At 36.9% G+C, this 57,671-nt stretch carries 54 protein-coding genes and 1 riboswitch (2 of these 55 cut by a window edge); of the genes, 45 read left to right on the top strand and 9 right to left on the bottom strand.

Annotated features, from left to right (window positions below):
* Positions 1-470, top strand: partial view of a c-type cytochrome gene (locus tag AC07YC_RS13560; protein ID WP_336635583.1) — the 3' end only. The gene continues 481 nt to the left of window position 1, outside the view; 470 of the gene's 951 nt are visible here — the last part of the coding sequence; the start codon falls outside the window, past its left edge; it ends in the stop codon at positions 468-470.
* A 37-nt stretch (positions 471-507) separates the two neighbouring features.
* Here the strand turns inward: AC07YC_RS13560 and AC07YC_RS13555 are convergent, their stop codons facing one another.
* On the bottom strand, positions 508-2,202 hold the full coding sequence (locus AC07YC_RS13555; RefSeq protein ID WP_494919639.1) for an FAD-dependent oxidoreductase: 1,695 nt from the start codon (positions 2,200-2,202) through the stop codon (positions 508-510).
* Between the two features lie 250 nt (positions 2,203-2,452).
* Between AC07YC_RS13555 and AC07YC_RS13550 the strand changes: the two genes are divergently transcribed.
* Positions 2,453-4,441: an ABC1 kinase family protein gene (locus AC07YC_RS13550; RefSeq protein WP_494919638.1), complete on the top strand. Its 1,989-nt coding sequence runs from the start codon at positions 2,453-2,455 to the stop codon at positions 4,439-4,441.
* Positions 4,442-4,789: 348 nt separating this feature from the next.
* Entirely contained in the window at positions 4,790-5,926 is a 1,137-nt protein-coding gene (locus AC07YC_RS13545; RefSeq protein WP_036147975.1) for a C40 family peptidase, read from the top strand.
* A gap of 84 nt (positions 5,927-6,010) precedes the next feature.
* Here AC07YC_RS13545 and ytvI read toward each other — a convergent pair whose 3' ends face one another.
* A complete protein-coding gene (ytvI, locus tag AC07YC_RS13540) occupies positions 6,011-7,069 on the bottom strand; it encodes a sporulation integral membrane protein YtvI (protein WP_036147973.1) in 1,059 nt (352 codons plus the stop codon).
* Positions 7,070-7,159: 90 nt separating this feature from the next.
* On the opposite strand from ytvI, the gene AC07YC_RS13535 reads away from it, so the two are divergent.
* The 20 genes from AC07YC_RS13535 (at position 7,160) to AC07YC_RS13440 (ending at position 26,620) form a co-directional block, all read left to right on the top strand.
* Positions 7,160-7,711: a hypothetical protein gene (locus AC07YC_RS13535; RefSeq protein WP_008175231.1), complete on the top strand. Its 552-nt coding sequence runs from the start codon at positions 7,160-7,162 to the stop codon at positions 7,709-7,711.
* A gap of 87 nt (positions 7,712-7,798) precedes the next feature.
* A complete protein-coding gene (locus AC07YC_RS13530; protein ID WP_494919637.1) occupies positions 7,799-8,344 on the top strand; it encodes a glutathione peroxidase in 546 nt (181 codons plus the stop codon).
* Positions 8,345-8,446: 102 nt separating this feature from the next.
* Positions 8,447-8,644: riboswitch (cobalamin riboswitch) on the top strand.
* A 162-nt stretch (positions 8,645-8,806) separates the two neighbouring features.
* Positions 8,807-9,364, top strand: coding sequence for a cobalamin adenosyltransferase family protein (locus tag AC07YC_RS13525; RefSeq protein WP_336635580.1), 558 nt, complete (start codon positions 8,807-8,809; stop codon positions 9,362-9,364).
* A complete protein-coding gene (locus AC07YC_RS13520; protein WP_494919636.1) occupies positions 9,348-10,298 on the top strand; it encodes an ABC transporter substrate-binding protein in 951 nt (316 codons plus the stop codon). The genes AC07YC_RS13525 and AC07YC_RS13520 overlap by 17 nt, the downstream gene beginning before the upstream one ends.
* Before the next feature lie 135 nt (positions 10,299-10,433).
* Entirely contained in the window at positions 10,434-11,198 is a 765-nt protein-coding gene (locus AC07YC_RS13515; protein WP_494919635.1) for a tyrosine-protein phosphatase, read from the top strand.
* 136 nt (positions 11,199-11,334) lie between these two features.
* The gene (locus AC07YC_RS13510) at positions 11,335-12,702 is read left to right on the top strand and encodes an MATE family efflux transporter (protein ID WP_249660732.1); all 1,368 of its coding nucleotides are present in this window, start codon (positions 11,335-11,337) and stop codon (positions 12,700-12,702) included.
* 2 nt (positions 12,703-12,704) lie between these two features.
* On the top strand, positions 12,705-13,538 hold the full coding sequence (locus tag AC07YC_RS13505) for a putative RNA methyltransferase (protein ID WP_336635576.1): 834 nt from the start codon (positions 12,705-12,707) through the stop codon (positions 13,536-13,538).
* A gap of 79 nt (positions 13,539-13,617) precedes the next feature.
* A complete protein-coding gene (locus AC07YC_RS13500) occupies positions 13,618-14,220 on the top strand; it encodes a lysophospholipid acyltransferase family protein (RefSeq protein WP_494919634.1) in 603 nt (200 codons plus the stop codon).
* A 61-nt stretch (positions 14,221-14,281) separates the two neighbouring features.
* Positions 14,282-14,758 carry a low molecular weight protein-tyrosine-phosphatase gene (locus tag AC07YC_RS13495; RefSeq protein ID WP_494919633.1) on the top strand — a complete coding sequence of 159 codons (477 nt, stop codon included), beginning with the start codon at positions 14,282-14,284 and terminating at the stop codon, positions 14,756-14,758.
* 187 nt (positions 14,759-14,945) lie between these two features.
* Complete coding sequence (locus AC07YC_RS13490) at positions 14,946-15,665, top strand: YebC/PmpR family DNA-binding transcriptional regulator (RefSeq protein ID WP_008175214.1); 720 nt, start codon at positions 14,946-14,948, stop codon at positions 15,663-15,665.
* Between the two features lie 70 nt (positions 15,666-15,735).
* Entirely contained in the window at positions 15,736-17,031 is a 1,296-nt protein-coding gene (locus AC07YC_RS13485) for an arsenic transporter (RefSeq protein ID WP_494919632.1), read from the top strand.
* A gap of 76 nt (positions 17,032-17,107) precedes the next feature.
* The gene (locus tag AC07YC_RS13480) at positions 17,108-18,856 is read left to right on the top strand and encodes a methyl-accepting chemotaxis protein (protein WP_494919631.1); all 1,749 of its coding nucleotides are present in this window, start codon (positions 17,108-17,110) and stop codon (positions 18,854-18,856) included.
* Between the two features lie 216 nt (positions 18,857-19,072).
* Complete coding sequence (locus tag AC07YC_RS13475) at positions 19,073-20,815, top strand: methyl-accepting chemotaxis protein (RefSeq protein WP_494919630.1); 1,743 nt, start codon at positions 19,073-19,075, stop codon at positions 20,813-20,815.
* Between the two features lie 78 nt (positions 20,816-20,893).
* Positions 20,894-21,469, top strand: coding sequence for a YdcF family protein (locus tag AC07YC_RS13470; RefSeq protein WP_494919629.1), 576 nt, complete (start codon positions 20,894-20,896; stop codon positions 21,467-21,469).
* Between the two features lie 77 nt (positions 21,470-21,546).
* Positions 21,547-23,244 (top strand): M3 family oligoendopeptidase, encoded by a 1,698-nt coding sequence (locus AC07YC_RS13465; RefSeq protein WP_336635569.1) that lies wholly within the window; start codon positions 21,547-21,549, stop codon positions 23,242-23,244.
* Positions 23,245-23,453: 209 nt separating this feature from the next.
* A complete protein-coding gene (locus tag AC07YC_RS13460; RefSeq protein WP_008175205.1) occupies positions 23,454-24,551 on the top strand; it encodes an AI-2E family transporter in 1,098 nt (365 codons plus the stop codon).
* An 11-nt stretch (positions 24,552-24,562) separates the two neighbouring features.
* Positions 24,563-25,186: an NUDIX hydrolase gene (locus AC07YC_RS13455; protein ID WP_494919628.1), complete on the top strand. Its 624-nt coding sequence runs from the start codon at positions 24,563-24,565 to the stop codon at positions 25,184-25,186.
* Between the two features lie 130 nt (positions 25,187-25,316).
* Positions 25,317-25,778: a hypothetical protein gene (locus AC07YC_RS13450; protein ID WP_036223454.1), complete on the top strand. Its 462-nt coding sequence runs from the start codon at positions 25,317-25,319 to the stop codon at positions 25,776-25,778.
* A gap of 23 nt (positions 25,779-25,801) precedes the next feature.
* Positions 25,802-25,993, top strand: coding sequence for a hypothetical protein (locus AC07YC_RS13445; RefSeq protein WP_012295856.1), 192 nt, complete (start codon positions 25,802-25,804; stop codon positions 25,991-25,993).
* A gap of 18 nt (positions 25,994-26,011) precedes the next feature.
* Positions 26,012-26,620 (top strand): alpha/beta hydrolase, encoded by a 609-nt coding sequence (locus tag AC07YC_RS13440; RefSeq protein ID WP_336635566.1) that lies wholly within the window; start codon positions 26,012-26,014, stop codon positions 26,618-26,620.
* Positions 26,621-26,660: 40 nt separating this feature from the next.
* On the opposite strand, the gene AC07YC_RS13435 is transcribed toward AC07YC_RS13440, so the two are convergent.
* The 3 genes from AC07YC_RS13435 to AC07YC_RS13425 form a co-directional block, all read right to left on the bottom strand.
* Complete coding sequence (locus tag AC07YC_RS13435) at positions 26,661-28,772, bottom strand: MMPL family transporter (protein ID WP_494919627.1); 2,112 nt, start codon at positions 28,770-28,772, stop codon at positions 26,661-26,663.
* 106 nt (positions 28,773-28,878) lie between these two features.
* Positions 28,879-29,895, bottom strand: a complete 1,017-nt coding sequence (locus AC07YC_RS13430) for an inorganic phosphate transporter (RefSeq protein ID WP_036121178.1) — start codon at positions 29,893-29,895, stop codon at positions 28,879-28,881.
* A gap of 21 nt (positions 29,896-29,916) precedes the next feature.
* Positions 29,917-30,537 carry a DUF47 domain-containing protein gene (locus tag AC07YC_RS13425; RefSeq protein WP_008175190.1) on the bottom strand — a complete coding sequence of 207 codons (621 nt, stop codon included), beginning with the start codon at positions 30,535-30,537 and terminating at the stop codon, positions 29,917-29,919.
* Positions 30,538-30,959: 422 nt separating this feature from the next.
* Between AC07YC_RS13425 and AC07YC_RS13420 the strand changes: the two genes are divergently transcribed.
* Positions 30,960-31,646, top strand: a complete 687-nt coding sequence (locus tag AC07YC_RS13420; protein ID WP_025117546.1) for an ABC transporter ATP-binding protein — start codon at positions 30,960-30,962, stop codon at positions 31,644-31,646.
* Position 31,647: 1 nt separating this feature from the next.
* The gene (locus AC07YC_RS13415) at positions 31,648-32,967 is read left to right on the top strand and encodes an ABC transporter permease (protein WP_336635564.1); all 1,320 of its coding nucleotides are present in this window, start codon (positions 31,648-31,650) and stop codon (positions 32,965-32,967) included.
* Positions 32,968-33,239: 272 nt separating this feature from the next.
* Here AC07YC_RS13415 and AC07YC_RS13410 read toward each other — a convergent pair whose 3' ends face one another.
* On the bottom strand, positions 33,240-34,400 hold the full coding sequence (locus AC07YC_RS13410) for a class I SAM-dependent methyltransferase (RefSeq protein WP_494919626.1): 1,161 nt from the start codon (positions 34,398-34,400) through the stop codon (positions 33,240-33,242).
* Between the two features lie 189 nt (positions 34,401-34,589).
* On the opposite strand from AC07YC_RS13410, the gene putP reads away from it, so the two are divergent.
* The 12 genes from putP to AC07YC_RS13350 all read left to right on the top strand — a co-directional run bounded on the left by putP (position 34,590) and on the right by AC07YC_RS13350 (position 48,146).
* Positions 34,590-36,077, top strand: coding sequence for a sodium/proline symporter PutP (gene putP, locus AC07YC_RS13405; RefSeq protein WP_241605067.1), 1,488 nt, complete (start codon positions 34,590-34,592; stop codon positions 36,075-36,077).
* Positions 36,078-36,214: 137 nt separating this feature from the next.
* Positions 36,215-37,501, top strand: coding sequence for a GTPase HflX (gene hflX / locus AC07YC_RS13400; protein WP_336635561.1), 1,287 nt, complete (start codon positions 36,215-36,217; stop codon positions 37,499-37,501).
* 418 nt (positions 37,502-37,919) lie between these two features.
* Positions 37,920-39,407: a peptide MFS transporter gene (locus AC07YC_RS13395; protein WP_036223439.1), complete on the top strand. Its 1,488-nt coding sequence runs from the start codon at positions 37,920-37,922 to the stop codon at positions 39,405-39,407.
* 207 nt (positions 39,408-39,614) lie between these two features.
* Complete coding sequence (locus AC07YC_RS13390; RefSeq protein WP_336635560.1) at positions 39,615-40,760, top strand: M20 peptidase aminoacylase family protein; 1,146 nt, start codon at positions 39,615-39,617, stop codon at positions 40,758-40,760.
* A complete protein-coding gene (locus tag AC07YC_RS13385; RefSeq protein ID WP_336635559.1) occupies positions 40,760-41,584 on the top strand; it encodes a GNAT family N-acetyltransferase in 825 nt (274 codons plus the stop codon). The genes AC07YC_RS13390 and AC07YC_RS13385 overlap by 1 nt, the downstream gene beginning before the upstream one ends.
* Positions 41,585-41,605: 21 nt before the next feature.
* Complete coding sequence (menC, locus tag AC07YC_RS13380) at positions 41,606-42,712, top strand: o-succinylbenzoate synthase (RefSeq protein WP_494919625.1); 1,107 nt, start codon at positions 41,606-41,608, stop codon at positions 42,710-42,712.
* A gap of 40 nt (positions 42,713-42,752) precedes the next feature.
* Complete coding sequence (locus tag AC07YC_RS13375) at positions 42,753-43,805, top strand: YkvI family membrane protein (RefSeq protein WP_494919624.1); 1,053 nt, start codon at positions 42,753-42,755, stop codon at positions 43,803-43,805.
* A gap of 285 nt (positions 43,806-44,090) precedes the next feature.
* Positions 44,091-45,041, top strand: a complete 951-nt coding sequence (locus AC07YC_RS13370; protein ID WP_025117536.1) for an ABC transporter permease — start codon at positions 44,091-44,093, stop codon at positions 45,039-45,041.
* Complete coding sequence (locus AC07YC_RS13365) at positions 45,034-45,987, top strand: iron chelate uptake ABC transporter family permease subunit (protein ID WP_494919623.1); 954 nt, start codon at positions 45,034-45,036, stop codon at positions 45,985-45,987. The genes AC07YC_RS13370 and AC07YC_RS13365 overlap by 8 nt, the downstream gene beginning before the upstream one ends.
* Complete coding sequence (locus AC07YC_RS13360) at positions 45,984-46,745, top strand: iron ABC transporter ATP-binding protein (RefSeq protein ID WP_336635556.1); 762 nt, start codon at positions 45,984-45,986, stop codon at positions 46,743-46,745. The genes AC07YC_RS13365 and AC07YC_RS13360 overlap by 4 nt, the downstream gene beginning before the upstream one ends.
* Positions 46,746-46,810: 65 nt before the next feature.
* Positions 46,811-47,830, top strand: coding sequence for a siderophore ABC transporter substrate-binding protein (locus AC07YC_RS13355; protein ID WP_336635555.1), 1,020 nt, complete (start codon positions 46,811-46,813; stop codon positions 47,828-47,830).
* A 1-nt stretch (position 47,831) separates the two neighbouring features.
* Complete coding sequence (locus tag AC07YC_RS13350) at positions 47,832-48,146, top strand: antibiotic biosynthesis monooxygenase family protein (RefSeq protein WP_008175171.1); 315 nt, start codon at positions 47,832-47,834, stop codon at positions 48,144-48,146.
* A gap of 104 nt (positions 48,147-48,250) precedes the next feature.
* On the opposite strand, the gene AC07YC_RS13345 is transcribed toward AC07YC_RS13350, so the two are convergent.
* Positions 48,251-48,790 carry a hypothetical protein gene (locus AC07YC_RS13345; RefSeq protein ID WP_494919622.1) on the bottom strand — a complete coding sequence of 180 codons (540 nt, stop codon included), beginning with the start codon at positions 48,788-48,790 and terminating at the stop codon, positions 48,251-48,253.
* 338 nt (positions 48,791-49,128) lie between these two features.
* Between AC07YC_RS13345 and AC07YC_RS13340 the strand changes: the two genes are divergently transcribed.
* The 8 genes from AC07YC_RS13340 to zupT all read left to right on the top strand — a co-directional run bounded on the left by AC07YC_RS13340 (position 49,129) and on the right by zupT (position 56,227).
* Positions 49,129-50,031 carry a polyprenyl synthetase family protein gene (locus tag AC07YC_RS13340; protein WP_336635553.1) on the top strand — a complete coding sequence of 301 codons (903 nt, stop codon included), beginning with the start codon at positions 49,129-49,131 and terminating at the stop codon, positions 50,029-50,031.
* A 14-nt stretch (positions 50,032-50,045) separates the two neighbouring features.
* Positions 50,046-50,204, top strand: a complete 159-nt coding sequence (comX, locus tag AC07YC_RS13335) for a competence pheromone ComX (protein ID WP_008175167.1) — start codon at positions 50,046-50,048, stop codon at positions 50,202-50,204.
* Positions 50,205-50,275: 71 nt separating this feature from the next.
* Positions 50,276-52,498 carry a sensor histidine kinase gene (locus AC07YC_RS13330; protein ID WP_494919621.1) on the top strand — a complete coding sequence of 741 codons (2,223 nt, stop codon included), beginning with the start codon at positions 50,276-50,278 and terminating at the stop codon, positions 52,496-52,498.
* The gene (locus tag AC07YC_RS13325) at positions 52,491-52,979 is read left to right on the top strand and encodes a response regulator (protein WP_494919620.1); all 489 of its coding nucleotides are present in this window, start codon (positions 52,491-52,493) and stop codon (positions 52,977-52,979) included. Before AC07YC_RS13330 ends, AC07YC_RS13325 begins: the two co-directional genes overlap by 8 nt.
* Before the next feature lie 527 nt (positions 52,980-53,506).
* Positions 53,507-54,406: a hypothetical protein gene (locus tag AC07YC_RS13320; protein ID WP_494919619.1), complete on the top strand. Its 900-nt coding sequence runs from the start codon at positions 53,507-53,509 to the stop codon at positions 54,404-54,406.
* A 26-nt stretch (positions 54,407-54,432) separates the two neighbouring features.
* Positions 54,433-54,561 (top strand): hypothetical protein, encoded by a 129-nt coding sequence (locus AC07YC_RS13315; RefSeq protein ID WP_494919618.1) that lies wholly within the window; start codon positions 54,433-54,435, stop codon positions 54,559-54,561.
* Between the two features lie 83 nt (positions 54,562-54,644).
* A complete protein-coding gene (locus AC07YC_RS13310) occupies positions 54,645-55,253 on the top strand; it encodes a phosphatase PAP2 family protein (protein ID WP_494919617.1) in 609 nt (202 codons plus the stop codon).
* Positions 55,254-55,417: 164 nt separating this feature from the next.
* Positions 55,418-56,227 (top strand): zinc transporter ZupT, encoded by an 810-nt coding sequence (gene zupT, locus AC07YC_RS13305; protein ID WP_008175159.1) that lies wholly within the window; start codon positions 55,418-55,420, stop codon positions 56,225-56,227.
* Positions 56,228-56,279: 52 nt separating this feature from the next.
* Here zupT and AC07YC_RS13300 read toward each other — a convergent pair whose 3' ends face one another.
* Both AC07YC_RS13300 and thrB read right to left on the bottom strand, forming a co-directional pair.
* Positions 56,280-56,966, bottom strand: a complete 687-nt coding sequence (locus AC07YC_RS13300; protein WP_494919616.1) for an MtnX-like HAD-IB family phosphatase — start codon at positions 56,964-56,966, stop codon at positions 56,280-56,282.
* A gap of 121 nt (positions 56,967-57,087) precedes the next feature.
* Positions 57,088-57,671, bottom strand: partial view of a homoserine kinase gene (thrB, locus tag AC07YC_RS13295; RefSeq protein ID WP_494919615.1) — the 3' portion only. 331 nt of this gene lie beyond the right edge of the window; only the last 584 of its 915 coding nucleotides appear in the window; the start codon falls outside the window, past its right edge; its stop codon occupies positions 57,088-57,090.

The raw sequence follows: 57,671 nt of genomic DNA, 5'->3' as shown, positions 1-57,671 counted from the left end.
TCGCTTATTTTGCATATATTTCTGAAGGTGTTCCAATTGGGGCAAAACGTGAATGGGCAGGTACTAGTGATATGAAGAATGTACCGACTCCGAATGTTGACAATGGTGAGGAGCTTTATGGTCAATCCTGTATAGCTTGTCATGCAGCTGACGGCTCTGGGACTGGTGCCAATACTGGTCCAGCATTATGGGGTGATAATTCCTTTAATGATGGAGCGGGTATGGCGCGTATGTCAAAAATGGCTGGCTATATTCAAAATAATATGCCAATAGGTGCAGCAGGGACCTTAACAGATCAAGAAGCGGCTGATTTAGCAGCGTTTATTTTATCGCAAGATCGTCCTGAATGGCCAAATCATGATAAAGATTGGCCAAAAGGCGGAAAACCAAATGATATTATGACTAAAGAAAAACGTGAACAAGTTAAAAATGGTACGATTGACTGGGAAAAGGTACTATCTACAAACTAATGAAAAGGGATGCTGTTTTATAGGCATCCCTTTTCTATTATTTAAAATTATAAGCAGTGACAATTTTATCTCTGTTTGTTGTGAGATCTGTAAAATATTCATATAAGCTAACCCCGAGGAATGACCCACTTACGTTAAAGACGTTAGAAAAACCACTATTTTGAAGGGCCATAACAGCATTGTAGCTACGCTGACCGGATCGGCAATGTACATACACTGGTTGATCCTTAGGAACCTCATGCATTCTTTCTCGAAGTTCACTTAGAGGAATATTGTGTGCATGAAGGAGATGACCAGATTCAAATTCATTTTTTTCTCGTACGTCTAAGAAGTAGGCTTTATTTTCAATGAGAGTTCTCACTTCATCAACCTTTATTTGTTTGTAGTGTCCATGTAATTGATTTTGAGCTACAAGAGCTGCTAAATTGACAATATCACGGGCAGTGCTAAACATTGGGGAGTAGGATAGCTCCAGCTCCTTCAAATCTTCTAAAGTACCGCCCATTGTGATGAGGGTAGCTATTACATCAATTCGTTTATCTGCATTGCCTTTACCTATAGCTTGGGCTCCGAGGATTTTACCAGTTGGTGTTTCATAAACGAGCTTAAAGTGAAGCGGATTACTATTCGGCATTAAGCCTACTTTATCAGGAGCTATTAGATAAACGCTTTTCGCCTGAAAGCCATTTGCTAGAGCTGTTTTTTCGTTCAAACCGGTTGAAGCACAGGCAAGGTCGAAAATTTGTACACTTGAAGATCCGATAACCCCCTTATTGTGATGAGGGATGTTATACAAATGATTAGCTGCAGCACGAGCTTGTCGCTGAGCGGGGCCGGCTAAAGCAAGTCGTGTCTGTTTATGGGTAATCTGATGGAATACTTCAATCGCATCTCCCACAGCATATATGGAAGGATCGGATGTCACGTAATTAGCATCAACCTGAATGCCTCCGAGTGAGCCGATAGTTAGCCCGGCTTCTTTGGCTAAGTGGACCTCAGGACGAACGCCAATCGCTAATACGACGGCTTGTGCTTTCAATTGTTTGCCGGAATTTAACGTCACATCACTTGGAGTAACCCTTATGAGACCGTCATTGACAATAACTTGAACCCCCTTATCGGTCATTTCCTTGTGCAAAATTTGAGCCATATCATAATCAAAAGGGGCCATAATTTGTTGGCCGAATTCAACTAAAGAGACATTATAGCCCGCTAGCTTCAAATTTTCCGCTACCTCTACACCAATGAAGCCTCCACCGATCACCGCAATATCCTGTACATGATCCGTCTGTAGGTATTGATTTAAACGGTTAATATCTCCCACGTTTCTAATGGTAAAGACATGGTTTGAACGGATACCATCTAGGTCAGGGACGATGGGACTTGCTCCTGGTGATAGAACTAATGTATCGAAATTTTCCTCATAATCTCTACCCGTTATTAAATTTTTAATGGTAATGGTTTTTTGTTCTCGGTTAATGCGTACAACCTCTTGCTGTACACGAGCCTCTATATTGTATTTTGTTTGAAAGGCTTGAGGTGTCATTAAAATCAATTCGTCACTCTTTTCAACAATCCCGCTTAAATGGAAGGGGAGAGAACAGTTGGAGAATGAAACATTCGGTCCTTTTTCAAACATAATAATTTCTGCCTTTTCATCGAGACGACGTATGCGGGCAGCAGTGGATGCTCCACCTGCAACGCCACCAACAATTGAAAATTTTTTACTCAATGGTCAACACTCCTTTTTGATTAATACATATAAGGGTATATAAAAGCTTTTAAATATGGGTTTTTGTTATTGAAATTAATAAATAATGTATTATAAGTACTACAAATTAAATAGTATACCCTAAAGGGTATATTTTCAAGGTAAAAGACTTCATTAATTTTTTTAGGTGTTCCTTGTGAAAGAAAGTTAATGTATAAATTTGCTATACTAGCAGTAGTAGGAAATGGAAATGACATTGGAGGTGACACTGTTGATTTTTTTGAAATTTTTGATGCAAATCATTATAGTATCGGGTTTGATTTATATTGTGAGTGGACGATTAATAGGCTCTAATATTAATTTTGTACGAAGAGTGCTTTCAGTCGTCATTAGTGTGACATTAACCTCTTTTGTTTACTGGTACTCTTATTTACGTCATACAGATTTTTTGTCAGAAACCATGATGCAAACTGTGACAGAGGTCAGCACATTAATTTGGATTGGGAGTATGCTACTCATTTCTATGTTGCTGTACTTGGTTTTTGAACTCTTTGATCCAAGTGGCATTACAACTGGAGATCGTCGAAATGGTCAAAAATCTTTGCTCTTACGACTGCGGAGCTATTGGCGACAGCAGAAACGATTGCGACAAGTTTTAAAAATTGCAGTTACAAATGGTGTCGTCCAAACGATTAAATATGCAAGGCAACGAGAAAACGAAAAAGAGCTGGCGATTGCATTGCGCTCAACATTAGAGCAATGTGGTGGGATTTTCATTAAATTTGGACAAGTACTGTCTACACGTAAAGAATTATTTTCACCCATCTTTATTGATGAGCTAGAGAGGCTACAACATCGTGTGAAGCCTTTACCAACAGAGCAAGTGACAAGTATTTTAGAGCGCTCACTTCCTCAATCAATGGATGAAGTATTTAGCCAATTTCAAATGGAGCCTATTGCAGCAGCCTCTATCGGTCAGGTACACAAGGCACGGCTTAAAAATTATGAAGATGTTGTCGTCAAGCTTCTCCGTCCAGAAGTAAAAGGGATTATGCGTGATGATCTTGAAATTTTAGAGGAATTTGCAAATTGGCTTTCATCTAAATCTACTTGGGCAGAGTCACTCGGCTTTCGTGAGCTAGCTGGTGGATTCGCAGATGGCCTACGTGAAGAGATTCATCTAGATATTGAGGTACGTAATACGTTACAGGTAAAGAACGCATTATCGAAAAGTGATTATAAGGTCCGCATTCCAAAAATTTATACAGCTTATAGTAATGAAAATATTATAGTGATGGAATATATTCGTGGACATAGTGTGGCAGATGGGGCATCAGAATTCAATCGTCTGTCCATTGATCGCAGACAATTTGCTAAAACAGTATTATATTCTTTCTTTGAACAGATGCTTTTTTCAGGTATTTTTCATGCTGATCCTCATCCAGGCAATATTCACATTGATGAGAAGGATGGTACACCCGTATTGCTCGATTTTGGAGCAGTTGGAAGATTGGGGGCCACACAACAAGAGGGCTTAAAGCTATTTTTAATGGGTATTCAGCTCAATGACTCCAGTGTTTTGTACGATGGCTTAACACTATTAGTGGAAAATGCCGATCATGCGGAACGTGCAAGAATGGAACAAGCAATCGATCAAATTTTACTAAAAATCTCGTATGTTGACCGCATACCAACAGAAGAATTAATACATGCTTTATTTACAGTGGTGCGGGATTTTGGGCTAGCCTTTTACCCAGCAGTAGGTTTAGCACTCCGCTCGTTGGTGACATTAGATGGAACGTTAAGGGTAATTGATTCACGTTTTGATATTTTTACGGAAGCTAAGGATTTCTCTGCGACATATATGCGTGCTTCTTTCCTAAAACCATTTAAAGAACCAATGGCTACAAAAGAACGGCTGCAAGAGGAATTATCTATGCTGATACCAACTTTACGTAAAATGCCAAGAAGAGTGGATCAACTAATTCAGCGTGTAGAGAGTGGAAAAATTATTTTACATCACGATATATTTTCTGATGAGCATAATGCCCGATTCATTACCAACTTGTTTTCCCGATTTGTACTGCTTTTAGTAGGGATTACATTTGGAATTATATCTGTGGCCCTTTTAGCAATCTCACAATTTATCCATGATTCTTATGCAGTATATTTAAACACAGCTGCTTATTTAGGTTTATTTTTATGTGCAATTTTGTTAGTTAGGTTATCGATACAGGCATTGCGTTCCATGAAGCAGTAGGTAGGGATTATTCCCCTACCTCTTTTTTTTGAAACATTCCCAAGTAATATTACAAAAACATTACAAAGTAGGTCGTGTGACTATTGTCGAATTAGCTAATAACAGACCTATGTAGAATATATAAGCTCATTGTAGAATAATCGGTATTTTACGCGAATGTTACAGAAATGTTTCGAGTTTTACTAATGTATTAAATAGATAGGAAATAGTATAAAAGTTATGCTGAAAATGCTAAACTTTAAAAGGCTAAAACAAATATATAAGAACAATTGATTAAATATAGGATCGTTCAACAGATTACATAGAGTATTCAGAGCGAAATTGATAAATGAAGGGAATTGAAGGTACGTGGGTAAGCGCAATAAATGGCGTAAGTCGATGGTGCTCGCTTTAGCACTAGCAGGCGGCTTATTATTTAATACAATTCAACCAACAGAAGTACATGCTGAAGAAACTTCTCAACAAATGATTGAGAAAAAGGCTGAAATAGATGCACAGGTTAAAAAATTACAAGAAGAACTAACGAATTTACAAAAAGAGATCGACGAAAAAGTAAAAGTTTTTAAACAAGTACAAGCGGAAATTAAAGAAGTGGATGCTAGTATTGTTGAAACAAAAAAACGTATTGAGCAACGTTCTAAAATCTTAAGTGAACGTATGGCTGCATACCAAGCACAGGACAACACAGTGGGTGTTTATTTAAATGTAGTTCTTGAAGCAAAAAGCTTTGCTGATTTAATGGACCGTGTCGTAGCGGTTAAAACATTAATGGACGCTGACCAAGAATTAGTGGATCAACAAGAAGCTGACAAAGCAAGCTTAGAGCAACAAAAAGCTATACTAGATGAAAAACAAAAAGAGCTTCAAAAACAATTCCAAGAGCTTCAACAAAAAGAAAGCGAAATGGAAGTGAAAAAGGCTGAAAATGAAGCAAAATCATTAGCCCTAAAAGCTCAAATTGCTACAAAACAGGAAGAAGAACGTTTAGAAGCTGAACGTAAGGCAGCTGAAGAAGAAGCGGCTCGTTTACGTGCTCTTCAAGCAGCAACGCCAGTAGTACAAGCTACTCAAAATAACGGTGATGGTCAACAACCACAAAAAATTATCGTTGGTTCAGGCGCTGGTACTGCCTCTTCAGGTGATGCTATTTCTACAGCAAAACAATTCCTTGGTCGTCCATATGTTTGGGGTGGTAGTAACCCAACTTCAGGATTTGACTGCTCAGGTCTTGTGCAATGGTCTTATAAACAAGCAGGCGTTTCTTTACCACGTACTGCATCACAACAATATTTAGCAACACAACGTATTTCTGCTGGGGAAGCACGCGTTGGTGACTTAGTATTCTTTAGCTATGGCTCAGGTGTAGCGCACGTAGGTATCTACTTAGGTAATAACACAATGATTGATGCTCAAAATAATGGTGTTGTCATTGAATCACTTGATTGGTGGAATCAATATTTAGTAGGCTTTGGTCGAATTCAATAAGCCTCTATAGTATATAGACGATTAACATGATAAAAAGGTCATCTTTGTAAGGAAAAAATACAAAGATGACCTTTTTTATTGGTATCAAATTTTGAAGTTTACTTTTATGATGCCTGTTTCCTTTAAGGCGATAAAGAAAATGATGACAAATGGCCCGACAAGTAAACCGATAATTCCAAATAACTGTAGACCAATAAACATGGCAATTAATGTTGGTAAAGTTGACAACCCAATATGGTCTCCCATTAGTTTAGGCTCGACTACACGACGAATAATGAGTAAAATAGCAGCTAAGATGAATAATTTTACAGCAATAGCTGTGTTTCCCATTAAAAGGTGATAAAGCCCCCACGGTGCTAAAATAATGATGGAGCCTAAAAAAGGGACAATGTCTATTAGCCAAATAATTATGGTCATGGTTATGGCATATTTCGGCTGGATTAATAAAAGTCCAATAAGTGTAACGCCTCCAATAATGAAGCTTACAAATAAATGTGCTTTCATATAGCCGAATGTTGCATCCTTTAAACGGTTTAAAATAATTTTTATTTTCTTTGCTGTGTTAGGCTTTAAATACTTATACGTAATGCGCTTCAATTTAGGTAGATCTAGCATAAATAGGAAAAGGGCAATCATATAGACGAGAAGACTGATAAATAGACTTGGAATCTCTGAAAAGAAGGCTGAAACTTTGCTATAATTAAAGAAGCTTAAAAACGTTTCTTCAATTTTCTTTATGAAATCCATTGTGGTTTTTTGAAGCGAAGTACTTACTTCAGGTGGAAAGTCTTCCGTATATTTAGAAATATTTTCTTGCATATGGAGCCACATATCTGATAGCTTGGAAATATAATAGGGAGCTTGCTTAGACAATAAAATTATTTGCGTCATGATCTGCGTAATTGAAATATAGCAAATAATAGAAATGATAATGACACTCACTATGTATATAAAGGCAACTGCAATTTTTCGAGACATTTTCCAGCGCCTTTTAAAGAACATGACGATTGGTTCAAGGAAAAACGCGCTGATAGCTGCTAATATTAACGGCATAGATACTGGAATAATAAAATAAGCGGCTATAATTAGGGACAGAATCACTAGCAATCGAAAAATCAATTTCCTAGCATTAAATTTATTCATAAACTCACCTTCTTTGCGAAAAAAATTAAGTTAAGTGTAACATAAATCAAGTTTTATGACGTTCTGAAACAATAAAGGTAGGGATAAATTATGGAAAAAGAGATTTTGCAACTTTTTAGTAATCTAACAGAGCGTGATCGAGATATTCAATATGAATCTTACGAGGAACTGATGAAAATTATGCAGGAGCCCGTAGATTGGACATATGCAGTGTGGGAACAGCTTGTACAAGCACTTACATATAAAAATGGGCATGCACGTGCACTTGCCGCACAAATTTTATGTGCTTTAGCTGCAAAAAGTGATCCCGAAGAAAGAGTATTAGAAGATTTTTTAAAGATTTGGGCTGTGACTTATGATGAAAAGCCCGTCACGGCAAGGCATACATTACAGGCAATTTGGAAAATTGGTTTAGCAGGCCAAGTACAAAGCGATTTAGTCGTATCCTATTTAGCCAAGAGATTTCAAACTTGTTTAGATGAAAAGCATCCTACTCTCATTCGCTATGATATTATTGTATCTTTAAAAAAATTATATGATCAAACGAGTGATCCTAAACTATTAGACATTGCCCATCGCTTAATTAATGAAGAGCAAAATGTTAAATATAAAAAGAAATATAAGTCAGCCATCCGTTCTTAGTAACGAGGTGGTGTTTTTTGTGCAAACTCTTTGGTTATTAGGAGATTAGTCAACTATAATATATGAAAAAACAAAAGGGGTTAGGGAATGAGCATTTATAATTATTTAGTACGAAAGCCGAATGGTGAAATTTTATCAATGGAAACTTTTCGAGGAAAAACGATGCTAATTGTTAACACGGCCAATCAATGCCGTTTTACATATCAATTTGAAGACTTACAAAAAATGTACGATAAATATGGCAAAAATAATTTTGTCGTTTTAGGATTTCCTTGTGATCAGTTTGGCCATCAAAATCCTGAAGATGGAGAGGAAACTGCGCATCTTTGTAAGGTAAACTATGGAGTTACGTTTCCTATTTTTGAGCTAGTCCAAGTAAATGGTGAGACGACACACCCTTTATTTAATTATTTAAAACATGAAGTCGATTTTCGTGAATTTGGAAAAGCAAGCATGCAGGAGAAAATGCTTGCTGAGGCAATTGTTCAACTTGCTCCAAGCTTTTTAGATGGTCGTAATATTCGCTGGAATTTTACTAAATTTCTAGTAGATGCAAGCGGGAAAACCATAGCCCGCTTTGAGCCTACAGACTCACAGCTTGATATTGAGCAAGCGATTGGAAAAGTATTGTAGTAGAGTGATTTTATGGAAATGAAAATGCTTCTAAAACGGCTATCATTTTTGTACGCAACTATTTTTTCCTATCAATCTATGATAAACTGCTTTACAAGTGAATTATTCTTGCAGAATAAAGGTGCTAGTTAGCATAATCGGGAATTCGGTATAAGCCGAAGCTGTTTCCGCAACTGTAAGTACAGCTATTATAAAGATGAGCCACTGTTTCATAGGAAATGGGAAGGTTCTTTATAGCTCTTATAAATTATATAGGAGCGTTGTACAAGCCAGGAGACCGACCTTTATTTGAATGTATAACAACTCTTCGGAAGCTAGGAGGATATACGGCAAATACATAGGCAGTGTCGTGTTTCTATGACAATCAGTATGTTATTTTCGTCGTTCCTTTGCGTGAGGAGCGACGTTTTTTTATGTTCTAAAAAAGTGAGGATTTTCATGATGAAAAGGGGGGACAGCAGGGTGAAAAAAGATGCACGTTATTCTTGTTATCCTTTTATGCGAGAGAAGGCTTCAACTGTCGATTTTGAGATTCGCACAGATAGTTTAACAACGCATTTAGGGGTTGCGCTAGCTATAGTAAAGAAAGAGGATGTCCAGATTGTTGCAGATGATGTAACACAGATTTTACCTATGGCTTATCATGTGAATGGCTCAGTTCGTGGGAAGCTAGCAGTTACAGATGAGGATCTATCCTGGTTAAGTGAGCGCTATGATTTTTATGTAAGTCATGTGAAGGAAGAGATTCAAAATTTTGTTTTACCTCAAGGAACAGAGGCTGCTGCCGCTTTACATCTATGTCGTAGTGAGGCGAAAAAATCATATCGAACTTTACACAAGGTTTCGGAAGAACGAGAGGTACCGACTATTCTCTTCGATTATTTAGGCTTATTAGCCAATGTATGTTTTGTAATGGCTGTCTATACGAATCAACAAGCTGGAATAGCTGAAATTCCGTTTATGAGTAAATCGTATCCAATGAAAAAGAAAAAGGTGAATAATAATGAAGAAACTATTTAATTTACAATGGCTATCGGTTTTATTGCTAGCGATCGTTTTAGCAGGTTGTGGAACTGCGGAAGATACAAAAAATAAAAATGCTTCCCAAGATGAACAAAAGATTGAGCAAACAAGTTATAAAGTAACCGATGATCGTGGTGTAGAAATAGAGTTTAAGGAAGTGCCAAAAACGGTTGTGTCCTTACAACCAAGTAACACAGAAATTCTATTTGCATTAGGAGTTGGCGATAAAATTGTAGGTGCCACTGAATATGATACATATCCAGAAGCCGCCCAAAAAATCGAACGTGTTTCTGATACGGTGAATTATAACAGTGAGCGAATTTTAACGTTAAAGCCAGATGTTGTTATTGCGTATACGATTGGTGAGAAGGATGCACTTAAGCCACTCGAGGATGCAGGAATTAAAGTGTTTGTTATTCAATCGGCGGCTACATTTGATGATGTATATGGAGATATCGAACAAATTGCAGCTGTTATGGATGTTAAGGATAAAGGAAAGGCATTAAACGAGGAAATTAAAGCAAAAATCGCTGATGTGCAAACAAAGGTTGAGGAAGTAAAAACACCAAAAAATGTTTATTTAGAAATTAGTCCAAAGCCAGAAATATATACAGCAGGCTCTGGTACTTTCCAACAAGAAATATTAAATACGGCAAATGTAAAGAATGTGTTTGCAGATTTAGATGGCTGGAAGCAAGTATCTGAGGAAGATGTAATTGCGAGAAATCCAGACGTCATTTTAACAACAGTCAACTATACAGAAAATCCAATTGGAGAAATTCTTGCTCGTGATGGGTGGAATACGGTAACAGCTATTCAAAACAAGGCAGTTCAATCCCTTGACACAGATATCTCAAATCGTCCAGGTCCACGTATCGGTGAAGCGGTTGAGCTTGTTGCTAAAGCTGTGTATCCAGAGTTATACAAATAAGATCGTAGAAAATGCTAGTTGTTTATTACAGCTAGCATTTTTTATTATATTACCTAGTGTGAAAATTGGTATTCATGTAGTTTGTTCGATAGAATAAAGGTAAGAACGCTTATTAATATAGGGAGGTGTAGTTCAGTGAAGCAAGTACAAAAAAATATTCCGTTTGAGGCTGTTTATAATTTCCGAGATATGGGGGGATATCAAACGAGGGATGGGCGTGTTATAAGAAATGGCTTATTTTATCGCTCTGCCGCACTTGGTAAAATGACATCGACAGATAAAGAATTATTTGAAACATTAGGTATTAAAACAATTTTTGATTATCGTGACACAAATGAAGTACAACATAATCCTAACCCTGTGTTTCCACAAACTCGATATATTCAAATCCCTGCGAAGGGAAAGCATGCTTTTGAAATGCCAACCAATACAGGTGGTAGAGAGTTTTATAAAGTAGTTAACGCTGATATGTTCAAGGACTTTTATGCACAAATGCCTTTTCATAATCCCTCTTTTAAAGAATTAATGATGACTATACAAAACCCTGATAATTTAGGGCTAGTCCATCATTGCGCAGTTGGAAAGGACCGAACAGGAATTGGTGGAGCTCTTATTTTATTAGCTTTAGACGTACCTGAAGAGACTATTATGGAAGATTATTTAGATACGAATATTCATTTGCGTCCCATGGTAGAAAGAATGGCTCAAACGATCCAGCACCAATATAATGAACAAGAATTACAGCAATTTTATGCCTTAATGTCCGCTCGTGAGGACTATTTACAGGCAGCGTTAGATGCTATGGATCATCGTTATGGCTCAAAGACAGCTTTTTTGGAGCAGGAGTTTGGTTTAACGGCTGATAAGCGTGAGCAATTACAGTCATATTGCTTAATCTAAATAAAATCCCTTTCACAAATTAGTGAGAGGGATTTTTTATGTGGAAGCGCTGTCTTCCTATAAATCTCTTTACAGTCTGAAAATTTATGATAAGATACAATAGATTTTTAAGAAAAGTATAGGAGAAGTGAAGGTATTGGCAGACACAATAAAAGAAACAAAGAAGTTAAGTCTATTCCATTTAACATGGCCTATCTTTTTAGAAGTATTTTTATTTATGTTGATGGGGCTAGCCGATACTTTTATGCTTAGTGCGCTATCAGATAATGCTGTGTCAGGGGTAGGTGCAGCCAATCAATATATTCATATTGCTATTTTAATTCTTGAGGTAGTCGGCAACGGTGCATCCATCGTTGTATCACAATATTTAGGTTCGAAACGTTTTTTTGAAGCGGCTAAAATATCGGCTCTAGCAGTCACAATGAATTTGGCAGTTGGCCTTATAATGAGTGTTCTATTTTTCTTCTTTGCTAGTCATTTAATGTCGATGATGAACTTGCAAGGTGAGGTCCTTCATTATGCTCAAAGTTATTTAGTGATTATAGGGAGTTTTATTTTCCTTCAAGCAATCATTAATGCCCTTGCTGCAATTATTCGTGTTCATGGTTGGACGAAACAGACGATGTATGTATCACTCGGCATGAATGTATTGCATGTTGTCCTTAATTACGGCCTGATCTTTGGGAATTTTGGTTTACCAGAGCTTGGTGTAAAAGGTGCAGCCATCTCTTCAGTGATTAGTAGAGGATTAGCGATGATTGTGTTTTTCTGGTTGCTTTATCAAGTGATGGAAGTACGAGTAAAGCTACACTACTACTTTGAGTATTCCAAGGAATATGTAAGAAAAATTTTAAATATTGGTTTACCGTCTGCTTTTGAGCAAGTTCTTTACCAGTTTTGCCAAATCATGTTTTTATATTATGCCACATATTTAGGGGCAGAAACTTTGGCGGCGAGACAATATGCTATGAACATATCGATGTTTACCTATTTATTCGCTATTGCGATTGGGACAGGAACGGCGATCATTATCGGTAGGCATGTAGGTGCTGGAGAAAAGGATGAGGCTTATCATCAGCTGTGGACAAGTGTCCGAGCAGCATTTATTTTTACTATTATTATGGTTGGTGTAGTGACCATTTTCCGCAAGCAGCTTATGCATGTTTTTACAGATAACCCCGAGGTGATGGCTATCGGAGCATCTGTCTTGGCATTAAGTATAGTGCTAGAAACTGGTCGGACAATGAATATAGTCGTCATTAACTCTTTACGTGCCTCAGGAGACGCAAGGTTCCCTGTTAAAATCGGTTTTCTATCGATGGTTTGTATGAGCCTCCCATTAGGTTACTTTTTGGTATTCGTCCTCGATTGGGGTTTAGTGGGTATTTGGTTAGCTATCTCTGCAGATGAATGGGTACGGGCAATTATCGTATACTTTAGATGGAAAAGCCGAAAATGGGAGCGTTTTGCCCTCGTTTCACCGAATGAACAGAAGGAGGAATAGCAATGGGAGCACTTTCTAAACGTGCAATAGGAGCAGCATTGATCGATCAACATATTGCGCTTTTTGCATGTCCGTTATGTCAGCAAACGATGCACGTCTATGAGCAGGGGAGACTCGTTTGCTCTGCCAATCACTCTTTTGATATTGCCAAGCAGGGCTATGTCAATATGCTGACACATGGCTCTACTTCTAAATATAGTAAGGATCTTTTTGAATCTCGCAAGGCTGTTATTGATAGTGGGATTTATGATGTTGTAGAAGCAAAGATTGGGGAGCTTATTAACTCTGCGAATACAGTGCTCGATACGGGCTGTGGAGAGGGATCGCATTTGGCCCGTATTATGAATGAGAAAAAGAATGGGGTAGGCATCGGTATTGATATAGCTAAAGAGGGCATTTTGGCTGCGGCTCGACATTATCCACAGCAAATTTGGTGTGTTGGCGATTTAGCTAAGAGTCCTTTTGCACAAGATAGCTTTGACGCTATTTTAAATATTTTATCACCAGCAAATTATGAAGAATTTAAAAGGCTTCTTGCGCCTAATGGCTGTGTTGTGAAGGTTGTGCCACAAAGCGGCTATTTACAGGAGCTGCGTGCTCAATTATATGCCGATTCGAGTAAGGAAACATATTCTAATGAACAAATTGTTGCTCGTTTCCAAGATAGTTTTGGCGAAGTGAATATAGAACGAGTCACTTATACATTGCCACTTGCTCAGGAGCTTGTTCCTGCCTTATTGGAGATGACACCGATGGGCTGGCATAAAAAAGATGAGACAGACATTGTATTAAGTGAAATGACGATTGATGTAGATCTATTGGTTGGAAAGATGTAAGATGGTCACCTACAATTGCAGTATACTAGTCTTTTCGATTACAATGGGAATAACTATTGAATAAGGTAGGAATGTGACAGTGTATAAATTAGTAGCAAATCTTGTTAAAGTAATATTAAAACTTATGGGTTCGAAGGCTCGTGTGTATGGTGAGGAAAACTTGCCAAAAGAAGGTGGATATATTATAGCTTGTACGCATACAGGCTATGTAGATATTTTAAACCTCGGCGTTGCCATGTACCCTCAGGAAATTCACTTTATGGCGAAGAAGCAATTATTTGAAATGAAGGGTCTTGGCTGGCTTATTGAACATTTAAATGCCTTCCCAGTGGACCGTGATAATCCCGGTCCGAGCGTTATTAAAATTCCCTCACAGCTATTGAAAGAAGGAAAAGTAGTGGGGATATTCCCATCTGGAACACGTAATTCAGAAGGAACGGACTTAAAGCAAGGGGCCATTACAATCGCTCAATTGGCAAAGGCGCAAATTGTTCCAGCTGCCTACGTTGGTGCACGTAATGCAGGAGATGTCATGAAGCGCGGTAAAGGCTATTTAATTTATGGCGAGCCGTTTTATGTAACGGGAAAAGGAAAAGAAGGTCGGGAGCAATTTACTCAGCACCTTGAAAGTGAACTAGTCGCTTTAACAGAAGAATTGGAAAATCGTATTGCAGTAAAATAAAATGAAGTGGCACTCAGAATCAAATTGATTTTGGGTGCTTTGTTGTAGGAGGATAATCGTAATGATTCAAGTACTTTTTGTTTGCTTAGGCAATATTTGTCGCTCGCCAATGGCAGAGGCGGTTATGCGTGAGCTGGTGAGAAAAGAGGGGATAGACGATAAAATTGCTGTGGATTCTGCCGCAACAAGCTCATGGCATATCGATGAACCTCCTCACCGAGGCACACAGGATAAGCTTAGAGAATATGGTATTTCTACAATAGGAATGGTAGGTCGACAGCTTCAAAAGGCTGATGTAGAAAAATTCACATACATTATTGGTATGGATGAGAGCAATATTCGCAATATCAGAACAATCTTAGGTAACCCTACTTCACCAAAGATTTTTCGTTTTTTAGATTTAACAGAGCATCGTAAAGACGTTCCTGATCCTTATTACACAGGGGATTTTCAAGAAACCTATGATTTAGTGCTAGAAGGTTGTACGGCATTACTAAATAAAATTAAAGAGGAATGGTTATCGAAGGATGCTAAATAGCGTAAATTTTTACAGCTATTGCTACAGAAAAAATAGGCATAAACATTGGTATATCTAGCTTTGTAAGCATCATTATGTTATTATTTGCAGAGTAAAGATACGATAAGTATTTAATTACCATTTTAAGATGTGCAACTGCATATCTATTATTTTTTATAAATCTATCCTTTGAAAGAGAGTGGAAACAATGGGTCGTAAGTGGAATAACATTAAAGAGAAGAAAGCGTCTAAAGATCAAAGCACTAGCCGTATCAATGCTAAATTTGGGCGAGAAATTTATGTGGCAGCTAAATCGGGCGAACCAGATCCAGAGTCAAACCGTGCACTTAAAGTGGTGCTTGAACGTGCAAAAACATATAGTGTTCCTAAACATATAATAGAAAAAGCCATCGATAAAGCAAAAGGTGGCGGTGACGAAAACTTTGATGAATTACGTTATGAAGGTTTTGGTCCAGCTGGCACAATGATTATCGTAGATGCTTTAACAAACAATGTAAATCGTACAGCATCTGATGTGCGCGCAGCATTTGGTAAGAATAACGGAAATATGGGTGTTAGTGGGTCTGTCGCGTATATGTTCGATTCTACTGCAGTTATCGGTTTAGAAGGTAAAACAGCTGATGAAGTGCTAGAAATTTTAATGGAAGCAGATGTAGATGCTCGTGATATTCTGGAAGAAGAGGAAGCGGTTATTATTTATGCAGAACCGGATCAATTCTTTGCTACACAAGAGGCATTAAAGGCTGCTGGCATACAAGAATTCACTGTAGCTGAGCTTTCTATGCTACCGCAGACTGAGGTAACATTAACTGGCGACGATGTTGCAAAGTTCGAAAAATTAATCGATGCATTAGAAGATTTAGAAGATGTTCAAAATGTCTTCCACAATGCTGATTTAGGTGAATAATCCAATATATTATTGATTGAGTAAACCAGTAGCACATAAAGCTACTGGTTTTTAATTAGGGAGGAAAATCATGCAGACTGCATTAGCGATTATTTTGTTTTTAGTGACTTTATTTTTTGTTATTGTACAGCCACGTAAATTATCGATTGGTTGGTCAGCCTGTATAGGAGCTGCCATCGCACTCATAATTGGAGTAGTTACATGGCAGGATGTGCTGGAAGTAACAGCAATCGTTTGGAATGCTACTTTATCGTTTATTGGTATTATTTTAATTTCCCTAATTTTAGATGAAATCGGCTTTTTTGAGTGGGCTGCCCTGCATATGGCACGACTTGCTAAAGGAAGTGGTATACGTTTATTTGTGTATATTGCTTGCTTAGGAGCGATAGTATCAGCGCTATTCGCTAACGATGGGGCGGCATTAATATTAACACCCATTGTTTTAGCAATGGTTAGAAAACTGGATATGACGGAAAAAATGATTTTCCCATTTATTATTGCTAGTGGCTTTATAGCAGATACAACATCCTTACCCTTTGTTATTAGTAATTTAACAAATATTGTATCAGCAGATTTTTTTGAGATAGGCTTTATGGATTATGCGATTCATATGGTTGTACCGAACTTCTTTTCTTTAATTGCAAGTATAGCTGTACTGTATGTGGTTTTTCGTCGTTCCATACCACAGTGCTATTCTCTCGAAGCAGTTGAACAACCTAAGCAGGCGATTAGAGACCCGAAGTTATTTGCGATATCTTGGTACGTAATAGTAATTTTACTAGTGGGGTTTGTAGTCGGCGAAATGTTCCACGTTCCAGTGTCATTTATTTTATGTAGTGTAGCCGCTATTTTCTTATGGCTGGCAAATCGTAGTTCTTTTGTAGAAACAAAGAGAGTTGTCAAAGGGGCACCGTGGAATATAGTGTTCTTTTCCATTGGTATGTATGTGGTTGTTTACGGCCTGAAAAATGTAGGGATGACAGGTATACTAGCTAGTTTACTAGAACATGCTGTGCAGCAAGGATTCGTTGTAGCGACCATGACTATGGGATTTGTAGCTGCCGTTTTATCAGCAGTCATGAACAATCTACCAACAGTCATGATTGATGCATTAGCAATCTCTGAAACAAGCGCAACAGGCATGATGAAAGAGGGACTCATTTATGCCAACATAATTGGTACTAATCTTGGCCCAAAGATGACTCCAATCGGTTCTCTTGCGACATTAATATGGCTTCATATTTTAGCTCAAAAAGGAATTAAAATTAGCTGGGGGCAATATTTTAAGTTCGGTATAATTCTCACCGTTCCGACATTATTCGCTACTTTAATTGCATTAGTTGTTTGGATATCGTTATTAGCATAGTTTTATTGTCGAAATAGTGCAAATAATAGTACAATAGTTAATAGATTAACTTAGTAGTATGTTAAAGGAGGTAAGCATGCGAGCAACAGGTAAATTAAGTAATAGAATCGTGTTGATGTCATTTGTTATGTTAGTAGCTTTGTTAGCATTTTTTATTGTCACAACGATCTACACAGCAAAATCATCCGTCAATAAAACAATGGGTGCACAGGCTGTCGCTGTAGCAGAAAACATGGCGAAACAATTAAACCCAGAGGACTATGAACAACTATCAAAGGACCCAAGGGAATCAAATTTATATTGGCAGCTAAGAGAAGAACTGAATGATTTGCGTGAAATAAACGGGGTCCTGTATGCCTATACGTTTGCCGTTCCACAGGAAGATCAAAAAGTTCGATTTTTAGTGGATGGTATGCCAGCAGATGACGAAGAAAATGCAGGTGTTATAGGAGAGGAGTCTTCTTCTACATTATATAAAGATATTGAAAAAGTAATGGATACAGGAAGCTATTACTCTAATATTTTACATAGCGGTTTTGGGGATTATTTGTCTGGTACAGTACCATTAAAGGATGCATCAGGAAATATTGTGGCGTTTATAGGGGTAGATATAGAGGCTAACGAGGTAAGTGGTGTAACGAATGCTGTATTGACAGCCATTTTGCCAGCATTAATTGTAGTAATGTTAGTTTTAACAGGAATTGTTATGTTTATAATGTACCGTTACATAAATCAAGCACTAAAGCCATTGGAAAATTTAGGGGACGCGGTGTCAAGTTTTGCACAAGGGGATATCGCAAAGGCCACAATGGAGGTTGAAAAAATCCAGCTAAGAGGGAAAAATGAAATTTCTATGTTTGCACGAGCTTTTCAGGAGTCCTTACAAAAATTAAAAGAAACATTCCAAACTATTCAGCAACAAACATTTGCCCTACAAAGTGTTGTGAAAAAGATTGATGAAACTACACAACATGTTGAAACATCAAATGCTCAAATTGCTGATCGTATAGTTGAAATCGCTGCTGGTAGTGAGCAGCAACAGCAAAATAATCAAGAAGTTGTCTTAACGATGAATGAAATGTCGATAGGTATTCAAAGACTGGCTGATACAACTTCTGAGATTGCTGAATCATCCTCAACGATGACGGGCCTAGTGGAAACTAACGTGAATCATTCTCAAGAGGTCGTATCTCAAATTCAAAACGTGGAATCCTCCGTTTTACGAACGGCTAAACATGTTGAGGAAATGGGAGATCGATTCGGCTCTATTGAAGAGATGGTAACAATTATTACGAGCATTGCTGACCAAACCAACTTACTGGCATTAAATGCGGCGATAGAAGCAGCGAGAGCGGGGGAGGCTGGTAAGGGGTTTGCAGTCGTTGCAGATGAAGTACGGAAGCTTGCTGAACTATCTAAAGCATCAGCTGATGAAATACATACACATCTGAAAAGCTTTAAGTCCATTACAGAACGAGCACTACATGAAATGTCTGGTAGTGCGGTCGATGTACAAGCAGGTAATAGGGCTGTACAACGTATTGGTGAAAGCCTAGAACAAATATTAGAATCAGTTGTTGAGGTAAACAATAAGATTCAGGATGATTCAGCTGTCATTGAAGAAATGTCAGCGGGCTCTGAAGAAATATTAGCTACTACAGAGCAGATGAATGATATCGCTCAGCATAGTGTGCAAGGAACAAAAGAAGTAGCAATGGCTTCAGACTTACAAGTAACAATGGTTTCAGAATTAAATGAAGTTGTAGCGATGTTAGATCAAACATCTAAAGAGGTAACGGAAACAATCAATACGTTCAAATTATGATCATTGTAAACTATTTTTCTATGAGAAGAAGACTTGTAGAAAAATAGTTTTTTTATGCTAGTTGGAGAAAAATAAAAATATAATGAGCATGGATTTGTCGAAATAAACCAAATTAGAGGAATTAATTTGCGTTTTATCCATTGCGGAAACTTCCAAATCATAACATAATATAAGTTAATATACTCTTTGAACGAGAAGAATAAGGGGGGCTAAAGTATGAGTTTTTTACGTTCGATACAGGGGAAACTAGTCGTTATTTCATTGGCACTACTAATTATTCCAAGTTTAATAATTGGCGTGGTTAGTTATAGTAAGGCGAAGAATGGTATGGAGGATATAGGCGAGCAAGTCATTTATAATAGTGTTCAATCTGCTTTGCAAATAATTGAACTCGCCAATGAAAGTGTTGAAAAGGGAGATATACCTTTAGAAGTAGCACAGGAACGGGTACGCGAGGCTTTCTTGGGACCTAAGGATAGTGAAGGGAAGCGGCTGATTAATTATCCAGGTGACTTGGGGGAATACGGCTATATCTATGTATTAGATGATAAGGGAACATTAACAACACACCCTACTCGAGAAGGTGATAATCTTTGGAACGATCAAGACAGTAGTGGAAATTACTTTATTCGGGAAGTAACTGACCGAGCATTGGATGGCGGAGGTTTTACTAAATACGAATTTGAGCTACCAGGCCAGAATGTATTGGCGGATAAAATTATTTATTCAGCAAAAGATCCACATTGGGGATGGATTATTGCATCAGGTACATATATGCAGGATTTTAATGCAGAGGCAAACTCGTTACTAGTAGTCATTGGTTTGACGTTAGTGGGTTCTATTATCATAGGTGTTTTGGTTGTTATTTTAGTATCTAGGCATTTGGCATTACCGGTCAAAAAATTATCGCAACGCGTACGTGAGGTAGCAAAGGGTAATTTAACTGTAGATATTGAGCATTTACAGCGTACAGATGAAATTGGTCAGTTAAATGAGGGCTTCAATGAAATGGTTGATCAATTAAAAACACTAATTTCAGATGTAGAAGAAGCAATTGTAGAAATTCAATCGACATCGTCAAATTTAACCGCGGTTGCTGAAGAAACAAATGCTTATGGCGATGAAATCGTTAAAGCTATTAATGAAGTATCGAATGGCGCCGTAAAACAAGCATCAGAGGCGGAAGATACAAATCGAACAGCTACTGAGTTTGCTCAACAAATTGAAGGATTGCACGATAAAAATGAATTAATGCTAGACGCATCACAACATATGCAAAAATCAAATGAAGAGGGTATCGTTAATATCGCTAGTTTAAAGGATAAGTCGCAGGAATCTTCCATACTTATTCAGAATATTCAGTCCGTTTTTGGGAGTTTAATCGTGAAGGTACGTGAAATTGAAGGCATTGTAGGAACAATTACGGAGATCTCTGATCAAACCAATCTCCTGGCTCTAAATGCATCTATTGAAGCTGCACGAGCTGGTGAACATGGCAAAGGATTTGCTGTGGTCGCAGAGGAAGTACGAAAGCTAGCTGATCAAACATCTGTAGCAACGGAGCTAGTACGCACTACCTTAAAGGGGATTGAGAGTGAAACAAATTTAGTCAATGATGAAATGCAGAAAACTCACGTCATTGTAAGTCAACAAAATGATTCTGTCATGGTAACAGAGTCTTCCTTCAAAGAAATCAAAATGGCTGTGGAAAAAATCACTTCAATTATTGGTGATATGACCGATGGCGTAGAATATGTCAATAGCGCTAAGAATGATATGATGAAATCCATTGAAAGTATTGCAATGATTAGTGAAAAAAATGCCGCGGCTTCTGAAGAGGTGACAGCATCGGTAGATGAGCAACAACGAGCGATTCAGCTTATTAGTGAATCTTCCAATGATTTAACAGATGAGATTACAGCGTTACAGGAATCCATTAAACGCTTTATTTTAAGATAAAATTATTGAGGGTGCTTGGTAATCAAGCATCCTTTTTTTCTGTAGTCACGTTAATAAAAGGTAAGGGAGGGTTTACTTGTGAAAAAATGGTTGATTAGAGTAGGTGTTGTTCTAATAGTTATAGCAATTGTCCTCTATATTTGGTTGGGAAAAGAAATTGAACGTGGGGTGGAAGCAAATGCAAATGGCTCGGCTAATTATATGATCATACTGGGAGCGAAAGTAAAACCAGGGGGTGTACCATCACTTTCTTTAAAAAGTAGATTAGAGGTGGCCGTCCCATATTTAGTAAAGTATCCCCAAGTAAAGGTTATTGTGTCAGGGGGACAAGGACCCGATGAAGATCGAACGGAGTCATCCGTGATGAGAGATTATCTCGAGCAAAATGGTATAGATGCTACGAGAATTATCGAGGAGGATCAGTCCACCTCCACGTATGAGAATTTAGTATTTTCTAAAGAACTTTTACCAAAGGCAACAAAGAAAATTACGATTATTTCAAATGACTTCCACCTAAAACGTGCGAAATATTTAGCCGAGTCTTTAGATTTTGAAGTAGATGTAGTGTCAGCTAAAACGCCAAAGTCAGTAGAAGCTAAACTAAAAATAAGAGAGCGAGCGGCATTACTAAAAACATATATTGTAGGTTATTAAAAAATTGTTTCTTAATAGCTAAGATTTGACATATAATAGAAATATCACGGGGTATATGACAGAAAGAGGGGACTTCAATGAAAACGTTTAAAGACTATGAGTACAACCGTCCACATGTTGCGGGGATGAAAGAGCAACAATTAGCGCTCGTCGACCAATTTAAAAAAGCGCAATCGATGGACGAACAAAGTAGCATCATTGAAAAATTAAATGCAATCAGTAATGACTTTGCTACAATGGCTAACTTAGTGTATATTCGCGCATCGATCGATACAAACGATGAATTTTATCAAGCAGAGCGCGACTATTTCGATGAAGTTAGTCCTGAGCTAGAAGAAGTAACAACGGAATATTATAAAGCATTGATTGCCTCACCTTTCCGTGAGCAACTAGAAGAAAAATGGGGTCAACAATTATTTGATCTCGCTAACTATCAAATTAAAGGGTTCTCACCAGCAGTCATTGATTTGATGCAAAAAGAAAATAAGCTAGCTTCTGAGTATAATAAGCTTGTAGCATCTGCACAAATCGAATTTAATGGTGAGACTTTAACACTTGCTCAGCTTGGACCGTTTGCAGAGTCTACAGATAGAGCTACGCGTAAAGAAGCAACAAATGCACGCTTTGGTTTCTTTGCGGAGCATGAAGCTGAATTTGATCGCTTATACGATGAACTTGTAAAAGTACGCCATGAAATTGCGGTTAAACTTGGCTATAACAACTATGTTGAGCTTGGTTATGTTCGAATGAATCGTATTGATTATAACGCTGAGATGGTGAAGAAATTCCGTGATCAAGTTCGTGACTTAATTGTTCCTGTAGCGACAAAGCTGTATGAGCGTCAGGCGAAGCGTATTGGGATTGACGATTTAAAATTCTCTGATGAAGCACTGAATTTTTTATCAGGCAATGCGACGCCAAAGGGTGATCCAGAATGGATTGTGGCGAATGGTAAAAAGATGTATGAGGAGCTATCACCTGAAACGGGAGAGTTTTTCAATTTCATGATTGATCATGACCTTATGGACCTAGTGGCGAAGAAAGGAAAAGAGAGTGGCGGTTATTGTACATTTATCGAAAACTATCATTCTCCGTACATTTTCTCGAACTTTAACGGTACATCAGGTGACATCGATGTGTTAACACATGAAGCCGGACATGCCTTCCAAGTTTATTCAAGCCGTAACATCGGCATTCCTGAATACTTATGGCCAACTTACGAATCTTGTGAAATCCACTCGATGAGTATGGAGTTTTTCACATGGCCATGGATGGAGCTATTCTTTAAAGAAGATACAGAAAAATATAAATTTACACATTTAAGTAGTGGTCTTTTATTCTTACCATATGGTGTTGCAGTTGATGAATTCCAACATGTTATTTATGAAAATCCTACAATGACACCAGCTGAGCGTAAGGCAGCATGGAAGAAAATTGAGGAAACATATTTGCCACATCGTGACTATGATCACAATAGCTACCTTGAAGCAGGTGGAATTTGGCAACGTCAGGGTCACATTTATGCTAGTCCGTTCTACTATATTGATTACACGCTAGCACAAATTTGTGCCTTCCAGTTCTGGAAGCGTTCACGTGAAGACTTTGAAGGGGCTTGGAAAGACTATATTCATCTATGTGGTTTAGGTGGCTCCATGTCATTTACAAAGCTTGTAAAAGAAGCAGGCTTAATTTCACCATTTGAAGATGGCTGTGTCGAATCAGTTATTGGTGAGATTGAGGCATACCTAAATTCTGTAGACGATTCCTCGCTATAACAAATACTGAAATTCGCTACACTTCCACAATTAGTATAGTGGAAGTGAGCGAATTTTTTAGTTTGTTTGAAGGGAGCTTATTAAGTAAACGCGAAATTCTGGTAGTAAACTCGCACAGAAAAAATTGATTGAGTCAAAACATACTAGGATACTTGCGAAATGGTTAATATATCAGTAGTATCTTGAGTAACGGCGATAAAAGGAAGTGAATGAAAGTGACGAGGAAGGTTTGGTTTCAAGTAGGTGTAGGGATACTACTTACACTATTAATTATTAAATATTTTATAGAAATTCATTGGATTTTTTCACCACTAGTGATCATTTTAAAAGCCATTTTTATCCCTTTACTACTTGGGGGTGTCTTTTATTATGTGACTGAACCGATTCAAAGATTTTTAGAAAAGCGTAAATTCCCTAGATGGGCAAGCATATTGACGATTGTGTTCGGCCTCATAGGAATTGCAGGGGTTTTTGGCTGGATTATTGGGAACCCGATTGCCGAGCAGGTCAATAAATTAGTGAAGAATGCCCCTATGATTAGTTCAAGTATTAGTACGAGTATTCAGCAATTAACAGACTATGTACTGCTCAATAAAGATAACTTCCCACAGCAGGTAAATGATGTAATTGAAAAAATGGCGAACTCTGTGCAAGATGTTGCAATGGTGGCGAGTAAAGGGTTTATTTCCTTTTTACAATCCATTGTGTCTGTATCATTATTAGCTGTTTTAATTCCATTCTTCTTTATTTTTATGTTGAAGGATCATGAGAAATTTGCACCATCTATTTATAAATATTTCAGTGGCGAACGTCAGCAATGGGTAAAGAAAACATTAAGTGAAATTGATGATGTTTTACGTAGTTATATTCAGGGCCAACTGCAAATTAGTTTTTTATTAGCGCTTATTATGTATGTGGGTTACTTAATTATTGGATTAGAATATTCGTTACTATTAGTAATCTTTGCATTCTTTATGAATATGATTCCATTTATTGGGCCTTGGATCGCATTTACGCCAGCCCTAATCGTAGCGGTTATTCAGGATCCTATTTTAGTTGTTTGGGTATCCGTTGTGACGCTTGTTGCTCAACAAATTGATAGCAACTTTATTACACCTAACGTGATGGGGAAATCGCTCGATATCCATCCACTAACTGTTATTACAATTATTCTAGCAGCAGGTAATATTGCAGGCTTTATAGGAATTATTATTGCTGTACCATTTTATGCAGTATTGAAAGTTATCGTATCCAATATTTATGATCAACGTAATGCAATTAAGAAAAAAGCGACGAAATCAGTATAGGAGTCGAAAAAATGGAACAAGAAATTGTAAAGGTATTTAATGAACAGCATGAGGAAATTGGGACAGCTACACGATCAGAAGTACATGAAAAAGGGCTTTGGCATGAGACATTTCATTGCTGGCTTGTCAATGAGGACTATATTTATTTTCAAGTACGAAGCTCACAGAAAAAGGATTATCCAGGTTTACTCGATATTACAGCAGCAGGCCATCTTTTAGCTGTTGAAACAGTGGAATCAGGTATACGAGAAGTAAAAGAAGAATTAGGGCTCCAAATAGATGTCCAAGATGTTGTCAAAATGGGCATGACCTCTTGTAGTATCGTTTCTGAAAATATGATTGATAATGATTTTTGCCATGTCTACATATATCCTTTCGAGCATGATTGGAATTCCTTTGCTTTACAATACGAGGAAGTATCAGGTGTAGTAAGAGCAAGACTGAATGAGGCTGAAGCCTTCTTCTTGGGAGAAACAACAACTCTGAATATTGAAGGATACGAATACTTCCCTGATGGTCAACGTGTGAAAATTGTCAGACCAGTTGGAACAGCACAATTTGTTCCTTACCGTGAATTGTATGTTGCACATGTGATCAAATTTGCGCGTGAGAAAATATTTAATCAAACATCCTAATTTGGGTAGGATAAGCTAGGAAATAGCTTATCCTATTTTCTTTGTAAAAATGATGAGAATGTACACAATATAACAGGAAAAAATAAGTTATACTGTTAGATAGATTGTAAAGAAAAGGAGCATTTTTTATATGCTAACATTTGAACAAAAACAAGCAATTATTGAATCATTTTCTGAACTAACGAAAAAGGAAATATCATTAAAACGCTTAAATTATCACTTTATGGACAGTCTTTATGAAAAGACAATTGTAGTTGAAAAGCTACATCCGAATGGCAATGGCTTTATCTTTGTTGGAGATTTATTGCGCTATGAGCAAGAGGCTAGTAAAGGATTAGTAAATATCCGTGATTATGATGAACAACAACTTCGTGAGATTATTGCTGATGCTATTCAATATCTATCTGAAGAGGTAGAGACGGAAGAACCGATTATCGAGATTTGGCATAGTCGAGAGGGTGATCAATTACAGCTAGTATTTGAACAACGTTCTTGGAATGTCTACCATGGGGAAAATCTTGAAGAGGCGTTTGGTACGTATGATGCAGCAAAAGAATATTTGCTAGAAGAAGGCTTTCGTAAAAAGAACTAATAAATACGGGGGATTATCATAAAATGAACGGGAAAAAACTAGTGGGAATTGTTATTGTTGTTGTGATTGTGGCTTGTTTACTATCAGTTTTTACTATAACTAATTTTTATAAAAACCATGAGGAACAACCAAATCGTGAAAATCGCGAAATTAATAAGTCAAAGAGCTTGAATTTAATTTTGCCACAGGCTACAATTATCTCGAATTCAAGATAATCGAGAGGTGGACTGTTAATGAAACACGTTTTTTATAAAGGTACAGACGAAACAAAACCAACTCTATTGTTGTTGCATGGTACTGGTGGTAATGAAGAAAGCTTAATTGGACTTGCCAAGGAAATTGATGATACAGCCAATATATTAAGTGTACGAGGCAATGTATTAGAACATGGAATGCCAAGGTTCTTCCGTCGATTAGCAGAAGGTGTCTTTGATATAGAGGATTTAATCATTCGTACAAAGGAACTGAATGAATTTTTGAACGAGGCGTCACAGCAATATGGCTTTGATCGTCAACGAATTGTAGCTATCGGTTATTCAAATGGCGCTAATATTGCAGCTAGCTTATTATTCCACTACGAGGACGTTTTAGCAGGAGCTATATTACATCATCCAATGGTGCCGAGACGAGGGATTGAGCTACCTAAGCTATCTGCTACCCCTGTTTTTATAGGTGCAGGTACAAATGATCCTATGTGTACAGCACAAGAATCAGAGGATTTAGAGGCTCTTTTAAGTTCGGCGGGTGCGACTGTGACGACGAACTGGTTTGATTTCGGACATCAGCTAACGATTCCTGAAGTTCACGCAGCAAAAGAGTGGTATAACAGAATTTATGCATAGAGAAAAAATCCGCTTCCTTGAACAAGGAGGCGGATTGTTTTTATTTATTTTTCTTTGCGAAAGGAAGCCACCAGTTCCAATCACCAAATAGTTTCATGAGACTTGGTACTAGCATAAGACGAATGATTGTGGCATCAATAGCAACAGCAATGGCTATACCAACACCAATTTGTTTCACAGGCATGACATCCGTGAAGGCAAATGCTCCTGTGATAACAATCATAATGAGCGCTGCTGAAGTAATAATCCGACTTGTGGATGTCAGTCCCTCTATTGTAGCGTGTGTATTGTTGGCGCCTTTTAAATATTCCTCTTGGATACGAGAAATTAAAAAGACTTCGTAGTCCATACTTAAGCCAAAAACTAAACAGAAAACAATAACTGGGATAATCAATACAATTGATCCTGCCTCAATGCCAAAATGTCCGTATTGGAAAATATAGACGAGTATTCCAAAGGCAGAGGAAAGCCCAATAATGTTCATAATAATGGCCTTTAACGGAATTAATACTGAACGGAATGCCAGCATTAAAATAAAGAAAGTGGACACGATGATTATGGCTATCGCTAAAACAATTTTATTAGCAATCTCATCAAATATCTCTTGGTTAAATTTTGCGGGTCCTCCAAGCGCGAATTGTACACCTAAATCTTTATCCATCCAAGTTCGTGCAAATTTTTGGGCAGTCGTGGAAGAGCCAGCTGCATCAATGGTAATTGGGATGAATAGCTTTGTATCTTTTGAAAATGTTTGAATAACCGGTTTTAATTGCTCCGCCACCTGTGGGATTGCTAAAGAAGCAGAGAGTTCCTTAGGTGTTGGAATGTTTGCGGCTGTGTAAATAGTTGAAACATTGGTAACGAGTGGATCTTTTAATAATTTTTCTTGAATAGTGTAAATCAGCTCTCTAGCCTCAGCATCCTCCCAGCCTTCTTTACGTTCAGCTAACAAATATAAAGTAGATGTTTCACCAAGTCCAAACGTTTCATCTAATTTATCGTACGCTACACGTGCATCATATTTTGTCGGTAGGGAATCTACCTGAGGAATTGTTAATTGGATGTCCTTTAATGGGAGCATTCCGATACCAAGTAATAATAATGCAGCGATTACGATAGCTACTGGATGTTTCATGACAAAACCTGCAAAGCTCCGCCAACGATTTGCGCCACCTGGTTTAACACGTAGTAGACGCCATTTATTGAGTCGGTCGCCCAAAAGCATCATTGTTGCAGGGAGTAGGGTTAAGCCAGAAAGAACAGCTAATAGAACTACTATGGTGCCTCCTAGAGCGATATTATGGAATATTTCAACATCAATGACGATCATGGCACCTAAACCAATCATGACACATACTGCAGAAAAGATGATGGAGCGTCCAGCTGTCTGGATGGCAGTTTGAATAGCTTGTGCAATGGATGTGTGGGCACGCTCTTCACGGTAACGATTAATGAGCAATAGTGCGAAATCAATACTTAAAGCAAGACCAAGCATTGGAACAATATTTAAAACGAAAATGGAGAGATTCACGCTACCGCTAAGTAATGTCATAATACCGAAGGCGGTTACAACTGTAACAACTCCAATGATAATTGGCAAAATAGAAGCAATAACCGTACCAAAAGCCAATAATAGGACGATAATGGCGATAGGTAGACCAATGGCCTCAGCAGAAGCTAAATCCTTTTGGCTGGCTGTATTAATGTCAGCAGAAATAACTGGTCCACCCGTAATATGAACGCCGTCTTCTTCAATTAATGAACGGACATCCTCAACGATTTCAGAAAGGTTTTCGGCATCGTTTTTTAAATGGACCATAGCATAGGCAATCCCATCTTTACGTAAAGAAGCGTCCTCTAAAGGTGACTGGATGGAATGTATTTCCTTTATGTGATCGAGTTTATTTAAAGTTTCTTCAATTTTCTTATCCTGAGCTGGATCGAACACAACCAGGATTGTATTGGTTGGTATATCGAAAGTTTCTGCTAGCTCTTTTGTGACATAGTTATGATCCGCTTCAACAAAAAAGCCATCCCCTTGAAGTTTACCGGGAAGCTGTAAAGCAAAATAAGCCATGGCTAGAAAAATAATAATCCACAGGGCTACGATTGCTTTTGCATGTGTGGTAATAAAAGTTGAAAAAGTTTTCATAGTTGTTTATGTATCCCCCCTTTTCAATTAGTTTAAAGGATGTGTCACATTTTGTCGTGTGACAAACTAAAGACTCCTGTCCATTTATTAGACAGGAGCCTTGTTATTAAAAGAATAATGATAGGACGAAATAAATAACGGATGCCATTACGGCTGAAATAGGCATTGTAATAACCCAAGTAGTAACAATCTTGCGGGCCATTCCCCAGTTAACACCACGTACACGCTGTGCAGAACCAACACCCATAATAGATGAAGAAATAACATGTGTTGTAGATACAGGTAGATGGATTAATGTCGCACCAAAAATAACTGTTGCTGACGCTAAGTCTGCCGCTACCCCATTAACAGGGCGAATTTTCATAATTTTACCGCCAACGGTTTTAATAATTTTATAACCACCAATAGATGTACCTAGACCCATAGCTGTGGCAGCAGCAGCACGTACCCAGAAAGGTATTTCATCACCGCTATGCAATCCTCCAGCGATTAAAGCCATTGTCATAATCCCCATTGCTTTTTGCGCATCGTTCGTACCGTGTGTGAACGATTGAATGGCTGCGGTGAAGATTTGCATCGTACGGAAACCTTTATTAGTGCGATATAAGTTAAGGTTTTTAAACCATAATTTAAATAGTGTCATCATAATAAAACCAGCACAAATAGCCAGTATTGGAGAAAACACTAAGGCCATAAGGATTTTAGTAAAGCCACCATAGTTTAATACATCGAAGCCAGCAGATGCGACAGCGGCACCTGCGATAGAGCCAATCAATGTGTGGGAAGAACTTGATGGAATACCGAAATACCATGTAAGTAAATTCCAAATAATAGCTGAAATTAGTGCGGCCAAAATAACGACTGAGCCGGTTGTGTCTCCTTCAAAGGCATTTAAAGAAAACGGATCTACAATGTCTTTTGTTAAAGCTTTAGCAACCCCTACAAAAGTGATAGCGCCGATAAAGTTCATGGTTGCGGCCATGATGATCGCTACACGAGGTGGCAATGCTCGAGTGGAAACCGAAGTTGCAATAGCATTTGCAGTATCGTGGAAGCCGTTGATAAAGTCAAATGTTAGGGCAAAGATGACGACCAGTACGGTTAGTATAATGATTGTATTCATTGTAAAGTGCCCATCTCCTAATTATGCGTTACGCATGATAATTGTTTCCATAGTATTAGCTACGTTTTGGCAATGATCAGCGATATCTTCAAGTTGTTCATATATATCTTTAAATTTAATAAGGCGAATCGGATCTTTTTCGTTTAAAAACAGTTGTTTAATGGAAGAACGTTGTACTTCATCACATTCACGTTCATAGTCTTTAATTAGAATAGCGTGAGGACGCATACCAATTAGATTCTTTTTCTTTAACTCTTCAGTTGCTTTGACAATTTCATCCACACTTTTAGAAATATAGCCTAGGAAAGTGCGCATGGATTCATCAATTTCTGTGAGTGAAAACATTTCAAAATGGGCAATACAATGTTCTGTACCATCTAAAATATCATCCATACGAATGGCAAACTCTAAAATATCTTCACGCTCAATAGGTGTCATAAATGATTTGTTTAGCATTACGATCAGTTCGTGAATGAGCTTATCGCCAGCAGTTTCGTAATTTTTCATTGTAATGCTAATCTCTTTTAGGTCAGCTACACTGTTAATACGAAAATCATTTGCGTAATGCACAGCCTCTCTCATATTTTCAGCAATTTTATGCAATGCAATAAAGAAAGGGTCTTGTTTTTTTGAGTTAAGCATGTAAATCGAATCCTCCTGGATATAAATAAATTAATCGACCTCTAAACTTTACTATCATAACAAAATCTTTAATTTATCTACATAAAAATTTTATATTCGACATAAAAATTTACATTGCTGTAATATACAATTCGTTCACAAAATAAAGGGGGATTAAACTGTCGTTGTTATTAATAGTACAGATAAACCCTTTGTTATTAGGTTTTTTACGGACATCCACACGTGTTTAGCACAGATTTATGTGTGATTTACAATGAAAATCAGTGAAAATAACACTTGAATTGTAAAGGGAATGTAAATTCAATTTGTTTTAGAAGGAGTCTCTCCTTATTCTTAAGAATATCTTCATTTTTATCCTTCCTCTTTATTAAGAATTGTTTTCTACAATGGGAAATGAGTGAGAAAGGAGTGCTTATTAACAAATGATTCAAGTTGAAAACTTACAACATACATTTTTAATTGGAAAAAAAGGGAAAGAAAAGAAGGTTCCCGTTTTAAAAGGCGTGAACTTTGAGGTCAATAAAGGAGAGATTGTAGCAATTGTCGGCAAAAGTGGCTCTGGAAAGTCAACTTTATTACAGGTTTTAGCTGGATTTATGAAGGTGGAGCAGGGTTCTATTAAAGTGAATGGTAAAGAAACAGCGCAACTAAATGAAACAGAAAGCGCAGCATTTCGCTTGAGACAATTTGGTTTCATCTTTCAAAATTTTCAACTAATGCCTGGCTTGACGGCATTCGAAAATATTGAGTTACCCTTGAAGCTACAAGGATTGCGCAAAGCAATGAGAAAAGAAAAAGTGAAAAAAATAATGGACAAGGTTGGTCTAACAGAAGTCGCTGATCATTATCCAAATGAATTATCAGGTGGGCAGCAACAGCGTGTCAGTATTGCAAGAGCGCTCATCACGAATCCTCCTGTATTGTTGGCAGATGAGCCAACAGGAAGTTTGGATTCAGAAACAGAGCAAGATATTTTGATGCTTATTCAAAGTTTAAACCGAGAGTTTGGGTTAACCTTTGTCATTATTACTCATGATGAAGAAGTGGCGACAATCGCACATAGACGCTTCCGTATGTATGATGGCGAACTGGTAAAGGAGGAAGCTTAAGATGTTATTTAAAGACCAAATAGATTTTGTCACGCAGCATATCAAAAAAAATAAATTACGGGTTTTTATGACGGTTCTAGCTGCAACGATGGGCTGTGCTTTCCTTATCGTACTAGCATCCGTAGGTTTTGGACTACAGGAATCTCTACGTAATGAAATTCTTTCAAATGAAACAGTTACAAAAATTCAAGTGTATGGGGATAAGCAATTTACAGAAGATCAGGTTCAAGAAATTAAAAAGATAGATCATGTGGAAACAGTACTTGAAACGGTGGGCATGAATGCCTCTGCACATTCCTTCTTAGGTGATCGGGATTCAACTTCTAGTTTAATTTTGAACGATATGAAGGATTTTGAGCAGGTGAATGGCAAGCTTGCAGAAGGTGTATATCCATCAAAGCCAAATGAAATAGTGGTCGGCTATCATTTTGCACAAACATTATTGAATGAGGCCGATCGCAATGTGATTAAAGAAAAAAGCAAAAAGGCTGAGGCAGATGGTACCTATTATAATGGAAGTGATGAAGGCTATAAAAAATCATTAATTGGCCAGAACATTAACTTATCGCTATTGCCTAACACTGGTAACAATGAGGAAACAGAAAAAATGACCTATACAATTGTTGGTGTCATGGAGAAACCTTCGTATGATTGGATGATTGATAATACTATTCATATGGATATAGCACAAAAGTCAGCATTAGTTGAGAATTTTTCCGCTCTTGGAGATACAACCGAGGAGGAATTGTTTTACTCAGAATTCAATATTTTTGCTGATACATTGGAAAACGTGAAGCCAATTTTAGAAAAACTAAAAGATAATGGCTACAGTGTCTATTCAGTGACGGAGCAATTAGATCAAATGAATGTATTTTTCTTAGTATTAAAAATCGGTTTGATTTTTGTTGGTACGATTGCGGTGCTCATTGCTTCCATCGGTATTTTCAATACGATGACAATGGCGGTGACAGAGCGAACTCGTGAAATAGGTGTATTAAAAGCGATCGGTGCGAGTCCAAAACTGATTCAACGTTTATTTTTAATGGAAAGTACATTTATTGGGCTTTTAGGTACCTTTATTGCAGTTATCATTTCATACGCCATTAGTTTTGCGGCAAATGCAGTGTTACCGTTGATTCTAAAAGCAGCCACGGGAGAAGATGCATTTGCAACAAATGATATTACATTCTCTCTTATTCCATGGCAGCTAGTCGTTATTGCCGCGGGTATTAGTATTGGAGTAGCAATGATTTCAGGTTATCGTCCTGCTCGTAAGGCGACGAAAATTGATGTCATCCATGCTTTACGACAAGAGCTATAATAAGTTGGCTCGCCTTAGACTGTAGAAAAAACCATCGAGAAGTTTTCATTCTCGATGGTTTTTGTTCATTGTTGGTGAATGGCTACACCGAGTATGATCTGTGCTAGTAGGCTGCTCAAACGAAAGTATGAACGGAGTGGATATTCTCGCTCGACCCTGACATGGCAAGCGTCCATCCATCTTGTAAAGCAACAGCTTCATAAATGAAAAAAGACTATAGCCGCACTCAAAATTTTCGAGCTTGTCTATAGTCGAATTGCCTTTTTGTATGGTTATAAATACTCTTTTAACTCCGTTTGTAAAAATGGTGTTGCATGTAATAAATTTAAGAAAGCATCATAGCGGGCACGCTGCTCAACACTTGCTTTTTTTCCTGTTCGGTATGCTCGGATTAAAATATTTTTAGGCGTATTTTCCATATCAATAAATTCAAGAAGCTGTGCTTCATAGCCAACAAGGGACAAGATTTCAGCACGTATGGAATCAGTAGCAAGGGCGGCGAAACGCTCTCGGATAAGACCATGTTGTAACATAATGTCCAAGGAAGGGGTATTTAGTTGACGATTCAATTCATGTTGGCAGCAAGGAACACTTAATATAACGCTTGCGCCCCATTTCACGGCACGGGCTAAAGCCATATCTGTGGCAACATCGCACGCATGCAGTGTTACGACCATGTCTACAGCGGATTCCTCATTATAATCATGAATATCTCCTACAAGAAATTCAAGCTGGTCATAGCCTAGATCCTGTGCTATTCTTGAACACTCTTCAATAACTTCCTTTTTCAAATCTAAGCCTGTTACACGTATATCTAGACCTTTTTCGATTTTTAAATAATGATACAAAGCAAACGTTAAATACGATTTGCCTGATCCAAAATCTAAAATACGAACTTGCCGATTTTTTGGTAAGTAGGATAAAGCATCGTCAATAAATTCGATAAAGCGATTAATTTGCTTAAATTTATCGTATTTTTGTTTTTTAACTTTTCCATCCTCTGTTTGCACGCCAAGTCGGATTAAAAACGGGTAAGGTTGATCGTCCGAAAGTAAGTAATTCTTTTTACGATTATGTGCCAAATTAACTTGCTTAGGTGTACTGGATTGATCGGATTTCCAAAGTACTTTATTCTTTTTGGATAATTGGACTTGTACTTTTTCATCGATAAAATCAACATGGGCTTGGCGATAATCTTCGAAGATAGTCTCCAGCTTAGCGGGAAATTCGGTCAATAGAATATTTTCATGTTTTAAAATTCGTTCATATTGGTATTCAATTTGTATATGATAACTGTCCTTTAACATTAAAGGCTTCAACTTAATGCGTTTAACTTCATTAGATTTCATGCGAGGTTGACTGATTGTGGCCGTAACTAGCTGTTGCTGTAAAATTCTTTCTATGAGATGAGCTTTCATTTCTTCAAATATCATACATTTTCGCCTACTTTATTGTGTAATAGATGGCACTAGTTTAACACATTTTATAACGAACAATGTTTTTGAAAAAATTTTCACAAAAATTCTGAGTAATTATAGGTAGAATTGTATGTTCATGGTATCTTTATGTATAGTATTTCTTTATGAATTGGTGATACTAAAGACTGAATAGGAGGAAAAAGTATGTCAGATAATATGTATCAATTATTAGCAATTATTATTTATATGGTCGCCATGCTAGCGATAGGCTGGTATGCATTCGTTAAAACATCCAATTTAACAGACTATATGCTTGGTGGTCGTTCCTTAGGCCCGGCTGTAACGGCTTTAAGTGCAGGTGCAGCGGATATGTCTGGCTGGCTTTTAATGGGCTTACCCGGTGCTATTTTTTTATCAGGTCTTGTTGAGGCTTGGATTGCCATTGGGTTAACGGTAGGTGCTTATTTAAACTGGTTATTAGTAGCACCACGGCTACGCGTTTATACACAGGTTACCAATGATTCCATTACAATACCGAGTTATTTGGACAATCGATTACGCGATCATACGAAGTTAATCAGAATTGCTTCAGGTATCATTATTTTATTATTTTTCACATTTTATGTATCTTCCGGGATGGTAGCAGGGGGCAAATTTTTCGATAGCTCATTTGGTTATGACTATCATACAGGTTTGTTAATTGTTTCGGCAGTAGTAGTAGCCTATACATTGTTCGGTGGATTTTTAGCAGTAAGTTATACCGATTTTTTACAAGGACTTATCATGTTTATAGCACTTATTACTGTACCACTATTCGGTCTTTTTGTAACAGGTGGGATAGGGGATACAATTACTTCTATTAAAGCAGTTAGCCCAGATCTTCTAAACATGTTACCTGCCACTGCAACAGCAGCCGGTATTATTTCCTCACTTGCCTGGGGATTAGGCTATTTTGGGCAGCCACATATTATTGTGCGCTTTATGGCCATCAGCTCTGTAAAGGAAACAAAGCAGGCTCGTCGTATTGGTATTGGCTGGATGATGTTAAGTTTATTTGGTGCCATTGGGACAGCGTTAGTAGGGGTAGCTTATTATGAACAAAATGCAGGAGAGCTAAAAGACGCTGAAACAGTATTTATTGTACTTGGACAAATTTTATTCCATCCATTTATAGCTGGAATTATGCTAGCGGCCATTTTAGCTGCTGTTATGAGTACCATTTCATCGCAATTAATCGTTACCTCTTCGGCACTTGTAGAGGATATTTATAAAGCACTGTTTAACAAAACAGCAACTGATAAACATTATGTTTTTGTAGGGCGTATGGCTGTTTTAGTTGTTGCGATTATTGCAGCAATTTTAGCCTGGAATCCAGATAGCTCGATTTTAAGTTTAGTTGGTTTTGCATGGGCAGGATTCGGTGCAGCATTTGGGCCAGTCATTTTACTTTCTTTATATTGGAGAAAGTTAACGAATTACGGAGCTTTAAGTGGAATGGTAACGGGTGCTGCAACAGCATTTATTTGGGGGAAAGTTGAATCATTATCAAGTGCCCTATATGAAATTGTGCCAGGCTTCTTTGTCTGTTTAATCGTTGCAGTTATCGTTAGTCTATTGACGTATAGACATAATGAAGAAATTGAAGAAGAGTTTAACCGTTCGGAAGTATTATTAAAAGAAGAAAGAAAATAAGGGAAATGCGCCTTTTCTAAGAGGCGCATTTTTTGAAACGTTTTTCATAACGTTCCGAACATACGGACAGGTGTAATTTATGGTAAGATGAAGAAAATTTGTCGTAGGGTCACCGAGGCTTTGGTGGGAGGTTTCTAATGGATAGAATTAAGGAAGTTGATGTATTAATTGAAAAGGCCATTCTCGTTGGCGTAAATTTACGGAATGATGCGCACTTTGATTATTCAATGGAAGAGCTTCAAAATTTAGCAGAGGCTCTCAATGTGGAGGTTGTAGGGATAGTTACGCAAAATTTAGAGCGCGTGACACCTTCCCATTATGTTGGTACAGGTAAAATAGAAGAAATCAAAAATTTCTATGAAGAAGCACAGGCAAATCTCGTTATTTTTAATGATGAGCTTTCACCGTCGCAAATTCGTAATTTAGAGCGTGATTTAGCAACGAAAGTTATTGATCGAACAATGCTTATTTTAGATATTTTTGGCCGACGTGCGAAAACACGGGAGGCACAAATGCAGGTAGAACTAGCACAGCTTCAATATATGCTCCCGCGCTTAGTAGGCTTACATGCCTCTTTAAGCCGTCAAGGTGGAGGTACAGGTGGTGGCTTTAAAAACCGAGGTGCTGGGGAAACGAAGCTAGAGTTGGATCGTCGAAAAATTGAAGATCAAATAGCGAAAATCAAAAAGGATCTAGAGCAGGTCAAAGATCAACGAGAAACGCAGCGGAAACAGCGTCGAAAAAATGCCCTTCCGGTAGTGTCTATTGTCGGCTATACGAATGCTGGCAAGTCAACGATTATGAATCAGTTGCTGGCAGAAATAGGACAAGAAGAGCATAAACAAGTCTTTGAGAAGGATATGCTTTTTGCTACGCTTGAAACCTCAGTTCGTCAGATAGAGCTACCTGATAAAAAGACATTTTTATTAACGGACACAGTTGGGTTTGTAAGCAAATTACCTCACCACCTAGTAAAAGCATTCCGCTCCACATTAGAAGAGGCACGAGATGCAGATCTTTTATTGCATGTTGTAGATGTTTCTAATTCAGAGCATGGTTTTATGATGGACGTTACAAATGAAACGTTAAAAGCGGTAGGAGTTGAAGGTATCCCAACCATCTATGTTTACAATAAAGCTGATCTTGCCCAAGTGCCTTACCCTGTTGTAAGTGGGGATAACATTTGGGTTTCAGCAAAACAAGGGGTAGGGTTAGAGGAATTAATTCAATTAGTTCGTCAACATATTTTCTCCGATTATGTGTCATGTGAAATGCTCATACCTTATGACCAAGGGAATATTGTTTCTTATTTAAATGAACATGCCTCTGTTTCTAATACAGCATACGAAGAGGGCGGTACTTTATTATCGCTTGAAGTTAAAGAAGCGGATTATGCAAAATATCAGCAATACGTTGTAAATTAATTAAATGAAAAAATAACCTGAAGCATGCCAAAATCTTTTTGGCATGCTTTTTGTGATTAAGGGGAATATAGAATCTAGAACAACAGCATGTACGTATTTTAATAATTTTTAGAAAAGATAGTTTAAATTTGGATAAAAAGTTATAAATCTGAATTTTAAATATTTTAGAATAATTTAATGTTCAGAAAACAAGTTTGCACTATGGAAGTGTGAGAAAACTTAGATATATCAAAGGATTTAATAATTATTAAAACGAACAGTCAGAATTTAAAGAAAAATGATAAATTTTCAACATTTTTTAAAACTCTTGCTAAAGTTAAAAAAACGCTTTAGTATGATGAAACACAGTTTTTTAATCCTTATTTTAGGGTAATAATGTTTTTTCAAGAGAATATTTTTAATTGGGAGAGGGTATTGTATGTCTAGTAAAGATGAAGTTGTAAAATCTGTCCCTCAAAATGGCTTTGTTGGACACCCTAAAGGGCTCTTTACTTTGTTTTTCACAGAATTTTGGGAACGTTTCTCGTATTATGGTATGCGAGCAATTCTCATCTTCTTTATGTATTACGAATTGAATCAGGGTGGTTTAGGTCTAGACCGCGGAACAGCGAACTCTATTATGGCCATTTATGGTTCCCTCGTTTATATGTCAGGTATTATCGGTGGATGGATTGCTGACCGAGTATTAGGGACACGTAGAACTATTTTTTATGGTGGCGTGTTAATTATGATTGGTCACTTATTGCTAGCACTGCCTGGCGGTGTAACGATGCTATTTGCTTCAATGGCATTTATCGTAATGGGGACTGGCTTATTAAAACCAAACGTTTCAAGTATTGTTGGGGATATTTACGCTGAAACAGATAGCCGTCGTGATGCAGGCTTCTCTATTTTCTATATGGGTATTAATATGGGGGCATTCATTGCACCATTTATTGTCGGAACAATTGGACAAAAATATAGCTTCCACCTAGGCTTTGGTTTAGCTGGTTTAGGGATGTTCGTTGGGTTAATCGTTTATAAATTGACAGAGAAAAAATACTTAGGCTTAGCGGGTTTACAAGTTAATAACCCATTAAAGCCTGAAGAACGTAAAAAAGTCTTTACGCAATTTGGTATTATTGCTTTACTGATTATTATTCTTGGTGCTATTGGCATTAAAACGGGTACTTTAACAATGAATGTATTCAGTTTAATCATTACAGCTCTAGGTGTGATAATTCCAACAGTCTTCTTTATTTATATGTATCGTAGTAAGAAGACAACAAAAGATGAAAAATCTCGACTTCTTGCCTATATTCCATTATTCTTGTCAGCCGTTATGTTCTGGGCGATTCAAGAACAAGGGGCAACAATTCTGGCTACGTATGCAGACGAACGTACACAACTAAGTATTGGTAGCATTCAGCTTCAATCTTCGTGGTTCCAGTCATTAAACCCGCTATTTGTTATAACAATGGCACCATTATTTGCAATGTTATGGCTTAAATGGGGAGACAAGCAGCCAACTACACCACGTAAGTTTTCTTACGCCTTATTCTTTGCAGGTTTATCATTCCTTGTCATGATGATTCCGGCACATTTATCTGGCGGGGAAACATTAGTTAGTCCTTGGTGGTTAGTACTGTCATTCTTCCTAGTAGTTGTAGGTGAATTATTATTATCACCAGTTGGTTTATCTGCTACGACGAAATTGGCACCACAAGCATTCGCTGCACAAACAATGTCTTTATGGTTTTTAACAAGTGCGGCAGCACAAGCAATAAATGCGCAGTTAGTAAAGGTTTATGAGGTTGTAAGCGAATTCACATACTTTGGCTTCTTAGGATCGCTTTCAATAGTCATTGGTATATTATTGTTAGTTTTATCGCCGATTATTTCAAAGGCGATGAAAGGTATTAACTAAATTAAAGATGTAAATATAGTCCGACTAATGGGCTCTATTTACATCTTTTTTTGTTATCTAAATAAATGTCTATTTATGAAGTCTAGCGCGAAATATATTATCTTAAGCAGTAATTTTATTGAGTATGGGTATAAGTTTCTATGTAGAAGATCATTATTTTCGCTATAATAATCATAATTATAAGAAAATTTTAAGGGGTTGGATGTTATGAAAGAAGAATTGGACCGTTTGAGGTCAAGATTAATGGAGATTTTTACGTATTTACACGCCAATCCGGAAATTAGCTGGCATGAGGTAGAAACAACTAATTATATAGTAGATTTATTAACTGAAGAAGGATTTTCGCCAATTCGCTTTAAAAATTCTACAGGTCTTTATGTAGATGTGGGTCATGGTAGTCCTAAAGTAGGTTTACGAACAGATATAGACGCATTATGGCAGGAGGTTGATGGCCATTTCCGTGCCAATCATTCCTGTGGGCATGATGGACATATGACAATGGCAATTGGTGCACTCTTATTATTAAAAGAACAACAGCCATCATTTAATGGCACAATCCGTGTCATTTTCCAACCGGCTGAAGAAAAAGGGACAGGAGCATTAGCGGTCTTAGAAGAAGGGGTAATTGATGAGCTCGACTATTTATTTGGAGTTCATGTAAGACCAGTCCATGAGCTAGAGGATGGTACGTATTGTGCTGCCTTGTATCATGGTGCCTCTCGTTTACTTGAAGGGGAGATTATTGGGGAAGATGCACATGCTGCAAGGCCACACCTTGGCATTAATGCAATCGAAGTAGGGGCTACCATCATTGAAGATTTACGAACCATCCATACCGATCCAATGGTACCTGTTTCGGTGAAGATGACAAAGTTTCATGCAGGGGGAGAATCAGGCAATATTATACCTGGTAATGCCTCATTTACGATTGATATTCGAGCCCAACAAAATAATGTTATGGACGATTTAGCGCAAGGGGTCAAACGTGTTATTGATTCCTCTAAGCTATTGCATAAGGTGCAGATTGAATTACGTACTGTTGCCAATATAGTAGCCGCAGAAGTTGATACGAGTGCACAATATATTATGGAACAAGCAATTATACAAGCTGCCGGATTATCAAATTTAAGAAAGCCGGTACACACACCTGGTGGAGAGGATTTTCATCATTATGCGGTAAAACGACCACACTTAAAAACAACAATGTTGGGCTTAGGGTGTGGGTTATCACCAGGGTTACACCATCCGAAAATGAGGTTTAAACAAGCAAGACTTGTTACTGGTGTGGAGATTCTTACGAGAGCAGTCTTGTTAGCATTAAAATCAACGGATACAAAGGAGGCGTCAGCATAATGTTAGAGCAAGTGCATATTCGCAAAGTAATGACACCTATAGAAATTGCAGAGGTCCAAAAGTTGAATGCTGAAATATGGGGAAGCCAAGCAATTCCCTCTCACCAATTACTAGCAGTTGTACAAAATGGCGGATTAGTTTTAGGTGCTTATTTAGAAGAAAGGCTAATTGGCTTCAACTATTGCTTTGTAGGTTCTCATGATAGAGAAATATACTTACATTCACACATGATTGGTGTGAAAAAAGCATATCGTGAACAAGGTGTAGGTGAGCTATTAAAGCATGCTCAGCAAGAATACGCAAAAGAAAATGGATTTCAGCTGGTTCGTTGGTTATTTGAGCCTCTAGAGGTGAGCTTAGCAAATTTAGCATTTTTAAAGCTAAATGCTATGAGCTATCAATACGAAAATGATTATTACGGCGCTCTTCAAGATGACTTTAATGAAGGATTACCATCAGATAGGCTAGTTGTAGAGTGGTGGATAGAGCGTGAACAAATGGCCGATAGCATTGACGAACTAGAAGAAATCGCAGATGAAATCGTACCGTGGACACTAACTGTCGATGGCTTGCCTGTCCTAGACATAGATAATACATTTCAAATAGAGCAATCCTTTCATCGGGATGCCTATCTATTACCGATTCCTCAAAATTTGCAGAAGGTGAAAGTTGAAAGTCCTAAACTAGCTGAGGACTGGCGCTATAAAATTAGAAAGATCTTAACTACATTGTTCAATCAAGACTATGCCATTGTACGCGTCAAGAAGCATCCGGAATATGTCCATAGCTATCTGTTAGTCAGACGCTCCTTATTAGCCTTATAATTATAATAGGGAGTGAAGTTTGTGAAAATAGAAAAGATAACGTTAAGACATATTAAAATGCCGATGAAAGCACCATTTACAACAAGCTTTGGCACAATTGATGAAAAGGAACTGTTATTAATAGAAGCGCAAGATGAATCTGGGATTACTGGATGGGGAGAAACGGTAGCTTTTGTAGCGCCTTGGTATACAGAGGAGACTTTAAAGACGACGTGGCATATGCTGAAAGATTTTCTAATACCCATCTTGCTACATAAAGAGATGGGGCACCCAGATGAGGTGACTACAATGTTTGCTCCTATTCGCAGAAATTGCATGGCGAAAGCTTCAGTAGAAGGTGCAATATGGGATATTTATTCCCAGCAAACAAAGCAATCACTCGCAAGAGCTTTAGGTGGGCAAAAACAACGTATTGAGGTTGGGGTCAGCGTTGGTATTCAAGCTTCAACAGCTCAATTAATAGAAGTAATAAAAGACCATATGGAAAAGGGCTACAAAAGGGTGAAAGTGAAAATTAAGCCTGGCTATGATGTAGAAGTGGTGCGTGCAATCCGTGCAGAGCTACCGGAACTACCTTTAATGGTCGATGCAAACTCAGCTTATACGTTGGATGATATCGCCATATTACAGCAGCTTGATGATTACAACTTATTAATGATCGAACAGCCATTAGCTACTGATGATATTGTGGATCATGCAACCCTACAGAAAAACATAAAAACACCAATCTGCTTAGATGAAAGTATCACATCGCTTGAAGATGCTCGTAAAGCAATTGAGCTAGGGAGCTGTGGTGTCATCAATATTAAAATTGGACGAGTTGGCGGTTTAACAGAGGCGAAACGGATTCATGACCTCTGTAAGGAGAATCAAATTCCAGTTTGGTGTGGAGGAATGTTAGAGGCAGGAATCGGACGAGCACATAATATTGCCTTAACTTCGCTTAGCCATTTTGTGTTGCCTGGAGATACTGCTGGGTCTAGTCATTATTGGTATGTGGATATTATTAATCCAGAAGTCATCGTCAAAAATGGATACATTGATGTACCTCAAGAAATCGGAATTGGCTATACAATTAATAAGGCTGTTATTGATAAGCTAACGATTAGCAAAGAGGTCTATCGATAAAAATCATTTACGATAAAGGAAAAAACGAGGAGAGAACTGATTGAAAAAAAGCTTGCAAATCGGCGGTGCCTATGTAGGAATTATCGTTGGTGCAGGATTTGCATCTGGACAGGAAATTGTCCTCTATTTTACAAGCTATGGCTTTAAAGGGGTTTATGGTGCCCTATTAGCCATGGTTGGTTTCTCTATTGTTGGTATGTGTGTAGCCCAGGTTAGCTCAAGACTACGCACTGCATCTCATAAGGATTTGATTTATCAGATTTCTGGTAATGCTGTTGGTCTTATTTTGGATTATTTATTATCACTGTTTTTATTTGGCGTGGCTGTTATTATGTTTGCGGGTGCGGGTGCAACATTGCAGCAAATGTTTGGACTACCTATTTGGCTAGGTAGTATAAGTATGATACTGCTAACTATAGCCACCGTGATGATGGATGTTAAAAGTATTATTAATATTATTGCACTAGCAACTCCGTACTTATTAGCGATAGTTTCTATTATTGCTATCTATGCCATTGCAACGATGGATCTTACCTTTGTCGAACAGGCGGTAATTGCCCAGCAGGCGCAAATAAGCTCTAAAAGCTGGTGGGTGACTGCTTTGTTATATATGTCATTTAATATTGGAGTAAGTTTTTCATTATTAACGGTGATGTGTGGCTCGGTGCGCAATGATAAAATAGCTGGAATGGGGGGCATTATTGGCGGAATTCTATTAGGCGCTTTAATTCTGCTTATTAATTTTTCTCTTCTTGCAAAAATGAACGTTGTTATAGGACTAGATATTCCTATGCTAGCATTAGCAAATGAAATTCATCCATTAGTTGGGCTATTAATGACTTTTTCTCTATTAGGGATGATTTATAATACGGCAGTAGGGATGCTCTATTCATTTATGGTAAGATTCTTTAAGCCTGATAGACCTAGCTTTAAAGTAGCGGTTATTTTTATAGGAGTTTTAGGCTTTTTAGCAAGTCTAGCAGGATTTACGACGCTTGTAGCTAAGCTCTATGCAGTCATGGGCTATGTAGGTTTGGTATTAATTATATTCATTATTTCAGCATGGTTTAGAATAGGGAGACGAATCCTATAACGATTAAAAATGGTAATTGAGACGCGGAGGTGTTCTCAATTACCATTTTGTTTGGATAAAAAAATTGTAGAAATAGTGAATTATTTAAAGTTTGAAATTTGCCGAAAATACTAATATTTCATTAATTAGACACGTTTTTTAGTTCCTTTAAAATAAACCGAGAATAATTCTCATTTACAGGTTGACTGAGAATGAAAACATGACTATAATGGAAATCGTGAGTAATGATAATCATTTTCAATACACATTCATTACACACAAAATTGAAATCTACCGGGGATTACTATGAAAATAAGATATCTTTTAACAGCAACTGTTGTGTTGTCTATAGTATCGCTATTTATCGGAGTAGTAGATATTAAACCAAGTGATCTATTAGACTTCCAATCAGAAGAAACTAGACTATTTTTAATTAGTCGTGTACCTAGACTTGTTGCTATTTTGCTAGCAGGTGCAGGTATGAGTATTGCTGGTTTAATTATGCAAAGCTTAAGTAGGAATAAGTTCGTATCACCAACGACAGCAGGTACTTTAGATGCCACTCGACTGGGTGTATTGATTTCCATGATGTTTTTCACAAATGTCACGTATTTCCAAAAAATTTCCTTCGCTTTCATATTTGCTTTAGCCGGCACATTATTATTTATGCAAATATTAAATCGAATTAAGTTTAAAGATGCGATTTTTATACCGCTTATTGGCTTAATGTATGGTAATATTCTGTCTTCCGTAACAACGTTCTTTGCTTATAAGGCAAATATTATCCAAAACATTTCTGCATGGTTACAAGGAGATTTCTCATTAATCATGAAAGGCCGTTATGAACTGTTATACATAAGTGTACCAGTACTTATTTTAGCTTATATTTATGCCAATCGTTTTACAGTAGCCGGTATGGGTGAGGATTTTGCTAAAAATCTTGGTCTATCCTATAAGTTTGTGGTGAATTTAGGCTTAGTATTGGTGGCTCTTATCTCCACAACAGTGGTGCTAACAGTCGGTGTCATTCCATTCCTTGGCTTGATCATACCGAATATTATTTCACTGTTTAAAGGTGATAATTTGGCAAAAACATTGCCGCATACAGCATTACTTGGTATGTCATTCTTATTATTCTGCGATATTTTAGGACGCGTACTGATTTTCCCTTATGAGATACCAATTAGTATGACTGTTGGTGTAATTGGAAGTGCCATCTTCCTAGTCATGTTGTTTAGGGGGAGAGCATATGCGTAATCGTACAAGAATGTTCATTTTACTGGGTCTTGCCGTGATAGCTATCTTATTGTATCTGTTTTGGGAGTTAAATGGGAATTATCACTATGCTTTTCCGAGACGTGTCATAAAAGTTATAGCGATGGCGCTAACGGGTATAGCTATTGCCTATTCAACAGTGGTTTTCCAAACCATTACCCATAATCGGATTTTAACGCCAAGTGTCATGGGATTAGATGCTTTGTATATGTTGATTCAAACATGTATCTACTTTTTCTTTGGCTCTACATCTATTTTAGTTATCAATATTTACTATAATTTTACCCTTGCTATTGTCTCAATGATTGTTTTCGCTTTAATTTTTTATCGAGTTTTATTTAAAGAAGGAAAGCGACCAATATATTTCTTACTACTTGTTGGTATGATTGTCGGTACGTTTTTAGGAAGTATCACAACATTCTTCCAAGTATTGATCGATCCTAATGAATTTTTAGGCTTACAAAGTAAAATGTTTGCAAGTTTTAACAATGTTAATTCAGATTTAGTTTGGCTTGCTGGTGTAATTATTTTACTAACGTTTATATATGGTTGGCGTCATATGAATCAATTAGATGTCATGTCTTTAGGGCGAGATACAGCAATTAATTTAGGTGTACCATACGATAAGCTGGTACAACGCATGCTAATTTTAGCCTCTATCTTGATTTCCGTTTCGACAGCGCTAGTTGGGCCCATTACATTCTTTGGATTAATCGTTGCGAATTTATCGTATCAGTATTTTAAAACATACAAGCACTCTATCTTAATTGCTGGTTCTTGTGTAATGAGTATTATTGCTTTAATCGGTGGGCAGTGGATGGTTGAACGAGTATTCACTTTCAGTACTACACTAAGCGTCATTATTAATTTCGTGGGTGGAGTATACTTCATCTACTTATTATTAAGAGAAAGTAGGTCAGCAGGATGATACAAGTCAAAGAAATTACGAAGTTTTTCGGGAAAAAACCTGTCGTTCAAGATGTAAGTGTTGACATTGTTTCAGGGAAAATAACGTCTTTTATTGGACCCAATGGTGCAGGAAAGTCCACGCTACTTTCGATGGTGAGCCGTTTGCTGAATGCAGATACTGGTGAGGTACTACTCGACAAAGCAGATGTAAGACGCTGGAAATCAGATGATTTCGCCAAGCGCGTATCCATATTAAAGCAGTCTAACTTTATGAATGTCCGCTTAACGATTCGTGAGCTTGTATCCTTTGGTCGTTTCCCTTATTCAAAAGGAAATTTAAAACCCGAAGATGAAGAAAAAGTGGATGAAGCTATTCAATATATGAATTTAGAAGATATTCAACATAGTTACTTAGATGAATTATCAGGCGGTCAACGTCAGCGGGCTTTTATTGCAATGGTTATTGCTCAGGATACAGAATACATCTTACTGGACGAGCCATTGAATAATTTAGATATGAAACATTCTGTTCAGATTATGAAGATTTTACGTAAGCTAGTGGATGAGTTAGGGAAAACAGTTGTAATTGTACTGCATGACATTAATTTTGCATCAGTATACTCAGATAATATTGTTGCATTAAAAGATGGCCGTGTTGTGAAAAACGGTTCTACCAACGATATTATTAACTCGGACGCGCTGAAGGAAATCTATGATATGGATATCCCTGTTCAAGAGCAGGATGGCTGCCGAATTTGTGTTTATTTTAATTCTTAGAAATAGTAACAGATGGTTTAACCATCCATTAACTATAAAATAAATTTTAAAGGAGAATTTTTAAAATGAAAAAATGGAAATTACTAACAGTATTAATGGCGATGATGCTATTAGTTTTAGCTGCTTGCGGTTCAAAAGACGAAGCAAAAGAAGAAGATAAAGGTACGTCAACTGACAAGCCGGCAGAAGAACAAAACGAGGCGTCTTCAGCATATCCACTAACTATTCCAGGTAGCACAATTGAAGGTCGCGATGGTAATACTACGTTTGAAGAAGTAAAGCTTGATAAGATCCCAGAAAAAGTTGTCGTTTTTGATAATGGTTTCCTAGATACTCTAGATGCACTAGGTGTTAATCCTACTGCAGTAGTACAAGATTCATTACCATCCTACTTAAGCAAATATAAAGATAGCACTTATGTAAATGCTGGTACTTTATTCGAGCCTGATTATGAAAAATTATCTGAAATCAACCCAGATATTATTTTCATCTCTGGTCGTGCGTCAGCAGCATATGCTGAGTTATCTAAAATTGCACCAACAGTTTACATTGGTGTAGATAACAAAAACTTCTTAGAATCATTCAAAGCTAATACAGAATTAGCTGGTAAAATCTTTGGTAAAGAAAAAGAAGCAGCAGATGCAATCGCTGCATATGAAGCAAAAGTTGAAGAAGTAAAAGGCAAAGCAACTGCATCAGAAGAGAAAGCTTTAATCGTATTAGGTAGTGAAGGCGCATTATCAGCATATGGTTCTGGTTCACGTTTCGGTGTTATTCATGATGTATTTGGTGTGAAAGCTGCTGATGAGAAAGTTAAAGTTGGCACACATGGTGATAATGTAAGTTTTGAGTATGTTCGTGATACAAACCCTGATATTCTATTTGTAGTTGACCGTGACGCTGTTGTAAATGAAAACGGTGAATCAGGTACAAAGGCTGCAATTGAAAACGAAATCGTAAGTGCAACAAACGCTGTAAAAAACGGTAAAGTATTCTACTTAGATCCAGAAGTTTGGTACCTTTCAGGTGGCGGTTTACAATCTGAAACGTTAAAAGTTGAAGATGTATTAAAGGCGTTTAACTAATATGTTTGTACAAATTAAACGTATCGTTGTGACGGAAGGGAATTCGGATAAAGTGGTGGAACGTTTTGGTGCTAATCCAAACGGACCATCATTACTTGAACAACAACCTGGTTTCATTGATAAACAGGTACTTGTCAAGAAAGTTCGCCGTGGTGATGAGGAAGTGCTAGTGATGGTTCGTTGGGAATCAGAAGAAGCATGGAAGAATTGGGAGAAGAGCCCTGAGCATATTGCTGGTCATAAGGCAAGCGCAGGTAAGCCAAAGCCTGATCATATCATTGAAAGCGGACAAGAAGTATATTATGTAAAAGGTTAATAGCCTGGAGGTGTCTCAAGCAATTGAGGCACCTTTTTATTGTACATAAAAAAGCAGATAACAATGGAACGAAAAGGGATGCCATTGCTATCTGCTTATTCAAACTAATGGGTAATCGGTGTTTTTATTGAACTACAAAATGTAGCATCCATATTAAAGGAAATGGTGCTTTCATTAATGGAGAGCCCAGAGATGCTAGTATTTTCATCTAGCTTATGAGTAATAGATGATTCTGTCACCGCGGTCAGTCCTCTAGCATTAATAATTGTGTAGTTTGCTGTCATGTAAACAGTAGATGACGCTATATTTAATCCAAAGGTTAATGGATTGACGGATGGCATACTAGATAGGTTGTCATTCGAAATTTTAATAATGCCATATTGCTGAATATAGTAATCTCTTTTTTGCTGAAATGTATCTTCAAATCCAGGAACATCACTAATTAAGTTTGAAAAGGTTGAAAGCTTTTTGTAGACCTTTAAGGTTTCTTGATAAGCTTTTAACTCAGACTGAATAATAATCTGTTCAATTCGTAGTTGCTCCTCTGTAGGCTTTTTAAGTGTAATTTCTTCAGCTGAGACAGAGATATTACATGAAAAAGTAGCCGTAAGTATGAAAACAGTTTCGTTAAATCCATTTTTCATTTTAAAACACTCCCAGTACAAAAAAATTCATGTTCATCAATCTATCAGGACATTGAGAAAATCAATTTATATTACTATAAGCGTAACATCTGTTATAACGCCATTTCAATGGTGAGTTTACGCCAATTTTATGGCGGTACATAGTTCTCTACCGCCATATTATAACTATGATTTAACAAAATAATGGCGTGGTTTGTATAATTAACGCCACTTTTTGGCGGGATACTTCTTTATATAAGAAACTATGGGATTATATGTATAAAATATTGACACTGCTAGTATTAATTCCCATTAATATATATAATATTTATTAATATATCGGGAGGGAGAGAGGACTATTGAACGGGTTGGATGAGTGTATTAATAAATCATTAGACATTCTTATTGAAAATGAAACATTTCTTGATCATGAGCTAAAATTGCTGTTTAAAAGCTTTAAAGAAGAAAAAATAGAAGTAGGTTTTTCTTTCGGTAAATTATGCTATTGGCACTATGAGGCGTTTTCAGATAGTGTAAATGACGACATTTACAAAATCGCTGCAGCGGTTGAACTCTTAATACTGTCTTTTGATATTATTGATGATCTTCAAGATAAGGATTCAGATAATAGTTGGAGCAGGACGCCAGAACTTTCTTTAAATGTTGCTCTAGCTATGCTGATTATGGCTTCAAAAACAATTAATGAAACTTCCTTTGAACATAAAAGAGCTGCTATAACAATACTTGAGGAATGCGCATTAAAAAGTATTAGTGGTCAGCAATTGGACTTATTAAATAATTGCCGGGATGAAGATTCTTATGTACACATGATTACACTTAAATCTGGTTCCTTAACAGCGATGAGTTGCTTGATAGGAGAGGTTCTTGCTAAAGGAGAAGTATCCAAGGAAGTAGAGACTTATGGAAAGTACATAGGCATTATCCAACAAATTAAAAATGATATCCAAAGTTTGAAAGCATGGGGACCTAAAAATGACCTACTAAATAAAAGATTCTCCTTGCCGATTATTTATCTTTTATCACAGAAAAATGATGTTTCAAAATCTGTAGCTGACTATTATAATGATGATATAGTTACAATTTTGGACCATAAAGAAGCAGAAAATGAGTTGACAAATGGCGGAGCAATACGCTATGCAGTTACTGTGAAAAATGTCTATAAATTGAAGGCAATAAATGATCTTGAAAATATAGAATTAAATGATTTAGCTAAAGACTACCTACAAAAATTAATAAAGTGATGAGGAGCGATTGGATGATTAATGTAATTCAGTACTTAGAAAAAAACCCAAGCCTAGTTGCATTATTAAAAGAACAAAGAGCCTCATTAATTGGAATTTCATCTATAGAACAAATGGCAATTTTAGAAGCATTTATTGATGAAATGAATATAGAAAGTGAAATTTGGAACTAAAAACTTTGCGTAACAAGTTTTTTTGGCCCGCTATAGTTCTTTATGTAGTGTTAGGTTTATATTTAAATTTTGTGAATTATAGCGCGCCATATATTGAAATTGGGGTAGAAGAAAAAGAGGGTAAATGGCTAGTATCTCAACTATATTATAAAGATTGGGCTAAGGGGCAGAATATATCCATTGGTGATACTGTTTTAAACGTAGATGATGGCCCAATTGCCGAACTAAATCAATTGAAATATAAATCAAAAATACTATCTGCGAATGACCTTACAATTATGAAGCCAGATGGGAAAATAATAAATATACATATTAAACATTTAGATATTCCTCAACAATTTTTTTATGTATTAATAGTTCCAGCTTGCTATTATTTATTAACGTTATTTGTTGCTTTTTATTTATATTTCAAGCAAAGAAATACTAGGTTAACAGATTTACTCATTCTTTTTATATTAGCTGTCTCGCTAGCTTATGTAAGTAGTGGAGTTTCGGGTAGGTTAGACGGGATAGGGATTATTGTAAATCGTACTACTATGCTATTATGTTTAGTGATTTTATTACATTTTTTAAGAAATTATTTTGCATTTATGAAAACAAAATGGATGTTTACGAATAATATCCGGCTCTTTTATTTAATGCCTTTGATTGGTTTTATATTGGCTTGTATTGGCACTGTTTTCCCTGCTTCTAATGATATACTTTCGAATATTGTATTATTTATGTTCCTTATTTTGCTTATTATTATCCTAGGTATTTTATTAATAAGCTATTTCAAATATAGCTCACCTCAGTTGAAAATTTTATTAAGTAGTATAATGATTCCGTTCTTACCATTTCTATTTTTATATGTACTTCCAAAAATCCTTTTTCATACGTATATCCTTTCATCTGAGATTAGCTCCTTATTTTTATTACTGATACCTTTTAGCTTTATATTTACACAATTAGCGGAACGATTATTTGATATCGAGTATCATATTACTAGATTGCGCTACTATGTTATTTTTTCTTTACTATTTACCTTATGGTTCACAGTTGGCTTGTATTTCATTGCCGGTCAATATTTAAGAATCACTGTCATGTCAGGCGTGTCCTTCTTTACATTTTCCTCGTTAGTCATACTCTTTTATGTAAAAGAAAAAGTTGACTATCGCAAGAGGAAAATATTATTTTCAACAAAAGGTGATTACATCCATCAACTGTACACGGCTGTCGATAAAATAGGGAAAACTATTAAAATGGATGAACTTTTAGAGAAATTCGCATATGAGGTTTCTGTCCATTTGGAGCTAGAGGATGTTTTTGTTTTAACTTATAACTATGATACGAATGAATTCCTTACAAATAATGGGGAAAGAATTTTAATCCATCCTGACACAATGGATGATATAAGGTTAGGAGAAATACGTAAGATTGATAAAATTTATTTAGCATTTCTCCATCAGGATGTACATTATAAACGAGCATTAGTGCTGGGGCATAACAATACCATTCATTTAAAAGATGAGGAGCTACTATGGCTCGAATTGCTTCTACTGTATGTAAATAATTTTATTGAAAATACGAAGATGGTGGAAGAACTATTAGAGGAATTGAAGCATATGAAGCAAGCTGATGACGGCCAATTGCCGTGGCTTAATAAGCTGTTATGGTTGAGATTCGAAGAAGAAAAATACCAGTTAGCCCAAGAGCTACACGACACCAATTTGCAGGAACAACTTCATATTGCAAGAGAGGTGGATGTCCTTGTTAATGCAAAGGATACAACAGACATTCAGGAGAAGCTTGCAAAAATTCATAAGCAAATGGTTGACTCTCTACATGAATTACGATCATACTGTGAGAATTTAAAGCCTCCATTACTGGATACATTAGGTTTAAACGCTGCATTAGAAAAGTTAATTCGGAAGGTTCAAGAAAGAGCTAATTTTGTTCTAATTTATTCAATAGATCGTCTGTATTTAGAAGATGAGCGTATGAATTTAATGATTTATCGATTATTCCAAGAGGTACTGAATAACGCCTTAAAACATTCTTATGCAACAGCTGTTGAAATCCATCTAAAGGAAATGAATGATGGTTTTGAAATCATTTATAGTGACGATGGTGTTGGGTGTCATGTAGAGGATATTATCGTAGCAGAGTCAATGGGCATCCGAGGTATGCAGGAGCGTGTAAAAGCCTTTAATGGTCATTTTTATATTGACTCACAACTAAACCAAGGGATGTCTATTAGAATAGCAGTTAAAGAAGGGAGTGAAACACATGATTACCATGCTCATAGTGGATGATCACCCTATAGTTTTAGAGGGAACTAAAAATTTATTTCACGAAAATGAAGATATTATAATTGATACTGAAAGTGATGCCACATGTGTTATACAAAGGATAAAAAATAAACCATATGCTATTTACCTGATTGATATTAACATGCCATTGGAAAATGGTATTAATTTAGCCCGTCATATTAAATCTATTCAGTCGGATGCTTCCGTTATCCTTTATACAGGAGACGATATAACGGATTATTATCCTCTTATATTAGAGAGAAAAATAGAAGGCATTTTAGCGAAAACGGCTTCTAAGGAGCAAATCATACGGACAGTCAGAGCGATTGCAAATGGTGAATTTGTTCTACCGAAAAATTTCTTAGATTTTCTGGATGATAAATTTAAATTGCAAAGTGCTAAAGATATTCATTTAAATGAAAAAGAAAAGAAAATTTTAAGACTGATTGCAGAAGGTCATACAAATAAAGCCATTGCTATTTAGTTGAATATTCCTCAGCGAACTACTGAGAGATATTTAACACAACTCTTTTCTTTGCTAAATGTAGATTCAAGAACAGAGGCTGTCAATCTTGCTGAAAGAATGAATTTACTCTAAAGAAATTCCATGCTATACTGTTGGTGTATTTTTCTATTAAAAGGTACTTTATGTCAAAAATTCTTCTCATATAATTTTATGGAAAAATGTACCGTATTATTATGCTGGATTTACTATGAAATTTTCAAACACCGCCAAAAAAGTGGCGGTGTATTTTTATGTCCGCCAAATCACGCCATATTTTCGTGTGAATCACGCCAAAAAATTGGCGTAAACCCGAAGTTGAAATATCGGTATAAGTACTGGTACGCTTAAATTACCGTGGTTAAGTAGATTTGCTATAGCGAGTAATAATACAAATGATTTTCTTTAAAATAAAGGAACCTGACTATCTATGTAAAAGGTAGATTATAGAATGGTAACTAGCAGTCAATATACTTCACCATAAAACTTTATAAAGGTAGGCGTGTATTGTGAAAGTAGAACTCGAAAATTTGTTTTCTATAGATGAATCTAGTCAAGATCAAGTGATTAACGTTTATAATCGTCATGGTATTGCTATTGGTGCGCCTGAAATTAGAAAGAGAAATTTAAAAACAAAATTTAATCCTATTTTTACATTAAATGAAGATGTGACATATGAGAAAGTAGCTGCCGTATACGAGTCATTAGAACGTGAATTTGGCATTGTCTCAATAGGAGAGCGTTTCTACTTTGAATTTTCTGATTTGGAATATGAACGGGCACCATTGTTTACTTTAAATTCAACAGGGAATTCACCCGAGATGTTTCTAGAGGATAAAGGGACCTTATTTTCTTTAAGTACTCATTGTAAAAATTGCGGACTTATGGATAAAGAGCAATTATCTCCTATAGTTATTGATACTTCACACATGAATGGACGTCATTTAGTTCATGTAAGTGGATATTGGGTAGCTACAGAGGAACTGGTAGCACTATTGAAAAATGAAAAACTAGAAGGCTTTGAATTTTTAGAGGTAATCCATCAGGGGCCTGAGCAAGGAAAACAGCCAGCTTATCAAATTATTCCTACACAAATTCTACCGTCTTGTAGTCAGGATAGAGTGAAATTATACTTTGCAACTGAACAACCTCCATGTAGCTGTGGTTTAAATGGTGTTATCAAGGGGCCAGATATTTATCATCAGGAAGATTTAGCTGCGTTAAAAGGAGATGTCTTTTACTCAGCTGAATGGAGTCATGATGGAAGATATCTTTATAAAAAAACTTTATTTAGTAAAAGATTTAGAGAAGTGATTATAAAACATGGAATCTCTCGTGAAGTAAGAGGAGAAAAAGATCGAAACTTTGGTCCAAAGGATTGGCTGTTTGATCCAGTACTCATCAAATAATTTAGATGTGGAACAGAGGTGTGTTGATGATATTTAGAAAAATTCTACCTATCGTGGCCATTTTATTCATTGTGGCATTGGTCTTCTCTAATTATTTTAACAAGCCTAATGAACAGTCCATGATTGTCACTGAAGAATGTAAAATGTATTTATAAAAATTAATGCTTCTCTCCCTCTAGTTTGGACATAATTATGTTATGATGTGAAGATCATAGCAGTATGTTTTTGAGGTGAACGTATGAAAAAATGGGCCTATCCTTTGGCAATTATTACACTAATTATTTTTATTTTTCTGAAATTTACTTTTCAAAGTGATTGGATGAATAAATTTGATGCAAAAATGGCAGATGTCTTTTTTGGCAATCAATTTATTGAAGTCTTTCATTATATAGGAGAACCTATATTTGTTGTCATTGTAGCGGTACTTTTGATTGTGTATTTAGCGTGGAAGACAAAAAATTATCGTGGCATGCTATTTGTTGTTTTAACATTTGCAGCAGGGAATGTGTTAAATCAAGCATTAAAAAAGTGGATCCAACGAGCGCGACCTGAAATTGAAGATCAATTAACATCGTATAGTTTTCCATCTGGACATGCTATGACGGGTATTCTTTATTTGTTTGCAACTGCTTATATATTAGCTGAAAATAACAGTAAAAGTCGTAAAATCCTATTATGGGTTGGGGCTACGATTCTGATGGTGCTTATAGGATTATCTCGTATAGCTGGTGCTAGACACTTTGCTACGGATGTACTTGCAGGCTGGAGTATGGGCTATACTTGGTTTATCATTTGTGTCATCTGGTATGAACGTCGCAAAAGAACATTCCAATCGAATCATAAATAGGTTGTGAGGGCAGTATCAAATTCATCGGATTTGGTACTGCTTTTTTCTGTGCAAAAGGATCAAGGAAGGGCATGAGCGATATTTACCTTGTAAAAAAGAATTGCTCTTAGGAAACTTCTGCGTTAAGATGAGTACAATAAAAAAAAGGGAAAAGGAAGAAGGGTATGGACGGGAACGTTTTACTAGCATTTGGACTGACTCTATTTGCAGGGCTTGCAACTGGGGTAGGTAGTTTAATAGCGTTTTTTACATCACGAACAAATACAAAATTTTTATCGCTAGCATTGGGTTTTTCTGCAGGTGTTATGATTTATGTCTCACTTGTTGAGATTTTCGTTAAGGCTAAAGATGCTTTAACAAATGCATTAGGTACTACAAATGGTTATTGGATGACAATCGCCGGATTCTTCGGTGGCATGTTATTCATTGCCTTAATCGATAAATTCATTCCAAAATCAACAAATCCTCATGAAGTAAAGCTAGTGGAAGATGTGAATGCAATAAAGCCACAGGTCAATGAAGATCATTTGATGAAGATGGGTATTTTTACAGCTCTAGCTATTGGAATTCATAACTTTCCGGAGGGGATAGCTACATTTATGTCAGCTATTAATGACCCAAATGTAGGGATTGCCATTGCGATAGCAGTAGCAATTCATAATATTCCAGAGGGGATAGCAGTGTCTGTACCGATTTTCTTTGCCACGGGTAATCGTCGAAAGGCTTTTAAATTATCCTTTTTATCGGGGTTAGCAGAGCCCGTCGGTGCATTAGTAGCATTTTTGCTCCTTATGCCATTTTTAACAGACGTTATGTTTGGCATCATTTTTGCTGGAGTGGCAGGCATAATGGTCTTTATTTCATTGGATGAATTATTACCAGCAGCGCAGAGGTATGATGAAACTCATTTATCTATGTATGGTTTGGTAGCGGGAATGGCTGTCATGGCCATCAGCCTTGTGTTATTAGTATAAGTCTATCAAAAAGGGAGCCATTCATATGGTTCCCTTTTTGTATAGTCGTACATTAAGTGGCTGGTATAGTATGTTTGGTTTCTATAAGTTCCTGTACAACTTTTAAACAGTCGTGGAATGTGACAAATGGTTTATATGGAACATGAAGCTCTTCACAGTGTTGAATGAGATGATCTCTAGCCAGAACAATATCGGCTTGTTTGGCAGCTTCAAAATCTGAAAGAGAATCACCAATAACGATTTTAAAATGATCTTCTTTTGCCACTTTCCGCATAACGCTAGGCTTGCAGCAACCACACCCTTGTATGCTATATTTTGCGCAATCCTCATCACAGCTATTTGAATAAATTAGTTTAATTTGCTCACCAGAAAAGTCAGCTGTATTGCAGTAAATACCAGAGAAAGGACCGTATTTTTCTACTAAAGGCTCAATAAAAAAATCGACCCCTCCACTTACAATGTAAAATGGTATGCCATGATTTTGAGCATATCGAACAAAATCTCCAAAGCCTTCACGAATGATAGCTGTATCCATAAGATATTGAATGACTTCATCTTTCTGTTGAGTAGAAAGTAAATGAAACATGGCAGAGAGCCCATCTTTAAATGAAATGGTTTGCTCCATCATAGCTTTTGCAATTTTCTCAGATTCTTGTGGAACAAATTCCGTCATCAGAGAAAAGATATTATCAGTTTCTGTTATTGTGCCATCGAAATCGCAGAATATAATTGGCTTCAAGATAGTTCCTCCTTAGAAAAGCGCACATCGTAGTTGTTAATAATAGGTGTTTCAAGGCAATTCCTATACTTCTATAATATTAGTTTTATCCACACTTGCTTTCAAGAAAAAACGCCTACTATTATAGTAGACGTTTCATATATTCACGTACTTGTATACCTTGCTCATCAGCTTTTGTTAAAATCACTTGATGTTCAGGGAAGTGATTTTTCATAGTTTGAACGAAGTCATATGCAATGGTAGAGGGAATGATAGAAATCAATGTAGGGCCAGCTCCACTTAAAGCCGTACCATACGCACCATTCATCTTTGCTGCCGTACGAATTTCTGTATACTCGGGTATTAGCTTTGCACGAAACGGTTCATGAAATAGATCTTCTTCCATATAACGCCCAGCACGCTGGAAATCACGTGCCATTAGTGAAGCTGCTAACATATTAGCATTTGCCGAAGCATGGACAGCATAGGCTCTTTCAAATTGCTCTGGCAATACAGATCGAGACTCGCTCGTTTTTAATTCGACGTTTGGTACATATACCACAAAGGAAGCATCAATTTCATTGATATGAAAAGTATCAACATGACCTGTATCATCCATAGAAGAAATGGTTAAGCCTCCTAAAACAGAAGCGGTTGCGTTGTCTGGGTGTCCCTCAATTTGAGATGATAAGTTGAGTTTATCTTGTATTGTTAAGTTAAGCCCAC

This window comes from Lysinibacillus sp. GW247-5R2A, from assembly GCF_059424475.1.
The sequence above is the reverse complement of the archived record's forward strand: the minus strand, read 5'-3'. Positions and strand labels throughout refer to the sequence as shown.

Excerpts from the sequence above, each read along its gene's own strand:
- AC07YC_RS13480 (WP_494919631.1), top strand. The coding sequence starts at position 17,108 with ATGCGAGCAACAGGTAAATTAAGTAATAGAATCGTGTTGATGTCATTT.
- AC07YC_RS13505 (WP_336635576.1), top strand. The coding sequence starts at position 12,705 with ATGGGAGCACTTTCTAAACGTGCAATAGGAGCAGCATTGATCGATCAA.
- AC07YC_RS13410 (WP_494919626.1), bottom strand. The coding sequence starts at position 34,400 with ATGATATTTGAAGAAATGAAAGCTCATCTCATAGAAAGAATTTTACAG.
- AC07YC_RS13415 (WP_336635564.1), top strand. The coding sequence starts at position 31,648 with ATGTTATTTAAAGACCAAATAGATTTTGTCACGCAGCATATCAAAAAA.
- AC07YC_RS13490 (WP_008175214.1), top strand. The coding sequence starts at position 14,946 with ATGGGTCGTAAGTGGAATAACATTAAAGAGAAGAAAGCGTCTAAAGAT.
- AC07YC_RS13365 (WP_494919623.1), top strand. The coding sequence starts at position 45,034 with ATGCGTAATCGTACAAGAATGTTCATTTTACTGGGTCTTGCCGTGATA.
- AC07YC_RS13430 (WP_036121178.1), bottom strand. The coding sequence starts at position 29,895 with ATGAATACAATCATTATACTAACCGTACTGGTCGTCATCTTTGCCCTA.
- AC07YC_RS13455 (WP_494919628.1), top strand. The coding sequence starts at position 24,563 with ATGGAACAAGAAATTGTAAAGGTATTTAATGAACAGCATGAGGAAATT.
- AC07YC_RS13520 (WP_494919636.1), top strand. The coding sequence starts at position 9,348 with ATGAAGAAACTATTTAATTTACAATGGCTATCGGTTTTATTGCTAGCG.
- hflX (WP_336635561.1), top strand. The coding sequence starts at position 36,215 with ATGGATAGAATTAAGGAAGTTGATGTATTAATTGAAAAGGCCATTCTC.
- AC07YC_RS13485 (WP_494919632.1), top strand. The coding sequence starts at position 15,736 with ATGCAGACTGCATTAGCGATTATTTTGTTTTTAGTGACTTTATTTTTT.
- AC07YC_RS13530 (WP_494919637.1), top strand. The coding sequence starts at position 7,799 with ATGAGCATTTATAATTATTTAGTACGAAAGCCGAATGGTGAAATTTTA.
- AC07YC_RS13465 (WP_336635569.1), top strand. The coding sequence starts at position 21,547 with ATGAAAACGTTTAAAGACTATGAGTACAACCGTCCACATGTTGCGGGG.
- AC07YC_RS13315 (WP_494919618.1), top strand. The coding sequence starts at position 54,433 with ATGATATTTAGAAAAATTCTACCTATCGTGGCCATTTTATTCATTGTG.
- AC07YC_RS13395 (WP_036223439.1), top strand. The coding sequence starts at position 37,920 with ATGTCTAGTAAAGATGAAGTTGTAAAATCTGTCCCTCAAAATGGCTTT.
- AC07YC_RS13390 (WP_336635560.1), top strand. The coding sequence starts at position 39,615 with ATGAAAGAAGAATTGGACCGTTTGAGGTCAAGATTAATGGAGATTTTT.
- comX (WP_008175167.1), top strand. The coding sequence starts at position 50,046 with ATGATTAATGTAATTCAGTACTTAGAAAAAAACCCAAGCCTAGTTGCA.
- AC07YC_RS13420 (WP_025117546.1), top strand. The coding sequence starts at position 30,960 with ATGATTCAAGTTGAAAACTTACAACATACATTTTTAATTGGAAAAAAA.
- ytvI (WP_036147973.1), bottom strand. The coding sequence starts at position 7,069 with ATGAATAAATTTAATGCTAGGAAATTGATTTTTCGATTGCTAGTGATT.
- AC07YC_RS13385 (WP_336635559.1), top strand. The coding sequence starts at position 40,760 with ATGTTAGAGCAAGTGCATATTCGCAAAGTAATGACACCTATAGAAATT.
- AC07YC_RS13460 (WP_008175205.1), top strand. The coding sequence starts at position 23,454 with ATGAAAGTGACGAGGAAGGTTTGGTTTCAAGTAGGTGTAGGGATACTA.
- AC07YC_RS13350 (WP_008175171.1), top strand. The coding sequence starts at position 47,832 with ATGTTTGTACAAATTAAACGTATCGTTGTGACGGAAGGGAATTCGGAT.
- zupT (WP_008175159.1), top strand. The coding sequence starts at position 55,418 with ATGGACGGGAACGTTTTACTAGCATTTGGACTGACTCTATTTGCAGGG.
- AC07YC_RS13535 (WP_008175231.1), top strand. The coding sequence starts at position 7,160 with ATGGAAAAAGAGATTTTGCAACTTTTTAGTAATCTAACAGAGCGTGAT.
- AC07YC_RS13495 (WP_494919633.1), top strand. The coding sequence starts at position 14,282 with ATGATTCAAGTACTTTTTGTTTGCTTAGGCAATATTTGTCGCTCGCCA.
- AC07YC_RS13345 (WP_494919622.1), bottom strand. The coding sequence starts at position 48,790 with ATGAAAAATGGATTTAACGAAACTGTTTTCATACTTACGGCTACTTTT.
- AC07YC_RS13450 (WP_036223454.1), top strand. The coding sequence starts at position 25,317 with ATGCTAACATTTGAACAAAAACAAGCAATTATTGAATCATTTTCTGAA.
- AC07YC_RS13425 (WP_008175190.1), bottom strand. The coding sequence starts at position 30,537 with ATGCTTAACTCAAAAAAACAAGACCCTTTCTTTATTGCATTGCATAAA.
- AC07YC_RS13355 (WP_336635555.1), top strand. The coding sequence starts at position 46,811 with ATGAAAAAATGGAAATTACTAACAGTATTAATGGCGATGATGCTATTA.
- AC07YC_RS13435 (WP_494919627.1), bottom strand. The coding sequence starts at position 28,772 with ATGAAAACTTTTTCAACTTTTATTACCACACATGCAAAAGCAATCGTA.
- AC07YC_RS13370 (WP_025117536.1), top strand. The coding sequence starts at position 44,091 with ATGAAAATAAGATATCTTTTAACAGCAACTGTTGTGTTGTCTATAGTA.
- AC07YC_RS13360 (WP_336635556.1), top strand. The coding sequence starts at position 45,984 with ATGATACAAGTCAAAGAAATTACGAAGTTTTTCGGGAAAAAACCTGTC.
- putP (WP_241605067.1), top strand. The coding sequence starts at position 34,590 with ATGTCAGATAATATGTATCAATTATTAGCAATTATTATTTATATGGTC.
- AC07YC_RS13310 (WP_494919617.1), top strand. The coding sequence starts at position 54,645 with ATGAAAAAATGGGCCTATCCTTTGGCAATTATTACACTAATTATTTTT.
- AC07YC_RS13440 (WP_336635566.1), top strand. The coding sequence starts at position 26,012 with ATGAAACACGTTTTTTATAAAGGTACAGACGAAACAAAACCAACTCTA.
- AC07YC_RS13475 (WP_494919630.1), top strand. The coding sequence starts at position 19,073 with ATGAGTTTTTTACGTTCGATACAGGGGAAACTAGTCGTTATTTCATTG.
- AC07YC_RS13445 (WP_012295856.1), top strand. The coding sequence starts at position 25,802 with ATGAACGGGAAAAAACTAGTGGGAATTGTTATTGTTGTTGTGATTGTG.